General features: G+C 71.7%; 53 protein-coding genes, 2 tRNA genes and 1 other RNA gene (2 of these 56 only partly in view). 30 read left to right on the plus strand and 26 right to left on the minus strand.

Translation table 11 applies throughout. The annotated features are described in order from the left end of the window. Positions 1–2,043, minus strand: the 5' end (the start) of a protein-coding gene (locus ACSNN8_RS11250) for a DNA polymerase III subunit gamma and tau (protein WP_436648593.1). The gene continues 2,268 nt to the left of window position 1, outside the view; 2,043 of the gene's 4,311 nt are visible here — the first part of the coding sequence; the start codon lies at positions 2,041–2,043; the stop codon falls past the left edge of the window. Between the two features lie 84 nt (positions 2,044–2,127). Then, positions 2,128–2,224, minus strand: an RNA gene (gene ffs, locus ACSNN8_RS11255) — signal recognition particle sRNA small type. Between the two features lie 79 nt (positions 2,225–2,303). On the opposite strand from ffs, the gene ACSNN8_RS11260 reads away from it, so the two are divergent. Continuing rightward, positions 2,304–2,388, plus strand: a tRNA-Ser gene (locus ACSNN8_RS11260). Between the two features lie 57 nt (positions 2,389–2,445). Here ACSNN8_RS11260 and ACSNN8_RS11265 read toward each other — a convergent pair. From ACSNN8_RS11265 to ACSNN8_RS11275, 3 genes are all read right to left on the minus strand, one after another. Next, positions 2,446–2,787 (minus strand): STAS domain-containing protein, encoded by a 342-nt coding sequence (locus tag ACSNN8_RS11265; protein WP_436648594.1) that lies wholly within the window; start codon positions 2,785–2,787, stop codon positions 2,446–2,448. 187 nt (positions 2,788–2,974) lie between these two features. Further along, positions 2,975–3,184: a hypothetical protein gene (locus ACSNN8_RS11270; protein WP_436648595.1), complete on the minus strand. Its 210-nt coding sequence runs from the start codon at positions 3,182–3,184 to the stop codon at positions 2,975–2,977. A 357-nt stretch (positions 3,185–3,541) separates the two neighbouring features. Beyond that, positions 3,542–3,628, minus strand: a tRNA-Ser gene (locus tag ACSNN8_RS11275). Positions 3,629–3,753: 125 nt separating this feature from the next. On the opposite strand from ACSNN8_RS11275, the gene deoD reads away from it, so the two are divergent. Beyond that, positions 3,754–4,470, plus strand: a complete 717-nt coding sequence (deoD, locus tag ACSNN8_RS11280; protein ID WP_436648596.1) for a purine-nucleoside phosphorylase — start codon at positions 3,754–3,756, stop codon at positions 4,468–4,470. Positions 4,471–4,563: 93 nt separating this feature from the next. Here the strand turns inward: deoD and ACSNN8_RS11285 are convergent, their stop codons facing one another. The 3 genes from ACSNN8_RS11285 to ACSNN8_RS11295 form a co-directional block, all read right to left on the minus strand. Continuing rightward, on the minus strand, positions 4,564–4,980 hold the full coding sequence (locus ACSNN8_RS11285) for a nucleoside deaminase (protein WP_436649522.1): 417 nt from the start codon (positions 4,978–4,980) through the stop codon (positions 4,564–4,566). 32 nt (positions 4,981–5,012) lie between these two features. Next, the gene (locus ACSNN8_RS11290; protein WP_436648597.1) at positions 5,013–5,528 is read right to left on the minus strand and encodes a tRNA adenosine deaminase-associated protein; all 516 of its coding nucleotides are present in this window, start codon (positions 5,526–5,528) and stop codon (positions 5,013–5,015) included. A gap of 361 nt (positions 5,529–5,889) precedes the next feature. Next, a complete protein-coding gene (locus tag ACSNN8_RS11295) occupies positions 5,890–6,234 on the minus strand; it encodes a hypothetical protein (protein ID WP_436649524.1) in 345 nt (114 codons plus the stop codon). Positions 6,235–6,416: 182 nt separating this feature from the next. Between ACSNN8_RS11295 and ACSNN8_RS11300 the strand changes: the two genes are divergently transcribed. From ACSNN8_RS11300 to ACSNN8_RS11310, 3 genes are all read left to right on the plus strand, one after another. Next, positions 6,417–7,160, plus strand: coding sequence for a M23 family metallopeptidase (locus ACSNN8_RS11300; RefSeq protein WP_436648598.1), 744 nt, complete (start codon positions 6,417–6,419; stop codon positions 7,158–7,160). Between the two features lie 323 nt (positions 7,161–7,483). Next, positions 7,484–8,440, plus strand: coding sequence for a prephenate dehydrogenase (locus tag ACSNN8_RS11305; RefSeq protein WP_436648599.1), 957 nt, complete (start codon positions 7,484–7,486; stop codon positions 8,438–8,440). Between the two features lie 43 nt (positions 8,441–8,483). Then, positions 8,484–9,059, plus strand: a complete 576-nt coding sequence (locus ACSNN8_RS11310) for a DinB family protein (RefSeq protein ID WP_436648602.1) — start codon at positions 8,484–8,486, stop codon at positions 9,057–9,059. A gap of 141 nt (positions 9,060–9,200) precedes the next feature. Here ACSNN8_RS11310 and mtnA read toward each other — a convergent pair whose 3' ends face one another. Next, positions 9,201–10,163, minus strand: coding sequence for an S-methyl-5-thioribose-1-phosphate isomerase (gene mtnA, locus ACSNN8_RS11315; protein ID WP_436648604.1), 963 nt, complete (start codon positions 10,161–10,163; stop codon positions 9,201–9,203). An 88-nt stretch (positions 10,164–10,251) separates the two neighbouring features. On the opposite strand from mtnA, the gene ACSNN8_RS11320 reads away from it, so the two are divergent. From ACSNN8_RS11320 to ACSNN8_RS11365, 10 genes are all read left to right on the plus strand, one after another. After that, positions 10,252–11,310: a PHP domain-containing protein gene (locus ACSNN8_RS11320; protein WP_436648605.1), complete on the plus strand. Its 1,059-nt coding sequence runs from the start codon at positions 10,252–10,254 to the stop codon at positions 11,308–11,310. Between the two features lie 20 nt (positions 11,311–11,330). After that, positions 11,331–13,001, plus strand: a complete 1,671-nt coding sequence (locus ACSNN8_RS11325; RefSeq protein ID WP_436648606.1) for a DUF885 domain-containing protein — start codon at positions 11,331–11,333, stop codon at positions 12,999–13,001. A gap of 479 nt (positions 13,002–13,480) precedes the next feature. Next, positions 13,481–14,587 (plus strand): hypothetical protein, encoded by a 1,107-nt coding sequence (locus ACSNN8_RS11330; protein WP_436648607.1) that lies wholly within the window; start codon positions 13,481–13,483, stop codon positions 14,585–14,587. Then, on the plus strand, positions 14,574–17,486 hold the full coding sequence (locus ACSNN8_RS11335) for an ATP-binding protein (RefSeq protein ID WP_436648609.1): 2,913 nt from the start codon (positions 14,574–14,576) through the stop codon (positions 17,484–17,486). The genes ACSNN8_RS11330 and ACSNN8_RS11335 overlap by 14 nt, the downstream gene beginning before the upstream one ends. Further along, on the plus strand, positions 17,483–17,950 hold the full coding sequence (locus tag ACSNN8_RS11340; protein ID WP_436648610.1) for a roadblock/LC7 domain-containing protein: 468 nt from the start codon (positions 17,483–17,485) through the stop codon (positions 17,948–17,950). The genes ACSNN8_RS11335 and ACSNN8_RS11340 overlap by 4 nt, the downstream gene beginning before the upstream one ends. Continuing rightward, positions 17,947–18,408 carry a DUF742 domain-containing protein gene (locus ACSNN8_RS11345; protein ID WP_436648611.1) on the plus strand — a complete coding sequence of 154 codons (462 nt, stop codon included), beginning with the start codon at positions 17,947–17,949 and terminating at the stop codon, positions 18,406–18,408. Before ACSNN8_RS11340 ends, ACSNN8_RS11345 begins: the two co-directional genes overlap by 4 nt. After that, on the plus strand, positions 18,386–19,024 hold the full coding sequence (locus tag ACSNN8_RS11350; RefSeq protein WP_436648612.1) for a GTP-binding protein: 639 nt from the start codon (positions 18,386–18,388) through the stop codon (positions 19,022–19,024). Before ACSNN8_RS11345 ends, ACSNN8_RS11350 begins: the two co-directional genes overlap by 23 nt. Positions 19,025–19,135: 111 nt before the next feature. Further along, positions 19,136–20,221, plus strand: coding sequence for a hypothetical protein (locus ACSNN8_RS11355; RefSeq protein WP_436648614.1), 1,086 nt, complete (start codon positions 19,136–19,138; stop codon positions 20,219–20,221). A gap of 205 nt (positions 20,222–20,426) precedes the next feature. Beyond that, on the plus strand, positions 20,427–21,461 hold the full coding sequence (locus ACSNN8_RS11360) for a UDP-N-acetylglucosamine 2-epimerase (RefSeq protein ID WP_436648615.1): 1,035 nt from the start codon (positions 20,427–20,429) through the stop codon (positions 21,459–21,461). Between the two features lie 11 nt (positions 21,462–21,472). Further along, the gene (locus ACSNN8_RS11365) at positions 21,473–21,823 is read left to right on the plus strand and encodes a hypothetical protein (RefSeq protein WP_436648616.1); all 351 of its coding nucleotides are present in this window, start codon (positions 21,473–21,475) and stop codon (positions 21,821–21,823) included. Here ACSNN8_RS11365 and ACSNN8_RS11370 read toward each other — a convergent pair. Continuing rightward, positions 21,820–22,569 (minus strand): dienelactone hydrolase family protein, encoded by a 750-nt coding sequence (locus ACSNN8_RS11370; RefSeq protein WP_436648618.1) that lies wholly within the window; start codon positions 22,567–22,569, stop codon positions 21,820–21,822. The two genes, ACSNN8_RS11365 and ACSNN8_RS11370, sit on opposite strands and share 4 nt — an antisense overlap. A gap of 81 nt (positions 22,570–22,650) precedes the next feature. Between ACSNN8_RS11370 and ACSNN8_RS11375 the strand changes: the two genes are divergently transcribed. Then, complete coding sequence (locus ACSNN8_RS11375) at positions 22,651–23,208, plus strand: TetR/AcrR family transcriptional regulator (RefSeq protein ID WP_436648620.1); 558 nt, start codon at positions 22,651–22,653, stop codon at positions 23,206–23,208. 86 nt (positions 23,209–23,294) lie between these two features. Further along, positions 23,295–24,752 (plus strand): cellulose binding domain-containing protein, encoded by a 1,458-nt coding sequence (locus tag ACSNN8_RS11380; protein WP_436648621.1) that lies wholly within the window; start codon positions 23,295–23,297, stop codon positions 24,750–24,752. Positions 24,753–24,825: 73 nt separating this feature from the next. Here ACSNN8_RS11380 and ACSNN8_RS11385 read toward each other — a convergent pair whose 3' ends face one another. Further along, positions 24,826–25,425: a TetR family transcriptional regulator gene (locus tag ACSNN8_RS11385; protein WP_436648623.1), complete on the minus strand. Its 600-nt coding sequence runs from the start codon at positions 25,423–25,425 to the stop codon at positions 24,826–24,828. Positions 25,426–25,545: 120 nt separating this feature from the next. Here ACSNN8_RS11385 and ACSNN8_RS11390 point away from each other — a divergent pair, with 120 nt between their 5' ends. The 3 genes from ACSNN8_RS11390 to ACSNN8_RS11400 all read left to right on the plus strand — a co-directional run bounded on the left by ACSNN8_RS11390 (position 25,546) and on the right by ACSNN8_RS11400 (position 29,842). After that, on the plus strand, positions 25,546–27,132 hold the full coding sequence (locus ACSNN8_RS11390; RefSeq protein ID WP_436648624.1) for an MDR family MFS transporter: 1,587 nt from the start codon (positions 25,546–25,548) through the stop codon (positions 27,130–27,132). Between the two features lie 210 nt (positions 27,133–27,342). Further along, entirely contained in the window at positions 27,343–28,950 is a 1,608-nt protein-coding gene (locus tag ACSNN8_RS11395) for a diguanylate cyclase (protein ID WP_436648625.1), read from the plus strand. Positions 28,951–29,041: 91 nt separating this feature from the next. Next, entirely contained in the window at positions 29,042–29,842 is an 801-nt protein-coding gene (locus ACSNN8_RS11400) for an SAM-dependent methyltransferase (protein ID WP_436648627.1), read from the plus strand. Between the two features lie 218 nt (positions 29,843–30,060). Here the strand turns inward: ACSNN8_RS11400 and ACSNN8_RS11405 are convergent, their stop codons facing one another. Next, a complete protein-coding gene (locus ACSNN8_RS11405; RefSeq protein WP_436648629.1) occupies positions 30,061–30,285 on the minus strand; it encodes a hypothetical protein in 225 nt (74 codons plus the stop codon). Positions 30,286–30,528: 243 nt separating this feature from the next. On the opposite strand from ACSNN8_RS11405, the gene ACSNN8_RS11410 reads away from it, so the two are divergent. Further along, positions 30,529–30,765: a DUF397 domain-containing protein gene (locus ACSNN8_RS11410; protein ID WP_436648630.1), complete on the plus strand. Its 237-nt coding sequence runs from the start codon at positions 30,529–30,531 to the stop codon at positions 30,763–30,765. A gap of 383 nt (positions 30,766–31,148) precedes the next feature. On the opposite strand, the gene ACSNN8_RS11415 is transcribed toward ACSNN8_RS11410, so the two are convergent. Beyond that, positions 31,149–32,042: a helix-turn-helix domain-containing protein gene (locus tag ACSNN8_RS11415; protein ID WP_436648632.1), complete on the minus strand. Its 894-nt coding sequence runs from the start codon at positions 32,040–32,042 to the stop codon at positions 31,149–31,151. A gap of 256 nt (positions 32,043–32,298) precedes the next feature. Between ACSNN8_RS11415 and ACSNN8_RS11420 the strand changes: the two genes are divergently transcribed. Next, positions 32,299–32,616: a hypothetical protein gene (locus ACSNN8_RS11420; RefSeq protein WP_436648633.1), complete on the plus strand. Its 318-nt coding sequence runs from the start codon at positions 32,299–32,301 to the stop codon at positions 32,614–32,616. Between the two features lie 1,418 nt (positions 32,617–34,034). Further along, the gene (locus ACSNN8_RS11425; RefSeq protein ID WP_436648635.1) at positions 34,035–34,337 is read left to right on the plus strand and encodes a DUF3040 domain-containing protein; all 303 of its coding nucleotides are present in this window, start codon (positions 34,035–34,037) and stop codon (positions 34,335–34,337) included. On the opposite strand, the gene ACSNN8_RS11430 is transcribed toward ACSNN8_RS11425, so the two are convergent. Further along, positions 34,334–35,173, minus strand: a complete 840-nt coding sequence (locus ACSNN8_RS11430) for a phosphoribosylaminoimidazolesuccinocarboxamide synthase (RefSeq protein WP_436648637.1) — start codon at positions 35,171–35,173, stop codon at positions 34,334–34,336. The two genes, ACSNN8_RS11425 and ACSNN8_RS11430, sit on opposite strands and share 4 nt — an antisense overlap. A gap of 175 nt (positions 35,174–35,348) precedes the next feature. On the opposite strand from ACSNN8_RS11430, the gene ACSNN8_RS11435 reads away from it, so the two are divergent. Further along, positions 35,349–36,218: a YDG/SRA domain-containing protein gene (locus ACSNN8_RS11435; RefSeq protein ID WP_436648639.1), complete on the plus strand. Its 870-nt coding sequence runs from the start codon at positions 35,349–35,351 to the stop codon at positions 36,216–36,218. Between the two features lie 43 nt (positions 36,219–36,261). Here the strand turns inward: ACSNN8_RS11435 and ACSNN8_RS11440 are convergent, their stop codons facing one another. The 4 genes from ACSNN8_RS11440 to ACSNN8_RS11455 all read right to left on the minus strand — a co-directional run bounded on the left by ACSNN8_RS11440 (position 36,262) and on the right by ACSNN8_RS11455 (position 39,709). Then, positions 36,262–36,855, minus strand: coding sequence for a DUF305 domain-containing protein (locus ACSNN8_RS11440; RefSeq protein ID WP_436648641.1), 594 nt, complete (start codon positions 36,853–36,855; stop codon positions 36,262–36,264). Continuing rightward, a complete protein-coding gene (locus ACSNN8_RS11445) occupies positions 36,852–37,676 on the minus strand; it encodes a lytic polysaccharide monooxygenase (protein WP_436648642.1) in 825 nt (274 codons plus the stop codon). The genes ACSNN8_RS11440 and ACSNN8_RS11445 overlap by 4 nt, the downstream gene beginning before the upstream one ends. Before the next feature lie 90 nt (positions 37,677–37,766). Then, positions 37,767–39,026: a sensor histidine kinase gene (locus ACSNN8_RS11450; RefSeq protein WP_436648644.1), complete on the minus strand. Its 1,260-nt coding sequence runs from the start codon at positions 39,024–39,026 to the stop codon at positions 37,767–37,769. After that, entirely contained in the window at positions 39,023–39,709 is a 687-nt protein-coding gene (locus tag ACSNN8_RS11455) for a response regulator transcription factor (RefSeq protein ID WP_436648648.1), read from the minus strand. Before ACSNN8_RS11455 ends, ACSNN8_RS11450 begins: the two co-directional genes overlap by 4 nt. A 60-nt stretch (positions 39,710–39,769) precedes the next feature. Between ACSNN8_RS11455 and ACSNN8_RS11460 the strand changes: the two genes are divergently transcribed. The 3 genes from ACSNN8_RS11460 to ACSNN8_RS11470 are packed head-to-tail and all read left to right on the plus strand — an operon-like array spanning position 39,770 to position 41,307. Continuing rightward, positions 39,770–40,342: a DNA mismatch repair protein MutL gene (locus tag ACSNN8_RS11460; RefSeq protein ID WP_436649534.1), complete on the plus strand. Its 573-nt coding sequence runs from the start codon at positions 39,770–39,772 to the stop codon at positions 40,340–40,342. A gap of 51 nt (positions 40,343–40,393) precedes the next feature. Beyond that, on the plus strand, positions 40,394–40,804 hold the full coding sequence (locus tag ACSNN8_RS11465; RefSeq protein WP_436648650.1) for a phage holin family protein: 411 nt from the start codon (positions 40,394–40,396) through the stop codon (positions 40,802–40,804). After that, positions 40,801–41,307: a DUF3618 domain-containing protein gene (locus ACSNN8_RS11470; RefSeq protein ID WP_436648651.1), complete on the plus strand. Its 507-nt coding sequence runs from the start codon at positions 40,801–40,803 to the stop codon at positions 41,305–41,307. The genes ACSNN8_RS11465 and ACSNN8_RS11470 overlap by 4 nt, the downstream gene beginning before the upstream one ends. Before the next feature lie 10 nt (positions 41,308–41,317). On the opposite strand, the gene ACSNN8_RS11475 is transcribed toward ACSNN8_RS11470, so the two are convergent. From ACSNN8_RS11475 to ACSNN8_RS11490, 4 genes are all read right to left on the minus strand, one after another. Next, positions 41,318–42,301, minus strand: coding sequence for an SGNH hydrolase domain-containing protein (locus ACSNN8_RS11475; protein ID WP_436648653.1), 984 nt, complete (start codon positions 42,299–42,301; stop codon positions 41,318–41,320). Continuing rightward, a complete protein-coding gene (locus ACSNN8_RS11480; protein ID WP_436648654.1) occupies positions 42,288–43,511 on the minus strand; it encodes an acyltransferase family protein in 1,224 nt (407 codons plus the stop codon). Before ACSNN8_RS11480 ends, ACSNN8_RS11475 begins: the two co-directional genes overlap by 14 nt. Before the next feature lie 106 nt (positions 43,512–43,617). Beyond that, positions 43,618–43,980, minus strand: a complete 363-nt coding sequence (locus ACSNN8_RS11485) for a MerR family transcriptional regulator (RefSeq protein ID WP_436648656.1) — start codon at positions 43,978–43,980, stop codon at positions 43,618–43,620. Between the two features lie 58 nt (positions 43,981–44,038). Continuing rightward, positions 44,039–45,922: a glycoside hydrolase family 30 beta sandwich domain-containing protein gene (locus tag ACSNN8_RS11490; RefSeq protein ID WP_436648658.1), complete on the minus strand. Its 1,884-nt coding sequence runs from the start codon at positions 45,920–45,922 to the stop codon at positions 44,039–44,041. Positions 45,923–46,025: 103 nt separating this feature from the next. Between ACSNN8_RS11490 and ACSNN8_RS11495 the strand changes: the two genes are divergently transcribed. Next, complete coding sequence (locus ACSNN8_RS11495) at positions 46,026–47,033, plus strand: LacI family DNA-binding transcriptional regulator (RefSeq protein ID WP_436648659.1); 1,008 nt, start codon at positions 46,026–46,028, stop codon at positions 47,031–47,033. Here the strand turns inward: ACSNN8_RS11495 and ACSNN8_RS11500 are convergent. Both ACSNN8_RS11500 and ACSNN8_RS11505 read right to left on the minus strand, forming a co-directional pair. Next, on the minus strand, positions 47,030–48,958 hold the full coding sequence (locus ACSNN8_RS11500; RefSeq protein WP_436648661.1) for a hypothetical protein: 1,929 nt from the start codon (positions 48,956–48,958) through the stop codon (positions 47,030–47,032). The two genes, ACSNN8_RS11495 and ACSNN8_RS11500, sit on opposite strands and share 4 nt — an antisense overlap. Positions 48,959–49,045: 87 nt before the next feature. Further along, a complete protein-coding gene (locus ACSNN8_RS11505) occupies positions 49,046–50,287 on the minus strand; it encodes a hypothetical protein (RefSeq protein ID WP_436648662.1) in 1,242 nt (413 codons plus the stop codon). 156 nt (positions 50,288–50,443) lie between these two features. Between ACSNN8_RS11505 and ACSNN8_RS11510 the strand changes: the two genes are divergently transcribed. Beyond that, positions 50,444–51,574 (plus strand): sensor histidine kinase, encoded by a 1,131-nt coding sequence (locus ACSNN8_RS11510; protein WP_436648663.1) that lies wholly within the window; start codon positions 50,444–50,446, stop codon positions 51,572–51,574. Continuing rightward, a complete protein-coding gene (locus ACSNN8_RS11515) occupies positions 51,571–52,227 on the plus strand; it encodes a response regulator (protein ID WP_436648664.1) in 657 nt (218 codons plus the stop codon). Before ACSNN8_RS11510 ends, ACSNN8_RS11515 begins: the two co-directional genes overlap by 4 nt. Positions 52,228–52,261: 34 nt before the next feature. Here the strand turns inward: ACSNN8_RS11515 and ACSNN8_RS11520 are convergent, their stop codons facing one another. Beyond that, the gene (locus tag ACSNN8_RS11520; protein ID WP_436648666.1) at positions 52,262–54,739 is read right to left on the minus strand and encodes a DUF4118 domain-containing protein; all 2,478 of its coding nucleotides are present in this window, start codon (positions 54,737–54,739) and stop codon (positions 52,262–52,264) included. Between the two features lie 1,091 nt (positions 54,740–55,830). Then, positions 55,831–56,135 carry the final stretch of a potassium-transporting ATPase subunit C gene (locus ACSNN8_RS11525; RefSeq protein WP_436648668.1) on the minus strand. Its footprint extends 541 nt past the window's final position, so 305 of the gene's 846 nt are visible here — the last part of the coding sequence; its start codon lies off the right edge, out of view; its stop codon occupies positions 55,831–55,833.

Genomic DNA, 56,135 nt, shown 5'->3' on the forward strand with positions numbered 1-56,135 from the left:
GGACGGCCTCGAAACGGCGGGACCGGAGACGTACTCGTCCGGCTCCGGCTCGTCGTCCCACGGCGGCTCGTCGTCTTGCTCGGACGCGGCGCCCGCGCCATGCCCAGCGGCCGAAGCCGCACCGGCGGCCACTTCGTTCCAATCCGGCTCACCGCCACGCGCTGCGGCGGCACCGGGAGCAACCGGGGCGTCGGCACCATGTGCCGCAGCGGCGGAGTTCACGTCCGCAGAGTCAGCGGCCGGCGACTCGCCGCCGTCGGGACGGGCACCGACAGACCCCGCAGCCTGCGCACCACCGCTGACCGGGCCGGCGCCGCCAGACGCAGCGGGCGACCCGACCCCGGCAGAACCAGCGCCCGCGGAAGCAGCAGCGGGCGACGCACCCGCGGCAGAACCAGCGCCCGCAGACGCAGCCCCGGCGGGACCCGCGGCCGCAGACGAAGCGGCCTGCGACCCAACCCCGGCGGCGCCCGCGCCCGCAGACGCTGCAGCGGGCGACCCAACCCCGGCGGGACCAGCGCCCGCAGACGCAGCGGCAGGCGAGGCATCCTCGGCAGAACCAGCGCCCGCAGACGCCCCAGCGGGCGACCCAACCCCGGCCGGACCAACGCCAGGAGATGCAGCGCCCGGAGACTCGGCGGCACCAGGACCGGCGCCAGGACCGGCACCGGCCGCGCGCCCTCCGCCGGTGGCCCCAGCCCGCCTGGCAGCAGCCGCAGCGGCGGCCCGAGCCGCAGACCTCCCACCACCCCCAGCGGCGTCGAGGGCTTCGGCAGCGGCCGGGGCGGCAGCGGCCGGAGCCGGGACGGCAGTGACGGCAGCAGCGCCCGGCGCCGCAGCGACCGCAGGCGCCGAGCCGGCCTCGGGCAACGGCTCGCCGCCCAGGATCAGGCGGCGCTCCATGCGTTCGAGACGCTGCAGCAGCGCGCCGGTCGAGTCCTCGGCGCCCGGCAGCAGCATGCGCGCGGTGATCAGCTCGAGCAGCAGCCGGGGCGCGGTGGTGCCGCGCATCTCGACCAGGCCGTTGTGCACGATGTCGGCGCAGCGGGACAGCGTCGCCGGGCCGAGCCGGGCCGCCTGGGCGCTCATCGTCTCGAGCTGGTCGGCCGGCCCGTCGATCAGGCCCTTGGACACCGCGTCGGGCACCTGCTGCAGCACGATCAGGTCGCGGAAGCGCTCGAGCAGGTCGGAGGCGAACCGCCGCGGGTCGTGCCCGGCCTCGGCCACCCGGTCGATCGTCGAGTAGGCCGCCGCGCCGTCGCCGGCCGCCAGCGCGTCGCACATCTCGTCGAGCAGCGTGACGTCAGTGACCCCGAGCAGGGCCACCGCCCGGGCGTAGCTGACCCCGTCGGGCCCGGCGCCCGCGATCAGCTGGTCGAGCACCGACAGCGTGTCTCGCGCGCTGCCCCCGCCGGCCCGCACCACGAGCGGGAAGACCGCCGGCTCGACCTGGATGCCTTCGGCGTCGGTGAGCTGCTGCAGATAGGGGCGCAGCACCGCGGGCGGGATCAGCCGGAAGGGGTAGTGGTGGGTGCGGGACCGGATCGTGCCCAGCACCTTTTCCGGCTCGGTGGTGGCGAAGATGAACTTCACGTACTCCGGCGGCTCCTCGACGAGCTTGAGCAGCGCGTTGAAACCGGCCGACGAGACCATGTGGGCCTCGTCGATCACGTAGATCTTGTAGCGGCTGCCGGCCGGCGCGAAGAACGCCTTCTCCCTGAGCTCGCGGGCGTCGTCGACACCGCCGTGGCTGGCCGCGTCGATCTCGATGACGTCGATCGAGCCGGCGCCGTCGTTCGCGAGCGAGCGGCACGAGGCGCACACCCCGCACGGCTCGGGCGTGGGGCCCTGCTCGCAGTTGAGCGAGCGGGCCAGGATGCGGGCGCTGGACGTCTTGCCGCAGCCACGCGGGCCCGAGAAGAGATAGGCGTGGTGCAGCCGGCCGCTGCGCAGAGCCTGCGACAACGGCTCGGTGACGTGCTCCTGGCCGATGACCTCCGCGAACGTGCGCGGACGGTACTTGCGGTATAGCGCGAGTGCCACTGCTGCCCCTCCTCGACGACCGCGCCATTGTCCGCCGGGGGTACGACAAGAACCAACCCAGGACCCGCGGGAGGGAGGAGGAAAAGAAAGGGCCCCCCGTGCACCCGTCAGAGCCCGCTTATCCTTGCTGCCTTCCGGCCCTGGGGAGGTTCACGAGATGCACGCCGCACGAGGGGCTACCAAGAGCGTACCCGGTGCCCTCGACCGGCGAGGCGGGGACCCGTGCGTCCCGCGGCACACGCATCTGTATCCTGGCTGACGGAGGATTCGCCTAGAGGCCTAGGGCGCACGCTTGGAAAGCGTGTTGGGTTCACACCCTCACGAGTTCGAATCTCGTATCCTCCGCTTTCAGCGAAGCGAAGAGCCGGGCGGCATGCCCGGCTCTTGCTGTGTCCGGCCCCCTCAGAGCTGGGCGGCGGCGATGGCGTCCTCGACCTCGGGGAAGATGGCGAAGTACCGGCTCAGGCCGATCGTCTCCATCAGCTGGACGAGGAACGGGGTGGCGCCGGCGAAGCTGAGCCAGCCGCCCCGCGCGTCGATGACCTGCTTGCTGGTGACGAAGGCGCTCAGCCCCACCGAGTCGCAGAACTTGAGCGCGCTCAGGTCCACCACGATTTTCGGCACCGGCCGCTCCAGCAGATCCGCCAGGGTCCCGTGGAGCCCCGCGGCGGTGTCCGCGTCCAGCTCGCCGCGCAGGTGCAGAACGGCGATGTCACTACGGTGATCGGTAACTGTGGCCTGCATGGGAATCGCTTCCTGGCGCTGTTGATGGCAGCTCAGGCTAGATCCACACCGGCAATTGTCACCGGACAAACGGTCCGGGTAGCCAACGCAATGAGGGCCGGATCCACAATAGGATCCGGCCCTCATCGGGAAAGTTCCGGCTGGCCGATGATGTCAAGCAGGCGGCGCAGCCTCGGCTCCTGGCGCCCTAGACCTTGCGCCACCGCCAGCGTGAACCGCGCCACGCGTCGGCCAGGATCATGGCTGATGCCTGGCCGGGACACTGCTGCACCTTCGACTTGCCCTCCGGCCCACCCATCTGAGCCTCGACTTCCCAGAGCTTGCCGTCGGTGCGGACGTAGACGTCACGGCGAGCGACCCGGACGTCACCATTCCACCAGTGATGCTCAACTCTCACGAGTCAAATCTAGGACAGTTTTCAGGCATCGGCGTAAGGCAATCTTGTGAAACTTTCTCACCAGGCGGTTAAAGCGCATTGTCTGATCCGGTGGTTTTCGGCTGGGTGACTTGCGCGACAGCAAGGGTGTTTGGGCCGTTCCGGCAACGTCACGTTGCGTCATCGGCAGAGGTCATGTCCGCGATCTTGAAGCGGCGAAACACCACCGTCACGCGAGCGTCACACACCACCGGGAAGGACCGAACGGACGACCCCGTCCGGGAAGATCCGGATCGCCGGCGCGCCGCGATGCCCGGCGCCCGCAGCAGGATACGGAAAAGCCCGGCGACTGGTTCAGTCGCCGGGCTTTGCCCCAAGCGGTGGTGAAGGGATTTGAACCCTTGGAGGGCGTAAACCCTCACACGCTTTCGAGGCGTGCTCCTTAGGCCGCTCGGACACACCACCGCGAAGTAGGTTACCCGACGCCCGACGGGGCTCGCCGCCGGGTCGCCCGTTACCGCTCCCACCCCGGACGAGCAGGCCGGACCTGGCAGGATCGGCAGCATGAACGAGCTAGAGGAGACGGGCCGATGAGCGTGCACATCGGCGGGCAGCCGGGCGACATCGCCGAGCGGGTCCTGCTTCCGGGCGACCCCATGCGCGCCAAGTGGATCGCCGAGAACTTCCTGCAGGACGCCAAGTGCTACACCCAGGTGCGCGGGATGCTCGGCTTCACCGGCACCTACCAGGGCGTGCCGGTGTCCGTGCAGGGCTCCGGGATGGGCATGCCGTCGGCGTCGATCTACACCCACGAACTGATCAACGAGTACGGCGTGAAGTCGCTCATCCGGATCGGCTCGTGCGGCGCGCTGGCGCCCGAGCTGCAGCTGGGCGACGTGATCGCGGCGATCGGATCGGCGACCGACTCCAACATGAACCGGTCCCGCTTCGACGGTCTCATCGACTACGCGCCGGTGGCCGACTTCGGTCTGCTGCGCACGGCGGTGGAGGTGGCCGAGCGGCAGGGCACCGCGCTGCGGGTCGGACCGATCCTGGCCGCCGACGCGTTCTACACCGACCGTCCCGACCTGTACGACGCGCTGGCCGACTACGGCGTGCTGGCGGTCGAGATGGAGTCCGCCGCGATCTACACGATCGCGGCCCGCTACCGCGCCCGGGCGCTGACGATCCTGACCGTCAGCGACCACATCAAGACCGGCGCGAAGATGGACTCGGCCCAGCGCGAGCGGGGCTTCGGCGACATGGTCCGGATCGGTCTGGAGACCGCGATCACCGGCGCTTCCTGAGCCTGCTGCCGCGGCGCCGCGACCCAGCCCGTACGGGCAGGAACGGCGGCGCCGCGGGCAACGGCCGCGCGGCTCAGGGCGTACGGAGCGAAGTCAGCGGAAGAAGTCGCGCAGGAGCGCCGCGCACTCGTCGGCCAGCACCCCCGCATACACCTCCGGCCGATGGTTGAGCCGCGTGTCGCGCACGACGTCCCACAGCGACCCCACCGCCCCGGTCTTCGGCTCCCAGGCGCCGAACACCAGGACCGACACCCGGGCCAGCACCAGAGCGCCGGCGCACATCGTGCACGGCTCCAGCGTCACCACCAGGGTGCTGCCGTCGAGGCGCCACGTGCCGGCCCGCTCGGCCGCGCGCCGGAGCGCGAGGACCTCGGCGTGCGCGGTCGGATCGCCGGTCGCCTCACGCTCGTTGCCCGCGGCCGCGAGCTCGCGCCCCTGAGCGTCCACCAGCACGGCGCCCACCGGCACGTCGTCCCCGGTGGCGGCGGCCACCTCGAGCGCCCGCCGCATCCAGGCCACGTGCCGCGGCTGAGCCACCAGGCTCACGCCTCGCGCAGCTCTTCCACCTCGTCGCCGCAGCCCATGCGCTGGCAGATCTCGGCGGTCACGTCCGCGGGCATCATGCCTTCGAGCCCGCACAGCGCAAGCAGCCGGTGCGAGCTGATCCCGAGGTCGTTGAGCAGCTCCGCGTCGCCCACCGGATCGGCGTCCGGGTCGGTCGCCGGCCGGTCGGTCTCCTCGTCGTCGCCGCCCTCGGCCAGCTCGTCGATCTCCAGCGCCGGCGCCTCGATCTCGCCGAGCAGCATCGCGCCGATCCGCGACTCGTCGGCGAACGCCGAGTCGGAGCCGAAGACCCGCAGGTCCTCGCCCTCGTCCAGGCGCAGGATGGCCAGATACTGGTCGTCGCTCTCGACGAACAGCAGTGTGACGTCGGCGTCCGGCTCCACGTCACGCAGCGCGTCGACGACCTCGTCGATGTCGGCCAGGCCGCTCAGGTCCAGCTCGGACGCCGTCCACCCGTTCTTGCCCCGTCCCACGGCGGCAGCGAATGTCGACAACTTTCCCCCCACGCGACTTGAGTGTTCGCGAGTGACGGTAGCGGGAAGAACGGCGGGTGCGGCGCGCCACGCCTTGAGCGCGCGGGAAGTCAGTTCACCAGGCGACGACGCATGGCGATGAGCTCCCGCAGACGGGCCTTGCGCAGACGCTGGGGCTGCGTCGTCTCACGCGCCGATTTCGCGCTGGCGAGCGCAGCCAGCAACTCGAGTCGGCGCCGGCGGCGATCGGGGTCGAGCCGGGGCGGTGAGGGGGGCATGAAGCCGAGGTTGAACCTTTTGAAGACCTTAAGTCAAGACCAAGTGCGGACGGCGACGAGGACAGCACATCCGGTCGCCGACAACCCCTGCCAACTTCGGACAATCACCACAACGGCCAGTCCTGAGTGGTGATCCACCGGGCGCCCACGAAGGCCATCGCGACCGACAGCCCGAGCCCGCTCGCCAGCGCGATCCCGACGGCCACGCCGCGGTCGCCGAGAACGGTCAGCACCAGGGCGACCAGCCAGGCGCTGACCGCGGCCAGCACGGTCCACCAGGCGTATCCGGCCAGGTCACGGCCGAGCGCGCCGAACAGCGTCACCCAGGCCACGCCCGAGCCCACACCGGCGAGCAGCGGGCCGGCGTTGACCGGGTGCGGCTCGCGATAGGTCGGCCGCGACGGACCCGGGAACAGCCCCGAGGGCGCTCGCACGGGGGCCGTCGGCATCTCGCCGCGCGGCGCCGGATAGGGCGGCGGACTCGTCTGCCAGGCCTCGCGCCCGTCCGTCACGATCCACCTCCACGCCTACCCAGCGGCTGCCTCCATGCCAGCCTAGCCAGCACGGGTCGGCGTCACCGGCTCACTTCTGCCAGGATGGCCGGGTGCCTTTGGTCCGTACCCTCTCCGGTTTGACCGTTCTGGCCGTCTGCCTCGCCGGCTGCGGCAGCAACGCCGGTCCCGTGCCGGCCGCCGCGACCCCGCAGTTCGTCGAGCCCTCGGCCGCGTCCGCACCGGCGGCCGCACCGACGACGACGGCTCCGGCCCTGCCCGGCTCGCCGACGGCCACGACATCGACCCGCGCGAAGCCGAGCGCCACCGCGAAGCCGACGCCGACGAGCTCGGCCCCGGCCACCGCCAGCGTCAAGGTCAAGTACGTCTTCCCCGTGAAGGCGTCGAACGTCGACTGGCACACCACCCACTCGAAGTACCCGGCGACCGACATCTTCGCGGACTGCGGCGAGTCGGTGGTCGCCACGACCAGCGGCGTCGTGCTCGAGGTGAGCCTCAAGGACCTCTACAAGGAGGGCTCGCCGGACGGCCCCAACAACGGCGGGCTGTCGGTGTCGCTGCTCGGCGACGACGGCGTGCGCTACTACGGCTCCCACCTGAGCAAGGTGCAGGCCGGGGTCAAGAAGGGCGTACGGGTCAAGGCCGGTCAGCTGCTGGGCAAGGTCGGCAAGACGGGCAACTCCAGCGGCGTGTGCCACCTGCACTACGGCATCTCCCCGCCGTGCGCCAAGGTCGGCGACTGGAAGGTGCGCCGCGGCGTCGTGTGGCCGTACTCGTACCTGAGCTCGTGGCGCAAGGGCGGCAGCAAGAGCCCGGTCGCCACCGTCTCCGCCTGGAAGCGCTCGCACAACTGCAAGGCCTAGAGACTTCCGCCGTACGCACGAGGCCGCACCCTCGCCCGAGAGGTGCGGCCTCGTGCTGCCGGGAGAAAGGTCTGGTCAGCCGTGGCGACAGGCCGCTGCTGGGGTGCCCCGGAAGGTCACGCCCTCACGGTAACGGGCAAGATCCACGCCATAACAGGCTCAAACGGACAAATGCATCGCTTCTGTCGGCCAGCCCGCCCCGACCGAACGGCTGATCTTGGCCGTGGGTCTCGGCTGCGGGTCTCGGCAGAACAGTTGTCCACAGGCCGATCCGTTGTCCACAGGTGGGTCGCTCGCGGAGCTCGTGTGGGAGAGTTCGCGGCGTGGAAATCGCCATCGTCGGACTCGGGCTCATCGGTGGGTCGCTGCTGCGTGCGCTGGCCGCGGCCGGTCATTCGGTCACCGGCTACGACGCCGATCCGGCGACCCGTGACCTGGCCGCGACGGCGGGCTTCGAGGTCGCCGATTCGGTGCCCGGCGCGGTCGCCGGGACGGAGCTTGTCGTGCTGGCCGTCCCGCTGCCGGGGCTGCCGGCCGTCCTCGACGAGCTGACCGGCTACGAGGGGCTGGTCACCGACGTCACGTCCGTCAAATCCCCCGTACGCGACCTGGCCGCCCGCCACGGCGTGCGGCGCTTCGTCGGCGGGCACCCGATGGCCGGCAAGGAGACGTCGGGGTTCGCGGCGGCGGAGGCCGGCCTGTTCGACGGCTGCGCCTGGGTGCTCACCCTCGAGCCGCACGCGACCGGGCTGCCCGACTGGCTGACGGCGGCGGCACTGTTCACCCGGCTGGGCGCCCGCGTGGTGCCGGTGACCGCGGCCGAGCACGACAGGGCCGTTGCCGAGGTCAGCCACGTGCCCCATCTGTTCGCCGCGGCGCTTGCCCTGCAGCTCGAGGGCAACCCGCTCGCGGGCACGCTCGCCGCCGGGTCGTTCCGCGACGGCACCCGCGTGGCCGCGACCCGGGCCGAGCTGATCGTCGCCATGTGCGGGGGCAACGCGGTGGAGGCCGGCAACGCCCTGCACCGGCTGATCGGCGAGCTCGACGAGATGCGGCGCCGGTTGGAGGCCGATCCCGTACGGTCCCTCACGCCCGTCGTCGCCCGGGCCGGCGAGCTGCGGTGTGCGTGGCCCACACCGCCCGGCGCGGCGGAAGAAATGCCTGCGACGGTCGACGAGCTGCTCGCGCTCGGGCGCGCCGGCGGATGGGTCACCGCGGTCGCCGAGGACGGGTCGAAGGTGTCGGCAATGCGGCCGGAAACTGGCCGCAATAGTTCCTAGCCTGGGAAGAAGACAGCGAAGCACGAAACTCAAGGAGCCCGCGATGCCCGGTCAGGTCGGTCCCGTCGACAACGAACAGCAGGGCCTGCTCGCCTACCTCGCCCAGATGCGGTACGTGCTGAGGCTGACCGCCTACGGCCTCACCGACGAGCAGCTTCGCGCGGCCCCGTCGGCCAGCGAGCTGAGCGTCGGCGGCCTGATCAAGCACTGCGCCTCCACCGAGGCGGGCTGGATGCGCCAGGTGCGCGGGGAGCCGCAGGTGCTCGACTACGCGGACTACGCGAACAACTTCCGGCTGGCCGAGGGCGAGAGCATCAAGGACGTGCTCGCCCGCTACGACCGGATCGCCGAGGAGACCGAGCGGACGGTCACCGAGCTGAACGACCTCGAGCACCGGATCCCGATCGACCACTCGGTGCCGTGGAACAACAGGGACATGACGCACTGGACGCTGCGCTGGATCCTCCTGCACCTGATCCAGGAGACCGCGCGGCACACCGGGCACGCCGACATCATCCGCGAGTCGATCGACGGCGCCACGGCGTACCCGCTGATGGCCGCCGCCGAGGGGTGGCCGGAGACCGATTGGCTCAAGCCCTGGAAGCCGGCGACGGCCTGAGGCCGCCAGCGCCGAGGAGCAGCGGCGGCGGCGCGGGAGCGGGGACGCGGCCGGCACTGGGGCGCGCGCCCGGAGCAGGGGCGCGGCCGGGGCAGGGGCGCGGTCGGGGCAGGGGCGCGGCCGGGGCAGGGGCGCGGCCGGCTAGGGGTGTTCGCCGCGGTCCAGGCGGATCACACGCTGGTCGGTGACGATGGCGGTGACCAGGTCGTGCGGGGTCACGTCGAAGGCCGGGTTCGCCGCCTCGGCCCACGGGGTGATCTCGGTCGCGCCGCGGTCCTCGATCGGGACGGCGGCGCCCTCGGGGGTGTCGAGGTCGACCGTGGACTCGGGGGCGACCACGACGAACGGCAGGCCGGCACGGCGGGCGCCGAGCGCGTGGGCGTACGTGCCGATCTTGTTGATGACGTCGCCGTTGGCGCAGATGCGGTCGGCGCCCAGGATCACGGCGTCGACCTCGCCGCGGGCCATCAGGAACGGGCCCGCGGAGTCGACCGCCACCCGGTGCTCGATGCCCCACTGCGACAGCTCCCACGACGTGAGCCGGGCACCCTGCAGCAGCGGCCGGGTCTCGCTGGCCACGACCCCGGCCAGGTGGCCGCGCTGGTGCAGCTCGTGCACCACGCCGAGGGCGGTGCCCACGGTCACCGCGGCCAGCCCGCCGGTGTTGCAGTGGGTGAGCAGCCGCGGCCGGGCGCCGCACAGCTCCACCAGCAGGTCGGCGCCGCGGGCGGCCATCGACGCGGAGGCGGCGATCTCCTCGTCGCGCACCCGGCACGCCTCCGCGAGCACGGCCTCGGGCCCCTGCGGCAGCAGCTCGGCCGCCCGCCGGGCGCCGCGCGCCAGGTTCACGGCGGTGGGCCGGGCGGTCTCCACGCGGTGCACGGCGGCGGCCAGCGTCTGGGGGTCGTCGGCGTGCACGCGGGCGGCCAGCGCCACCCCGAAGGCGCCCGCCACGCCGAGCGCGGGAGCTCCCCGCACGGCAAGCGACTGGATCGCCGCGACCAGCTCGCCCACGGTGTGCAGGCGCAGGATCTTGAGCTCCCCGGGCAGCACCGTCTGATCGATGATCTCGATGGCGCCGTCCACCCAGTCGATCGTCCGCATGCCGCGATGCTAGTTCGCGGCGGGGCGGGGCTCGTCAACCGGCGGCGAGGACCGGCAGCGAGGAGCGGGACGGCCCTAGGCTGTCCCCATGGCTTCTCGTGATCCGGTGGCGGACCTGCGGCGCATCGCCTTCCTGCTGGAACGCGCCGGCGAGGCGACCTACCGGGTGCGCGCCTTCCGCTCGGCCGCCACCAAGGTCGCCGCCATGGACGACGAGGAACTGGCTGCGCGCGCGGCCGAGGGCACGTTGAGCGAGATCAGCGGCATCGGCGACGTCACCGCCCGGTGCATCGCCGAGTCGCTGGGCGGCGAGGAGCCGGTCTATCTGCGCCGCCTCGAGTCGACCGAGGGCGTGGACCTGCCCGGCGCGGCCGGTGAGCTGCGGGAGGCGCTGCGCGGCGACTGCCACACCCATTCGGACTGGTCGGACGGCGGCTCGCCGATCGAGGAGATGGCGCTGGCCGCGGTCGAGCTCGGCCACGAGTACCTGGTGCTCACCGACCACTCGCCGCGGCTCACCGTGGCACGCGGGCTGCCGCCGGCCCGGCTGCGCCGCCAGCTCGACTACGTGGCCCGGCTCAACGATCAGCTGCCGGACGGCTTCCGCATCCTCACCGGCATCGAGGTGGACATCCTCGACGACGGCTCGCTCGACCAGGAGGACGCGCTGCTCGAGCGGCTCGACGTGGTGGTCGGCTCGGTGCACAGCAAGCTGCGCGACGAGTCGCCCCGGATGACCAAGCGCATGGTCAACGCGATCGCCAACCCGCACCTGGACATCCTCGGCCACATGACCGGCCGCAAGGTGGCGGCCGCCGGCGAGGGCGACCGCGGTCACCGCAAGGGTCACACCCGGCCGCCGAGCACGTTCGACCTCGACCGCGTGATCGCCGCGTGCGTCGAGCACGGCAAGGCCATCGAGATCAACTCGCGGCCCGACCGGCTGGATCCGCCCAAGCGCATGCTCACCGTCGCCGTGGAGGCAGGCTGCCTGTTCAGCATCGACACCGACGCGCACGCCCCCGGCCAGCTCGACTGGCTGGGCTTCGGCTGCGAGCGGGCCGCGCTGTGCAAGGTGCCGGTCGAGCGCGTGGTCAACACCTGGTCGATGGACCGGCTGCTGGAGTGGACAGCGGGGCACGCATAGGACGTCATAGGGTCGTCTGCGTGGGACGAATTGATGACCTCGCCGACCGTTACGTCACCGAGTGGGCGGAGCTGAGCCCGATCGGCGCCACCTACGTGGGCATCTCCGGGCACGACGCCAAGACCGACGACTTCTCCGCCGAGGGCTTCGCCGCCCAGACCGAACTGGCCCGGCGGACGCTCAACGAGCTCGATGTGATCGATCCGGAACACGAGTCCGAGGCGGTGGCCAAGGACGCGATGATGGAGCGGCTCGGCCTGGAGATCGCCCGCGACGACGCCGGCTTCACCAGGAGCGAGATCAGCGTGATCTCCAGCGGGCTGCACTCGCTGCGCGGCGTCTTCGACGTGATGCCCGTCGACGGCGAGGAGGCGGTCGCCAACATCGCGGCCCGGCTCAACGCCCTGCCGCACGCGCTCGAGCAGTACAAGCGCACCCTGCTCGAGGAGGCGGACGCCGGCCGGGTCAGCGCCCGCGCGCAGTTGCTGGCCGTGGCCGAGCAGTGCGACGCGTGGACCGACCCCGATCGCGACGACTTCTTCCGCGGGCTGGCGGGGCGGCTCGACGCGGGCGGCGCGCTCGCCGCCGAGCTGACCCGTGGCGCGGACGCGGCCACCGCGGCCACCGCCGACTTCGCCGAGTTCCTGCGCCGCGATCTGGGGCCGCGTGGGCGTGACAGGGAGGCCGCCGGTCGCGAGCGCTACGAGCTGGCCTCGCAGTACTTCCTGGGCGCGAAGGTCGACCTCCAGGAGACGTACGAGTGGGGTTTCGCCGAGCTGTTCCGCCTCGAGGAGGAGATGCGCGCGACGTCCGCGGCGATCGCCGGTCACGGCGCGTCGATCGACGAGGCGGTCGCCGCGCTGGACGCCGACCCGGCCCGCAACATCGCCGGCAAGGAGGCGTTCCGCGACTGGATGCAGCAGCTCGCCGACAAGGCGATCGCGGAGCTGAACGGCACCCACTTCGACATCGAGCCGCCGGCCCGCACGATCGAGTGCTGCCTGACCCCGACCAGCGACGGCAGCATCTACTACACCGGCCCGAGCGAGGACTTCAGCCGTCCCGGCCGCATGTGGTGGGCGGTGCCCGAGGGCGTCACCGAGTTCTCCACCTGGCGCGAGGTCACCACCGTCTACCACGAGGGTGTTCCCGGCCATCACCTGCAGATCAGCCAGACGCTGCTGCGGGCCGACACGCTCAACCGCTGGCAGCGGCTGCTCTGCTGGTGCTCCGGGCACGGCGAGGGCTGGGCCCTGTACGCGGAGCGGCTGATGGACGAGCTGGGCTATCTCGCCGACCCCGGTGACCGGCTGGGCATGCTCGACGGGCAGGCGCTGCGGGCCACCCGGGTGATCGTCGACATCGGCATGCACCTCGAGCTGGAGATCCCGCGGGACAACCCGTTCGGCTTCCACCCGGGCGAGCGGTGGACGCCGGAGCTCGGCTGGGAGTTCCTGCGCGCCCACACGCGCATGGAGGAGAAGACGCTGCGCTTCGAGTGGAAGCGCTACCTGGGGTGGCCGGGGCAGGCGCCGTCCTACAAGATCGGCGAGCGGATCTGGCTGCAGGCCCGCGACGAGACCCGGCAGCGCAAGGGCGCCGACTTCGATCTCAAGACGTTCCACCGGGACGCGCTGAACCTCGGTGCGCTGGGCCTCGACCCGCTCCGTAAGGCACTCGCCCGGATCTGACCGTTTCGGGCTTTTCTCCGGTTCGTGCCGGGGAAAAGCCCGTTATTGGTGTGAGCACGTCGGCACTATCAGCGATGTATAGCGCAGAGCGATCACTCCGCTACGCAACGTTCAATCGACGACCGTCTTATCGGTCGCCGTATATGAATCTTGTGGCTTTTCGTCCGGCCGGTGTGCCGTTACCATCGCCGCGACAACTTTTCACGTCTTCCGGAACCGGTGTGGGCTGGGGGTTTCGACCCCGGGAACGGAACTGAGCGCGCGTTACAACGACGACAACCGCACCCTGTATCCCCCGATCAGCCGAGAGACATCTGTCCCTTGGCAAGGGGTTTACCGAGGAATTCTCGGATAGATTAGCCCGGATCCGCGGCCTGACGGCTACGGAAAGTAGCCACTTTTCAGGGCTCATCGCGTGTGCATGGCGGAGGACGAAAGCAATGAACAGCCGGCGATCCCGTTGGGGCTCCGCACTCGCGGTGGTTCTGACGGTTCTGGTGCTCGTGCCGACAGCTGTGCTGTTCGGCCGGATTTGGACCGACAACAACGACCGGCGGGACAGCACGGAGCTCGAGAAGCAGGGCGTGCAGTACATCACCGCACTCAACCCGCTGCTCAACGCGCTCATCGAGTCCGAGTCGTCACGCCTGCAGGGCGTCACCGAGCCGCCGCAGACGCTGGCCGCCGCGGTGAACCGGGTGGCCGCCGTGGACGCCGAGGTCGGTGACGAGCTGAAGACCAAGGAGCGCTGGGCCGACCTGCAGGCCAAGATCGGCAAGCTCCCGGCCGCCAAGACCCCGACCGATGTCCTCAACACACACATCGAGGTCACCGACCTCACGCTGGCGCTGTACGCGGCCATCCGGCGCGATGCCCAGCTCAACCGCGACTCCGACGGCGACATCGCGAACATGCAGCAGGCCGTGGCGGTCGACATGCCGACCACGGTGGTGCGGGTAAACCGGGCCGGCGACTACGCCACGATCCTGCCGGGTCTGCCGGCCGGCGCCGTGAAGAGCCAGGTGCAGGCTCAGGCCGCGCACGAGCAGCTGGCGGTGCGCGATTCGGTGCAGCAGCTGACCGAGAACCTGCAAGCCGCGGTCGACAACACCCGCAGCGGGACACTCAGCGGCAGCCTGGTCAGCTCGCTCGACTCGTTCCGCCGCACGGTGGAGGACATGACCAAGGGCGCCACCGCGGGCAACGCCGCCACCGTGACGACCGCGCAGACGCAGATGCAGGCCTCGCTGGGCAACCTCTCGGGCATCACGCTGCGCGAGATGGACAGCCTGCTCTCCGACCGCATGGACTCGCTGAACTACCGCCGCTTCGAGGCCCTGGCGATGGCCGGTCTCGCGCTGCTGCTCGTGCTCGCCGCCGTGCTGTGGCCGGTGCTCAGCCGCCGCCGGGAGCCCGCGCACGTCGCGGGGCCCCCGGTGGGCGAGTCCACCCGGGACGTCGCGCTCGACCGGCCGGGCCCAGGCTCAGGCCCCGGGCCGTACGGCAACCCGGGCCCGTACGACCAGGCGCCCGGCTACGGCGACCTCGACCCGACACGGCGGGAGCGGTCCGGTGCTCTTCGGTAAGTTCCGCATCCTGGGCAAGCTCGCCCTGCTGGTGCTCGTGCCGCTGCTCGGCGTCGTCGCGCTGAGTGTGCCGATCATCGTCAACCGCATCACTGCCGCCACCGACGCGCAGAACATCTCCGACAAGGTGGCGCTGGCCACCCGGGTCGGGACCGCCGTGCAGGAGCTGCAGGAGGAGCGGCTGCTCTCCGTCGGCTTCTACTTCGGCCAGATCGGGCAGAACCAGCTGGCGGTGCAGAGCGCCGCTGCCCGCGACGCCGTGGCCCGCGTGGACGACGACACCGACGTCTCACGTGCGCTGGCTCGCGCGCTTCGCAACACGTCCAAGCTGGAGATCACGCGGCAGAACGTCATCAACCGGTCGATCCCGCCCAACCAGGTGGTCGTCGAGTTCACGAACATCATCACGCCGATCATCAGCGGGCTCGCGCTCTCGTCCAGCGCCGACCTCAAGACCAGCGTCGGCCGGCAGCTGTTCGCGCTCGAGCAGGCGCTGATCAGCGACGACCTGATCAGCCAGGCGTCCGGCCACCTGACCGCGGCGGTCTCCCTCAAGAACGACCCCGACGGCCGGGGGGTGCAGCTGCTCGGGCTGTTCAGCCAGTCGCTGATCCAGCTCCAGCAGGTGATCACGAACGCGGAGGCGTACTTCACCAAGGAGCAGTACAACCTCTACCTGGGCGCGCAGACGGCGTTCTCGGCCCGCGTCCCGTCGTTCCTCGAGCGGGCCGCGACCAACCCGGCCGAGGCGATCCAGACCCTCAACATCACCACGCTGTTCCCGTCGCTGCAGTCCGTGCTCGTCCTCGGCGGCTTCGTCGAGAAGCGCATCGCCGCGGACGTGGACGCGATCGTGAACAACAACCGCGAGACCGCCATCCGCGACGCGCTGCTCATCGGTGGCGGCGCGTTCCTGCTGCTGATCATCGTGATCGCGCTGAGCCTGTTCATGGCCCGCGCGGTCGCCCGGCCGCTGCGCCGCCTCACCACCTCGGCCGATCGGATCGCCCGCGCCGCCGAGGCGGAACTCGAGAGGGTGGCCGACGACGACGCCGAGTCGGTGCGTCCGATCCGGCTCGACCCGGTCGACGTGGAGGCGCAGGACGAGATCGGCGACCTGGCGCGCGCGTTCGACCGCGTGCAGACCACCGCCGTACGGCTGGTGGAGCGGCAGGTGCTCGGCCGGCGCAACGTCGCGCAGATGTTCGCGCACGTCGGCCGTCGTACCCAGAACCTGGTCGGCCGTCAGCTGGCGCTGATCGACAACCTGGAGCGCCGGGAGACCGACAGCGAGCGCCTCGGCGAGCTCTACCGGCTCGACCACATGTCCAGCCGTCTGCGCCGGAACGCGTCCAGCCTCGTCGTGCTCTCCGGTGGCACCGGCGCCGACGAGCACATGGCGCCGCTGCCGTTGCAGGACGTCGTCCGCCTCGCCCTCGCCGAGATCGAGGACTACACCCGCGTCGACGTCGACGTGCCCGAGGAGATCGTGGTCGTGCCCGCCGTCCTGGCCGACCTGACGCTGCTGCTCGCCGAGCTGATGGAGAACGCCACCACGTTCTCGCCGCCGCACACCCGCGTCGTGATCAGCGCGACCGAGCTGCGCGGCGGCGCCCGTCTGGCGATCATCGACCAGGGCCTGGGCATGCCGCCCGAGCGGCTGGCCGAGGAGAACGCCCGGCTCACCCGCCGCGAGCGCCTCGACCTCACGCCCAGTGAGGTGCTCGGCCTGTTCGTGGTCGGCCGGCTCGCCCGCCGGCACGGCATCGAGGTCACGCTGACCGAGACGCCCGGCGGCGGCGTCACCGCGTGGGTCGACCTGAACCCGTCGCACCTGATCGCCCGGGTCGTCAGCACGACCGTGCAGGACATCCCGCCGTTCCCGTCGATGGGCGCGCCGAGCCAGCCCGGCTACCACACGTCCGAGTTCGCGCAGGTCCTCGCCGGTTCCGCGGCGCGGGCCTCGGTGCCGGGCAGCCAGCAGCCGTTCGACCCGGGCGTGCTGCAGCGGGCCACCCAGACGCTCGAGACCGGGCAGACGTGGAACGCGTTCGCGCCGGTCAAGGCCACCGCGCCGGCGATCGAGGCCCCGGAGACGTACGCCGGTCAGCCCGTCTACGAGGCGGAGCCGGTCTACTCCCCCGGCCCGGCCTTCCAGCCGCCCGCCTATCAGGAGCAGCAGCCGGTCGTCCCGCCGGCGTACGACCTGAACGCGCCGGTCGCCGGCCGCGTTCCGGCCGCGATGCCGGAGCTGCCGGCCGCGGGCCCGGGCGCGTGGCACCAGCAGGCGCCGACCCCGCCGCAGGCCACCTGGTCGCAGCCGGTCATCGAGTCGCCGCCGGCCCGGCCGGCCATCCCGCAGCAGCGGACCGGCGAGGAGGACTACCGGTACGCCCCGCAGGCGTACCGTGCCCCCTCGGTGCCCGAGCAGCGGCCGGAGGAGCTGCCGCAGCCGCGGCCGGAGGAGCCCCACCAGCAGCGGGCCGACGAGATCGCGTCGCCCTCGACCGGGCCCGGCACCGGCACCCTGCGGCGCCGGATCCCGGGCAGCCAGCTGCCGGCCGACAGTGGGCGCCCGCTGCCCGCCGGCCCGCCGTCGCAGGACGACGCGCTGGCCGCGCGTGCCGCGTTCGACGACTTCGAGGCCGGGGTCAGCCGGGCGCAGTGGGACGTCGCCGAGACCCAGATGTCCTCGCCGCCGTCGGCCGGGCATCCGCCGCTGGCCCGCCGGGTGCCCGGCGCCACCCTTCCCCGCGACGAGCCGGACTACCCGCCGCCGGCGACCCCGAGCCTTCCCCTGGACCCGGATGCCGCCCGGGCCCTGATGGAACAGTTCGAGTACGGCGTCGCACTCGCATTGAACGAAACTCAGCCACAACCCGAGGGACAACCGCGATGACTTCCCCCTACAGCACGGACACCGGCAACGGCCACTACGCCCAGTCCCAGCTGAGCGCCGAGGCCAAGACCTTCAACTGGCTGCTGGACTCGTTCACCTCCGGCACCGCGGGCGTGATCGAGGCCATCGCGGTGTCGTCCGACGGCCTGCTGATGGCGATGTCGGCGATCAAGGACCGACCGAACGCGGAGCGCCTGGCCGCCGTGGTGTCGGGTCTCACGAGCCTGGCCGGCGGCGCCGCGAGCTGGTACCGGCTGGGCTCGCTCAACCGCGTCATCATCGACATGGCCGACGGATATCTGCTGGTCACCGCGATCAGCGCCGGTTCCGTGCTCGGCGTCATCGCGGACCGTTCGGCCAACCTCGGCACCCTCGCGTACGAGATGACGCTCTTCGCCACCCGCGCCGGTGGCGCCCTCAGCCCGCGGTTGATCGCCGAGTTGAAGAACGCCGTCCAGCAATGACCTATCCGGACCCCGACGACCCGGCACACCCGGCTCGGCCGAGTGTCCGCCCCTTCCTGCAGTCCGGCGCGCTTCCGGCCGGCGGTTACCGTCCCACACCCGCGGATCCGGAACCGCCGGCCGCCGAGCAGACCACTGCGCTGCGCCCGTTCGTCATCACGTCCGGGCGCACCGACGGCGCCGATCCCGACATCGGGATGGAGACCCAGGTGACCGTCAACCCCGCCGCCGGGCCGGTGCGCCTCTCGCCCGAGATGCGCGCGATCGTGAGCCTGTGCGACGAGCCCGTCTCCGTGGCGGAGATCTCCGCCCGCCTGCGCCTGCATCTCGGCGTCACGCGCATCCTCGTCGGTGACCTGCGGGCCGCCGGCCAACTGGACGTCCACGTGCTGGACAACGAGACCCCTGACCCTGAGACCATCATGCGAGTGATCCGTGGACTTCGAGCAATCACCTGACCGCATCGTCGGCACCGCCGCGGTGGGAAGTGGCGGCGGCCGACAGAAGAAGGCGCCGGTCCCGGTAAAGATCATCGTTGCGGGCGGCTTCGGGGTGGGCAAGACCACCACCGTCGGCGCCATCTCGGAGATCTCCCCGCTGACCACCGAGGCCGAGATGACCTCGGCGTCCGTGGGCATCGACAACCCGGGCCAGGCCACGGGCAAGACGACGACGACCATCGCCATGGACTTCGGCGTGCTCACCATCGATCAGACGCTGAAGCTCTACATCTTCGGCACGCCGGGGCAGTCGCGCTTCGCCTTCATGTGGGACGACCTGATCAAGGGCGCCCTGGGCGCGCTCGTCGTGGTCGACACCAACCGGATCGACGACTGCTATCCGGCTGTCGACTATTTCGAGCGGGCCGGTCTGCCGTTCGTCGTGGGCGTCAACACGTTCAACGGCCAGATGACCTACAACCTCGACGAGGTGCGCTGGGCCCTGGCCGTACGCGAGGACGTGCCCGTTCTGGCCTTCGACGCCCGCTTCCGGGGCTCGGTGCGCGACGCGCTGCTGGTCGTGCTGGATCAAGCGTTGGACAAGGCGATTCGCCAGAAGTCTCCGTACTCCTGAGGGGAGGTGTGCGCCGGGTCGCCCAGATCGAGGTTCCCAAATCGGCCTCGGAGCGTGCAGAGTGGTACCCGGCGAGACCCGCTACGGAAGGACGGTCACGTGCGAGGCGGATTGGATGACGCTCTCGACAAACTCGCGCGCCGTGACGAGTTGCGCCGCCGGGCCTCGGGCGAGGCGCCCGGCACCCCGCAGGCCGTGACCGAGCTGGTCGAGGCGGTGGCGGCGGTCGTTGCCCGCCATCCCGAGCTGGGCGTGAGCGTGGGCGTCGAGGGCGCCGGCGACCCGCTGCTGCTGCATTTCTACCTCGCCGAGGGCCAGGTGCAGGTCAACGCCGAGAGCGCCGCGGCCCTGGCGCCCGACTCCGGCGCTCCCCGGCACGCCGATGCCGAGGTCGAGATCGAGGAACCGCCGTACTCGCCTGCCCCGGCCTCCGCCGAGCCTGTGGGCGGCGACACGCGCCGGCTGAACCACGACGACCAGGACCGCTTCGGCCCGGCCACCTTCGGCTATCCCGCCGCCGCAAGGCCCGAGGACCCTCCGGCACGGTACGAGGAGCCCACCCCGCGGTACGAGGAGCCGGCCGCCCGGTACGAGGAGCCCGCCCCGCGGCCGAAGGACCACTTCGCGCCGCGGCCGCAGGAGCCGTACTACGGCGAGTCCGACACGGCCGAGCGGCGCTACGGCTCGTTCGACTCCCCGGCCGCCGCCGCGGGCCACGACCAGCGCCGTCCCGGCCACGACCCCGGCGAGTCGTCGCGCGACCTCGGCGCCCGCCTGCGCAACCTCGGCATGGCCTCCAGCGGGCAGCCGCCGGTCTATCCGCCGCATCCGTTCGCGGCCACCCCGCCGCCGCCCGTGCCGCCTCAGACGACGTCGGCGCCGCCGCAGACCACGCCCATGCCGCCGCAGCCGCGCCCCGCGGTTCCCTCGCAGGAGGGCCCGGCCGGGGCCACCCGGCGCATCCGTCCCGAGCAGCACCGCGCCCCCGCCGAGCCGTCGGCGGCCGAGCGTGGCGTCCCGGCCCGCCCGATGCCCGAGCGTGGCGCCCCCTCGGCCCGCCCGGTGCCCGAGCAGCGCAGCATGCCCACCCCGCTGCCCGAGCCCATCCCGCTGCAGGTTGAGCGGCCCGAGGAGACCGAGATGGCCGCTCGCCGCCTTGCCGCGCTGCTCCGCGACGATCCCTCCCTGCTTGACTGAGAGTGATGTCGAGCATCCTGACGCGTACGCCCGGTATTGCCCCGGATAGTCGCGCCTGAGTTGTCTGGGTTGGGCCGTTCGGCCAGACTCGGGCCTTCGCTCTTGAATCACGCTCTGTAACTGAAATAGCGTCCAAGCCGTTCCCATTACGGCGCGTGACCTCCACCGGCTCGCGGCCCCCTCCGTACGCCTGTAGGAGACATCGATGGCGCTGCTGCCCGAGGTTCACCTGGTCGCCGGCACCCCCGCCGAGGCCCTGCGGCTCGCCCCCGTCGCCCAGGCCATGCGGGAGCAGGGGAAGCTCACGCCGGTTCTGGTGGCGACCGGCGACGACACCGACGGGGTCGACCGGGTCCTGGCCGCGTTCGGGTTCACCCCGGCGGTCACCCTGCCGGCCGGCGCCGACCAGTCCGAGACGATGCGCCGCTTCGACGACCTCTGGGCCTCCCGCACGCCCGCCGCCGTCCTCGTGCGGGACGGGCTCGGCCAGGCCCTCGCGGCGTTCTGGCGGCGGGTGCCGGTCGTACAGATCGACGCGGGGCGGCGCTCCGGCGAGCTGGGCTCGGCCACGCCGCTCGAGGCGCAGCGGCGGCTGCTGGCCCAGGTGGTGACCGTGCACCTGGCGGCCACCCCGCTCACCGCGATGAACCTGCTGGACGAACGCGTGGTCGCCGGCGACGTGCTGCTCACGGGCGGAACCGCTCAGGACGCCGCCCAGCTGCTGGCCGCCCGGACCCTCGCCGCGCCGCAGCGGGCGGGTCGCACCGTGGTGCTGGGCGTGCCCACCGAGCGCGCGGACGCGATCGCCCCGGCACTGCGCTACCTCGCGGGCCGCCACGCCGACCTGGAGGTGGTGCGGGCCGCCGGCACCGCGCGCGGGCTCGAGCTGGCCACCCTGCTCGCCCAGGCCTACCTCGTGGTCACCGACGACGAGGACCTGGTCGAGGAGGCACTGGCCGCGTACTGCCCGGTGCTCCTGATCGGTTCCGAGGCCCGGCACGCCGAGGCGCTGCACGCGGGTAGCGCGCGGCTCGTCCCGCCCGACCCGGCGGCGATCACCGGTGAGGTGGCCGAGCTGCTCGAGGGCCGGGTGCGCCGCGACGCGATGGCGCTCGCCGGCAACCCGTACGGCGACGGGCTGGCCGCCTACCGGGTGGCGCAGGCCACCGCGGCCCTGCTCGGCCACGGACAGTTCCCCGACCCGATGCCCGCCACCCCCACGGCCGGTGTCGCCCGATGAAGGAGAGCCCGATGGACGTGGTGTCGTTCTGGACCCTCGCCTGGACCAGCGACGACCCGGTCGCGGTGCGGCAGGTGCTCGCCCCGGACGCCGAGATCGAGTGGAACCTGGACGCGCCGGTCGACGACGAGGAGCTGGTGCAGGTGCAGCACCGCATCGCCGCCTTCGCCGACACGGTCACCGTGGTGGGGCAGACCCGGGCCGACGACGGCGCCGCGCTGGTCTACGAGCTGACGGCGCCGTTCGGCACGGCCCGGATGGTGGAGTTCCTGACCGTCGGGGGCGGCCGGATCACCGAGGTGCGGCAGGTCTACGACGTGACCGCGACCGACCGGTTCTTCCCCGGGCTGTACGAGAACTAGCCGAGCGACCGCTCGAGCAGGGCGAACAGGTTCGTCCAGTGGCGCTGCTCGGCCTCGGGGTCGTACATCGACGTGTCCGACATCGTGAAGCCGTGCGGCGCCCCGGCGTACACCTCGGAGGTGTACTTCACGCCGGCCTCGTCGAGCGCCGCCTCGAGCGTGCGGATCTGCTCGGGGGTCATCGACTGGTCGTTGTCGGCGTGCGCGAAGTACAGCTCGCCGGTGACGGAGCCGACCGCGAGGTGCGGGCTGTCCGGCTGGTCGCTGACCACGCGTCCGGCGTGGAAGCTGCCGAGCGCGGCGATGCGGTCCGGGTGCGCCTCGATCGCCCGCAGCGCATTCGTGCCGCCCATGCAGTAACCCACGACGGCCACCGGGCCGGCCGCGACACCGTCCTGCGCGGCCAGGAAGTCCAGGTAGGCGCCGCTGTCCGCGGCGACCCGCTCGGCGGTGAGCCCCCGGATCATCGGCATCAGCCGGCCGAAGGCGGCGCCGCGCTTCTCCGCGTCGCTCAGCTCCTCGGGCGTGACCAGCGGCGGCCGCGCGTCGCGGTAGAACAGGTTCGGCACGAGGACGGCGTAGCCGCGCTCGGCGATCCGCTCCGCCATCTCGGCCAGGCGCGGCCGCAGCCCGAACGCGTCCATGAACAACAGCACGCCGGGGAACGGCCCGTCGCCGTCCGGCTTGACGAGGTAAGCGTCCGCCGTTCCGTCCGGAGCCGGGATCTGCACGGTGGTCGTCTGCAAGGTGCGCCTCCGAAGTCATTGATCAGGGCGACCGTAGCACCAACCGGGGATGCATCCCCGGTGCGTCGTACCCTGTCACCCATGGCAGATCGACTGCGCGCCGACGCGCAGCGTAACCGGGCCGCGCTCCTCGCCGCGGCCCGGGACGTGTTCGGCGAGCACGGCCTCGACGCCTCCCTCGACGAGATCGCGCGCCGGGCCGGGGTCGGCAACGCCACGCTCTACCGCCGGTTCCCGACCCGCCAGGACCTGATCGCCGAGGTCTTCGCGGGGCAGATGGCCGGGTACGTCCAGCTGGCCGAGACCGCGCTGGCCGAGCCCGACCCGTGGGCCGCCTTCGTCACGTACCTCACCCGGCTCTTCGAGATCCAGGCAACCGACCGCGGCCTCTCCGAGCTGCTGGTGACCAGCGGCTTCGACGAGGACGCGCGGCTCGCCGAGCTGCTCGCGACGGCGCGGCGCGGCGCCACCGCCGTGATCAGGCGGGCGCAGCATGCGGGCCGGTTGCGCGCCGACTTCACCCGCCAGGACATCAGCCTGCTGATGCGGGCCAACGCCGGCGTGCTGCGCAGCTCGCCCGACTCCGACGCCTGGCGGCGGTATCTGTCGCTCGTGGTCGACGGCCTGAACGGCATTTAAGGATGTTTAAGGCTGCCCGCAAGACTGTTTAACGGTTCGCGGCGAAGACTCGACTTCTCCTCACCCCCTGCGATCGGAGTCGATTCATGCAACGCAGCCGTCTGCGCCTGGCCGTCTACGCGTCGGCGGCGTTCGTCGCCGTGGCGGGCGGTGTGGGAGCGGCAGTCGCGGCCACCGGCCCGGCCACGACCGCCGCGGGCGTCCTGAGCGCCACCTTCACCAAGGACAGCGACTGGGGCAGCGGCTACCAGGGCCACTACACGATCACCAACGGCACCGGCACGGCGGTGAACGGCTGGCAGCTCGCCTTCGGGCTGCCCGCGAGTGCCAAGCTCGGCAGCTTCTGGGACGCCGCGGTCACCACGTCGGGCGGCGTCTCGACCGCGAAGAACCCGGCCTACGCCCCGACGATCGCGGCCGGCGCGACCGCGCAGTTCGGCTTCGTCGTCAACGGCAGCGGCGCCCCGACCAGCTGCACGATCAACGGGGTCTCCTGCGGCGGCGGCGCCACCGCGGTCCCGACCACGGCGCCCACCGCCAAGCCGCCCACGACGGCTCCTTCCACCAGGCCGCCGACGAGCGCGCCGACCAAGCCGCCGACCACCGCCCCGACCAGCAGGCCGCCGACGACCGCGCCCCCGGCCCCCACCGCGCCCGCCGCGGGTGCGGTGCGCGTGGCCCCGTACGTCGACATGGGTCTGCTCTCGAACGGCTCGACCACGCTCGCGCAGCTCGGCCGCAGCGGCAACGTCACGTCGTTCAGCCTGGCCTTCGTGACCAGCGCGGGCTGCAAGGCGAGCTGGTTCAACGCGTTCGACCCGCGGGCCAGGCAGTTCGCCGACCAGATCGCCGAGGTGCGCGCGGCCGGCGGTGACGTCAAGGTGTCGTTCGGCGGGGCCACCGGCGTCGAGCTGGCCCAGGCCTGCACCAGCGTGGCCGCGCTCCAGGCCGAATACCAGGCGGTCGTCTCGGCGTACGGGCTGAAGTACATCGACCTCGACATCGAGGGCGCCGCCGTGGCCGACCCCACCACGATCGCCCGCCGCTCGACCGCGCTGGCCGCTTTGCAGAAGGCCAACCCGGGCCTCAAGATCTCGCTGACCCTGCCGGTGCTGCCCGAGGGCCTGACCGCGGACGGGCTGGGTGTGGTGCGCTCGGCCAAGAACGCGGGCGTCGACCTCGACCTGGTCAACATCATGGCGATGGACTACGGGCGGGCCGGGCAGGACTACGGGGACCTGGCGATCCAGGCCGTGCGCTCGACCAAGGACCAGATCAAGTCGATCTACGGCACCAGCGACGCGGCCGCGTTCCGCATGGTCGGCGTCACCCCGATGATCGGCGTCAACGACGACAACGGCGTGTTCGGCACGGCCGACGCCCGCGACCTGGTCGCCTTCGCCAACGCCAACCACCTCGGCTTCGTCTCGTACTGGGAGACCAACCGCGACCGCAACGCCTGCACCGGCGCGCTGTTCCAGTGCACCAACGTGCCGCAGGCCCCGTTCGAGTTCAGCAAGATCTTCGCCGGGTTCACCGGCTGACGACCTTCTCCATCCCCAAGTAAGAAAAGGCGCGACTCCGGGCCCCCACCCGGAGTCGCGCCGTTTTCGTTCCTCACGCCGCGAAGCCGCGGCCCGCTTCCGCGAGGGTCTCGGAGACCAGCTCCCACAGGTTGGCGCCGGGCGGCCGGTCGAGCCAGATGTGCAGCCCCACCCGCAGCGAGGCCAGGAACGCCGCGGAGGTCATCTTCACCCGTACGCTCGCCGGGTCGGCGCCGGAGCGGGCGGCGATCTCGGCGGACAGATCGCGCTCGAGCGCGGCGAACGTCTGCACCTGCGCGGCGACCAGGGCCGGCTGGGCACGGACGAGGCGGCTCTGGGCGACCCAGTGCGGGTCGAGGTCGCCCAGCTTCAGATAGAACTGCTCGGCCGCGGCGGTCAGCGCCGTCCACGTGTCCTCGTCGGCGGGGCGGGCGCGCACCTGCTCGATCAGCAGATGGATGCGCTGGAAGTCCCCGTACAGCAGGGCTTCTTCCTTGCTGCCGAAGTAGTTGGAGAACGTACGCCGGGACACCCCGGCCTCGTCGGCGACGGCCTCGACGGTGACGCGGTCGAAGCCGTGCTCGATCGCCAGGCGCATCGCCGCGGAGTGCAGGGCCTGCCGGGTCGCGGCCTTCTTCCGCTCGCGCAGCCCGGGCTCGGCAATCGTGCTCATGTCTTGAGGGTACCGGCGTGTGATTTGCTTCTCAACGTGCAAAGTTGCGCAATGGGAAAGCACTGTCGATAGTTGTATGTGGCAATCACTTCACGAGGATCCGACCCGGAGGCTGCGCACATGAGCGCCCCGATCACCGCCGACGCCCGACCGGGCGCCATGTCCCATCGCCAGATCATGGAGGCGCTCTCCGGCCTCCTTCTGGTGCTCTTCGTCGCGATGGCGAGCTCGACCATCGTCTCCACCGCGCTGCCGAAGATCATCGGTGCGCTCGACGGCAGCCAGACCCAGTACACGTGGGTCGTCACCGCGACGCTGCTGACCGCCACCGCCTCCACCCCCATCTGGGGCAAGCTGGCCGACCTCTACAGCAAGAAGCTGCTGGTCCAGATCGCGATCGTGGTGTTCGTGCTCGGCTCGATCGTGGCCGGCTTCTCGCAGACCGCCGGCCAGCTGATCGCCGCCCGCGCGTTCCAGGGCCTCGGCATGGGCGGCGTGCAGGCGCTCGTCCAGGTCGCGATCGCCGCGATGATCCCGCCGCGGGAGCGCGGCCGCTACAACGGCTACCTCGGCGGTGTCATGGCGCTGGCCACGGTCGGCGGCCCGCTGCTCGGCGGCCTGATCGTCGACTCTACCCTCGGCTGGCGCTGGTGCTTCTTCATCGGTGCGCCGATCGCCGTGATCGCGCTGGTCGTGCTGCAGAAGACGCTCAACCTCGAGGTGATCCGCCGCGCGAACGTGAAGATCGACTACCTCGGCGCCGGCCTGATTGCCGCCGGGGTCAGCACCCTGCTCGTCTGGGTCTCGTTCGTCGACAGCGAGTTCGGCTGGATCTCGTGGCAGACCGCCGCGATGGTCGGCGCCGGCCTGGTGCTGCTCGCGATCGCCGTCTGGGTCGAGTCGCGGGTCGCCGAGCCGGTCGTCCCGCTCGACATCGTCAAGCAGCGCACCACCGCGCTGGCGATCGTCGCGAGCCTCGCGGTCGGCATGGCGATGTTCGGTGGCGCCGTCTTCCTCGGCCAGTACTTCCAGATCGGCCGCGGCTACAGCCCCACCGAGGCGGGCCTGCTCACGATCCCGATGATGGCCGGCATCCTGGTCTCCTCGACGATCTCGGGCCGCATGATCACTAAGAGCGGCCGGATCAAGCCGTACATCGTCACCGGCACCGTCGTGCTGGTCGCGGGCTTCGCCGGGCTGTCGTTCCTCGACCACGAGACCCCGCTCTGGTACGTCGGCACGGCGATGGCCCTGGTCGGCGCGGGCGTCGGCATGTCGATGCAGAACCTGGTGCTGTCGGTGCAGAACACGGTCTCGCTCAAGGACATCGGCGCGGCCAGCTCGACGATCGCGTTCTTCCGCTCGCTGGGCGGCACGATCGGCGTCTCGGTGCTCGGCGCGGTGCTCGCCCGCCGGGTCAGCGACCAGATCACCCACGACTTGGCCAACGCGGGCGTCCCGGCCGGCAGCACGAGCGGCGGCAGCACGCTCAACCTGTCCGCGCTGCCCGACTCGATCCAGCACATCGTGCGGGCCGCCTACGGCGACGCCACCGGGCACATCTTCCTGATCAGCGCGGCGATCGCGGTGGTCGGCGTGGTGGCCGCGGTGCTGCTGCGGCCGGCGGCGCTGCGCTCGACGGTCGACGTCGCCGCGCCGGCCGCCCCCGCCGAGGACGACTCCCCGGTGCCGGCCCTCAGCCGCTGACCTCACCCGATTGCCCTTCAAGCGGCGCCCGCCTGGTGCGGGCGCCGCTTGTTGTTGCTGGTGGGGCGACATTGCTCACGTATGTGATCGTGGGATCGCGGGCTCACGCAGAGCTAACCTCGGCGAGCAGAGCGTTGCCGAAGCGGATTTCCTCAACCGGCGAGCGGCGCTGTCGATCAGTGGCCCAGGAGCGAAAGGGGGTTCGGCCACGTGGAACCGGAGCGCGAAATGCTCGACGCCGAGCGACTGCATGCTGCCCTCCTCGTACTGGAGGACGAGATCCATTGGGATGCCGTCCCCACCTTCGAGCTCGCTCAGCGGTACGAGCGCCAGGCCCGCCGGCTCGGCGACGAGCTGCTGATCGCCCGCGCCCGGCTCAGCCAGGCCAACATGCGCATGCGCCTGGGCGACGTCGCCGATGCCACGCAGCGCATCTGGCCGGTCCACCAGTGGGCCGTCGATCACGACGTCCGGCTCACCGCCCGTACGCACCTGATCTTCGCCGCCATCCACCGCCACCTGGGCGACGCCGCCCAGAGCCTCGAGCACGCGGTGCGCAGCGTCGAACTGCTCGACGACTCCGCCACCCGCTTCATGCACATCTGGCACCGCGCCAAGCTCGCCGACTCGCTCGCGTTCGCCGGCTCGATGGAGCCCGCCCGCGAGCGGTTCACCCAGGCCGAGCGCCTGTCGACCGAGTACAACCGGCCCGACCTGCTGCTCTACGTGCTCAACAACTGGGCGTACTCGGAGCACGCGGCCGGCAACTACGCGCTGGCCGAGCAGGTCGTCACCCGGCTCCGTGCGCTGTCGCAGCGGCACGGCTTCGTGCTGGACGCCACCGTGCTCGACACCATCGGCGCCATCGAGATGGGCACCGGCCGCTACGCCGAGGCCGAGCGCACCATTCTGGCCTGCATCGAGGCCTACCAGTCGATCCGCCGCGACGACGCCGACGCGATGCCGGAGTACCTGCTGAACCTCGCCCGGGCGCAGCGCGCGCTCGGGGCGTACGAGCGTGCGCAGGTCAGCCTCGACGAGTCGCGCCGGCTCTGCGCCGACCGCGAGCTCGGCCACTTCCTCGTGCTGGTGCACCAGGAGCAGGCCGAGCTGCACGCCGCCCGTGGCGAGTTCGCCGAGGCGTACGTGGCTCACAAGGTCTTCTTCGAGGCCTACAAGCGTCTGCAGTCCCGGCAGCGCGAGGCCCAGGCGCGCACCCGTCAGGCCATGTTCGAGACCGCCGAGGCCAAGCAGGAGGCCGAGCGCTTCCGCGAGCAGGCCCGGCGCGACCCGCTCACCGGCCTGCGCAACCGCCGGTTCATCGACGAGCAGCTCCCGCGGCTGATCGACACCGACCCCGACCTCACCGTCGCGATCGTCGACCTCGACCACTTCAAGCGCATCAACGACCAGCTCTCCCACGACGTGGGCGACCAGGTGCTGGTGCAGGTCGCCAAGCTGCTCGAGACCGAGCTGGCCGCGGTCGCGCCCGAGGGCTTCGTGGCCCGGATGGGCGGCGAGGAGTTCCTGATGGTGCTGCCGGGCTGCCCGCAGTCGCGGGCCGGCGTCGAGATCGACGGCATCCGCCGGGCGGTCGGCGCCTACGACTGGGCCGGCATCACGCGCGGCCTGCCGGTGACGGTCAGCATCGGCGTGGCGGGGCTGGGCGACGCGGACAGCCGTACGCAACCGGGCCTGCTGTCCACAGCCGACCGCAACCTGTACGCGGCCAAGCACGGCGGCCGCGACCAGGTCGTCTGCGGCATGCCCGGCGTGGACCGGGCACGTTCGTACCGCAACCGCGCGTCGGCCGCCTGAGCTGCGCCGCCCGCCCGGGTGGCGACGGCATCGATTTCGGTCGTACCCGACCGCTACGCTTTACCCCACTGACGTCGGTGAGGAGGCGTACGTGGACGAGGTGGCACCCCCGGGCGTCAACATCAACGTGCCCCACTCGGCCCGCATCTACGACTACTGGTTGAGCGGCAAGGACAACTTCGCCGTCGACCGCGCCGTCGGCGACGCCATGCTCAAGGCCATCCCCAGCCTGCGCTACATGGCGGCGGAGAACCGCAAGTTCGTGCACCGGGTGGCCCGCGACCTGGTGGAAAAAGAGGGCATCCGCCAGTTCCTCGACATCGGCACCGGCATCCCCACCCGGCCCAACCTGCACGAGATCGCCCAGGGCATCCGGCCCGAGGCGCGGGTGGTCTATGTGGACAACGACCCCATCGTGCTGGTCCACGCCCGAGCTCTGATGATCAGCTCGGAGGAGGGCCGCAGCGAGTACATCTCGGCCGACATCCGCGACCCCGAGTCGATCCTGCACAACAAGGACCTGCGCGACGCGCTCAGCTTCGACGAGCCGATCGGCCTCACGCTGATCGCCATCCTCATGCTGATCGCCGACGAGGACGACCCCTGGTCCAAGGTCGACGCCCTGCGCGACGCCATGCCGTCGGGCAGCGTGCTGGCGATAACCCACCCGACGGCCGACTTCGCGCCCGACGAGGTGCACGAGGCGGTGGCCGCCGCGACCAACGCCGGCATGACGCTGGTGGCTCGCACCGAGGCCGAGGTGCGCCGCTTCTTCGGCGACTGGGAGATGCTCGATCCCGGGCTGGTCACCGTGCCGAGCTGGCGCCCGGACGAGCCGGTCGACGATCCTCGGTCGGTCTATTACTGGGCCGGGGTGGCGCGCAAGCCCTGACTGCTTGGGCCGCGTTGCGGAGGCAACCGGCCGGGCCGCCCGGCACGGGGGAACCGGACCGCCCGGCCGGCGCCGGGCGACGCCTCCTCTTTCGAGGCGTCAGGTTTTAGTTCTCGGTCATACGGGTATACGCCCGCACCCGGACCTGTGACAACGCTCAGTAACGTATCCGACCACTTTCCGGTCCTTCACGGAATGTGACGGCACCTGACTGCCGGTCACGCCTCCCCCTCGTCCGTCCGCTGCCGCGGCACCGGGCGGGACAGGGCATGTCTGACTCCTCCGAACCGGTGCGACACCACCGTCGCCCGGGTGGTCGCGGCACTGACATCGTCGGTGAGCGGCTCGTCCCGATACAACGGCGCCGGGTTTCCCCGCCGGGCGTCCGCCACGAACGACTCACCCTCGTCGAAGTGCTCCGGACCGATGTTAGGAACGGCCATGTCGTTACCCCTCGCTAGGACGCCCCCGCCAAGGAGCCCGTTTCCGCGACCGGTCAGTCACTCAAAGATGTCACCCTTAGTGACACCCGCGAGATGTGTACGTGCGTTATCATGCTCACAATCCCGTGAGTACGCAAGGCCAAATGCACGTGCATTTGCACCAGGCGTGAGGCAATGATTGCTCATAGGGGACCATTTGACTCCGGACGATCCCCGACCGGAGCAAACCAAGGGAGCTTCACCATGACGTACGCGGTCAACGGCATCTCCGCCGGCCAGTTGGAAGGTGTCACCTGGCAGAAGAGCCGGCGCAGCAACCCCAGCGGCAACTGCGTCGAGTGCGCCGTCCTCCCGAGTGGCGAGGTGGCCATGCGCAACTCCCGCGACCCCGAGGGTCCGGCTCTGATCTACACCCGCGCCGAGATCGACGCCTTCCTCGGCGGCGTTCGCGACGGCGACTTCGACAACCTGCTCGGCTGATCGAGCCGGCGTTCCGCTCGTCGGATGACGTCGGACCTGACAGACCCGGCACGACGCTGGCCGTTCACGGCCGGCAGCCACGGGCCTGACGTGCCCATCTCCACGTCGCGTCCACAGCAGAGAGGCCACCGCTGCGACCTGTTGACGGGTCGCGAGACCATGAGGTGGCCGGGCAACGCGGCGACAACGGTCGCGGGCCCAGCAAAGAGGTGGGCCTGCCTAGCGGTTCAAGCCAGGCAGGACCCGGGACGGTAGAACGGTCTCGTCCACGGTCGTCGGCAGCGGGCGTGGACGAGCCCTACCACCCCGCCCGACCGCGGAGCGGAAGGGCGAGTTCGCAGAGCGTACCCCCCGTTCGGCCGTGGTTCCAGCCGACCGTGAGATCAGGCTGGGCGCCCGACCTCGTGCAGCAGCTTGCCGAGGATCTCCGGCGTGTGGCCGGGCGGCTCGGCATCGATGCAGACCCGTTCCATCGCCATCGCGTACTGGTCGACGTCCTCACGCTTGTCCAGATAGATGGCGCTGGTCAGTTGTTCGACGTAGACGACGTCGGGCAGCTCCGGCTCGGGGAACCGCAGGATGGCGAACGGTCCGCCCGCCGCCGCGTGACCGCCCGCGTGGAACGGGATGATCTGCAGGCGTACGTTCGGCTTCTTCGCCGCCTCGATGAGGAACTCGATCTGCGCCTTCATGACCTCGACACCGCCGATCGGCCGGCGCAGCACCGCCTCGTCGATGACCGCCCACAGCTGCGGCCCCTCCGGGCGGTCGAGAATCGCCTGGCGCTGGCGGCGCAGCTCGACCCGCTTGTTCATCTCCTCGGGCGTGACGCCCGCGTGGCCGAGCATGATGACGGCCCGCGCGTAGTCGGGCGTCTGCAGCAGGCCCGGGACGAACTGGATCTCGTACGTCCTGATCAGCGTCGAGGCCGCCTCGAGCCCGAGGTAGGACTGGAACCAGCCCGGCATGACGTCGCTGAACTGCTGCCACCAGCCCGGGTTGTTGGCCTGGCGGGCCAGCACCAGCAGCGCCTCGCGCTCGTTGGGCTCGGTCACGCCGTACAGCGTCAGCAGGTCGCTGACGTCGCGCTCCTTGAAGCTGACCCGGCCGAGCTCCATGCGGCTGATCTTCGAACCGGAGGCACGGATCTCCCACCCGGCGTCCTCACGGGTGATCTGCTTGGCCTCGCGCAACCGCCGGAGCTGGGCCCCGAGCAGGATGCGCAGAACGGTGGGGCCGCCGGTCGGCGCCTCCTCCTGCTGCGTACCCGCGCTCACCTGGCTCCTCGTCATCACTGTGGCTGGGGGCTGCCGGCCGCAGTCCCACCGCATCCTACGGGGGAGATCGTCCACAACGAAACAGCCCGCGAACTCGCCCGGGCGTTCGCCCGAGCCGGATGCACGTGCATCCGGCCTTGCGAACGCCCTTGTACGCGAGCATGATAGCTGACAGACACGCACCGCCTGCTGACAGAGCGTGGCGTTCCCCCGTCACCCGGACGACCGAGTCCCGAGATCCTGGAGGGTCCTCTCGATGTCCACGACGTCCGCCCCCACCGTCGCCCCGCCCCAGCGTGACCCGTCGGACGTGGCACCAGCCGACAGCTACCACCCCTCCGACCGAGTCTGGGTATACCGCGACGGCTGGCGTGCCGGCGTCATCGAGGCGGCTTCCCCCCGCGCCGTCACCGTGACCTACCGCCCCGGCGCCCACCTCGGCACCGGGGTCGACACTTTCACCGCGCCCTATGTGACGGCCCGCTCCGGCGACGACCCCGCCGTCGACCGCCGCCACCTCGGCCGCGGCGTCTTCACCCCGGCCGGCCTCCCCGTCCGCGGCTCCGCCGCGTAACAGGCGCGGCCCGGGTCGCCGCTGCCGCTCATCCCGGGCCGCCGCTGCCGCTCGTCCCGGGTCGCCACTGCCGCTCATCTCGAGTCGCCACCCCTGCTTATCCCGGGTCGCCACCCCTGCTCATCCCGGGTTGCCACCCCTGCTCGTCTTGGGTCGCCACCCCTGCTCGTCCCGGATTGCCACCCCTGCTCGTCTTGGGTCGCCACCCCTGCTCATCCCGGGTTGCCACCCCTGCTCGTCTTGGGCGCCATCCCTGCTCATCCCGGGCCGCCATCCCTGCTCATCCCGCGGCATCCGGTTGCCGGGCTCCGCTTCCAGCGGCAGCTCCCGCGAGGACACCTGGCCCGAGAACGCGGCCACCGCCCGTTCCCTCCCCTGACGGGCGCAGCTTTACTGCTAGCGCGTCCGCCACGGCTGCTACCGCCTTCGTGCGGCGATTGCCGTCATCTCCGACGGCAGCCGCCCGTGGCCCTGGTCCGACAGCTATAGCCGCTCCTCCAGGACGTGCACCGCGGCGGCCGCTACTTCTCGACGTCCCTTGCCTGCCGTTTGTGCGTCCGCCATGCCGATGTCTCGCGCGTCCGCCACGCCGACGTCCACCACGCGCCGATTCCTCACGGCCGCAACTCAGGCCGGGTTTTACGCCCGCCGCCGCGGCTTCCACTTCGGCATCGAGCGCCGGCCGCCCTGGCTCCGCCGGTTCCGGTCGGCCCACGCCCGGCGTCCCATCCATCGTCGACCGCTCATCTCGGCTCATGCCTGACGCGTCGCCCGGCTCCTTCGGCGCACCCCGCCATTCGTACGGTCATTGGCACTCCATTGCTGCCAATTCCGTACGTAACCGCTACGCTCCCCTCCGTACCGTCAATGTTTTTGTTACTGAGACTGCAACAAAGTATCGCTGGTCAAGGCACACATATGATCGATACCTGGCGATTCTCCAACGTCGCGACCGGGCAGATACCCCACGACAAGTGGAACGCAGACGCATCAGATTCCCCGGCTCGCAATACCGGGAAATTGCCCCGCCTCCGCGATGTCAGGTCGTGACGAAGTCGGCAGCAATCTCAGCCACCGCACCATTTTCCGACACGCTTCGTATACAAATCCGGGCTCGCGTAGACCCTCGAAGAGTGGAACAACTCCACAGAGGACGCACATGATCACCGCTAGAACGTCCGTTGATGACGGACTGCACTCTAAGGGCAAAATGAGTAGTCGTCCGATGGGCGCGAATCGAACATGCCCTCAGCGGTGCACGCCAGTGCCTCGACTCCGCCCGAACGGTCCACCTCCGGCATCGCCGTGTTGTCGCTCGCAAGTGGGCACTTGCGCGTCCGGCCAAGTGGCGTGTTATGCCGCTCCGGCGCGGGGTATCACCCGTCCGTCGAGCGGTCCGGCAGGCGGAGGTGGCACTCGTGCTCGATCCCCAGGAGAAGGCCGTCTTCGACGGTCTGGTGACCCAGCTTCGCGAGGCCGACCCCAGATTCTGCCGGCGGATGGACCGGTTGGGCCGTCCGCGCACCAGGCTCTACACCACGGTCGCGGCTCTGCTGTGGATAGTCGCGCCGCTGTGCGTGATCTTCGGCGGTTGGACCGGCGCGATCTTCGCGGCCATGGCCGTCGGGTACGGCATCCGCCTGTACTCCAAGCGGAACGGCCCGGCCCCGCAGCCGGCGTGGTGGACCGCTACCCGCGGCCGCCCCGCGCATCCGGCCTAGCTCCAGCGGCTGCCTGTCAGTCGCTCGTACACCTCGACGTACCGGTTCCTGGTGGCCTCGACCACCTCGTCCGGAATCTCAGGGCCCGGCGCCGTACGGTCCCAGTCCGTCAGCGACGAGGACCAGTCCCGCAGGAACTGCTTGTCGAGGTAGCGCTGCGTGCCGCCCGGCTTCCACTCGTCCGCCGCCCAGAAGCGCGACGAGTCGGGCGTGAGCAGCTCGTCGCCGAGAGTGAGCGTGCCGTCCTTCGCAAACCCCAGCTCGATCTTCGTGTCCGCGATGATGATCCCCTGGGACGCCGCCACCTGCTGCCCCCGGCGGTACACCTCGAGCGTGATCCGCCGCAGCTCGGCCGCCACGTCTTTGCCGACCTTGTTTTCGACATCCGCGTACGTCATGAACTCGTCGTGCCCCTGCCCCGGAGGCACCTTGGTCGTGGGCGTGAAGATCGGCTCCGGCAGGTCCGACCCCTCGATCAGCCCCGCCGGCAGCGCAACCCCCGACACGGCCCCGTCCCGCTGGTATTCCTTGAGCCCCGACCCGGCCAGGTAGCCCCGCGCGATGCACTCCACCATGACCATGTCGAGCTTCCGGCACCGAACCGCCCGCCCCGCCCACTCACTCGGCACGTCCGTGCTCGACACAATGTGGTTGGGCACCACGTCCGCAAGCTGCTCGAACCACCAGAGCGACAGCTGCGTCAGGATCTTGCCCTTGTCCGGTACGGGCGTGGGCAGCACCACGTCGTAGATCGAAATCCGATCGGACGCCACCAGCAGGATGTCCTCGCCGTCCGCGTAGACGTCCCGGACCTTCCCCGAGTGCAACAGCTCCACGTGCTCCCCCTACCTCAACGGGCATACCCGCACACGCTATCTGACCGTTCGCTTGTTCGAGGCAGAGCCCATTGGCGAGCGCAGACGCCTGTTGACGGCTGCGGCCTAGTCACTGGCAATGTAGTCGCGTAAGCGCTAGGCATCCGCCTAGCTCTTACCAGGCTCTGATCTTTATATGGCTGACCGGACTTACGGAGAGATTGCCGGTTTCCCGCCCGGATCCACGTTCACCAATCGACGAGACTTGGCCGCATCAGGCGTGCACAGGCCTCCACAAGGTGGCATTTGCGGCGGCAAAGACGGGGCTGAGTCGATTGTCGTATCGGGTGGCTACGTCGACGATATGGACTTCGGACACGAGATCATCTATACGGGACAGGGCGGCCGAGACGAGGTCACCGGCGAACAGGTCGCCGATCAAGAGTTGGTCCTCGGCAATGCCGGCCTAGCGCGCAGCAACATCGAGGGCTACCTCGTGCGTGTCGTTCGTGGAGCAGGCGGGGACGAGGAACACTCGCCACCGAGGGGTCTTCGCTACGACGGACTTTTCCGAGTTGCCGACTTCTGGCATGACACGGGTCGCAACGGATTTCGCGTGTGGCGGTTCCGCCTTGTTGCTCATAACGAAACACCCGACGCCGACGAGCTTGAGAGGCCAGAAGACGCAGGGCCGGCTCTACGTGCCTCTACGACCATTCAGCGGCTTGTCCGTAGTACTGCAGTGGCACAGCGCGTCAAGGAACTCCACCAGCACACGTGTCAGGTTTGCGGAATTCGACTTACCACGCCCGTCGGCCCGTACGCCGAAGCGGCCCACATCCGTGCGCTTGGCAAGCCTCACGACGGACCAGACGTCAACAGCAATGTGCTCTGCCTATGCCCCAATCATCACGTGCTACTCGATACCGGTGCTATCTACGTCGACTCCGACTGGACCGTACGTGCAAGCGACGATCACAGTGTAATTAGCACGCTTCGACGCGTCACCAAGCACGTCATCGACCCCGAACAGCTGGCGTACCACAAGAACCACTTCGTGCCGTAACAATCGAAGGGCGGCCCGTCGGGCCGCCCTTCCGGATGTCGAGTCAGCTGTTCATCAGCTTGAGCATCTGCTGGATCTCGCCCTGGCGGGACTGCTGGACACGCTGGGCGAACTTCTTCGTCTCGGGGTTCTTGCCGCCCGTCAGGGCGACCTTCGACATCTCCATGGCCTGGTGCTGGTGGGCCAGGAAGAGGTTGAGGAAGGCGCTGTCGAAGGAACCGGCCTTGACGGTGCTCAAGGCCTTGATCTCGGCCTCTCCGGTGCCGGGCAGGCCGCCGTGGTCGGCGTGGAGACTGGGGGCCTCGTCGACCTCGGGGGAGGCGCCCCACGAGGTGAGCCAGGACTGCATCATGGTGAGCTCGTCCTTCTCGGTGGCCTGGATGGCCTGGGCGAGGGTTCGGAGCGTCGGGTCCTGGGCGCGCTTCGCCGCGGTCGTGGTCATGCGCAGGCCCTGCTTCTGGTGGTAGGCCAGCATCTGCAGGAACATCACGTCGGTGTCGTTGTGCTCGTCGCCGGCCTTGATTTCGGCTACTGCCTGGGCGGCGACGGTGGGCTTGGCCTCGGGGGTGACTGCGGTGCCGCAGGCGCCCAGGAGGAGAGGGGCGGTCAGGGCCAGGGCGATCAGGCGGGGCTTCACAGCGGCAGCCAGAGGGCGAGGGTGTAGATCGACGGCTCCCAGCTGGTGATCGCGGTGTGCGACTGGCGGCACTGGTACTTCGCGCCGTTGAAGGTGACGACGTCGCCGGTCTTGTAGGCGGTGCCTGCGGCCCAGGCGCCGCCGGCGGAAGGCGCGGCGGGCGGCTTGGTGGGAGAGGCGGCGGGAGGAGCTGTGGTGGGCCGGGAAACAGGGGGCGTCGTGGGCCGGGAAACGGGAGGCGTCGTGGGAGACGCCGTGGGCGGCGTCGTGGGAGCCGCCGTGGGCGCCGTGGTGGGAGCAGGAGCCGCGCCGCCGCCTACCTGCAGGTCTACGCAGTTGTAGAAGGCGTTCGCGGTGTCGGCGATGTTCCAGACGGCCAGCACCTTCTGGCGGCCGGGGAAGCGGCTCAGGTCGATCGTGTGGTTGACGACCGCGGCCGGCTGGGCGCCGCCGTCGTCGATGGAGGCGACCTTGGTGTTGCCGATGAAGTAGTCCCAGGTCGAGGTGCGGTGCCGGGCGGTGAGCACCCAGCTGAAGGTGACCGTGCTGCCGACGGCCTTGGCGGGCCAGTTGCGCGACTCGTCGGCGAGCACCGAGAACTGTCCGACGCCGCCGTCGCAGGACTTCAGGCCCTTGGGGCCCTCGACGCTCTGCGGCTCGAACTGGATCTGGCCGCAGTCGGCGACGGCGCCGGACGCGCAGAGCGCCTGGCGGCTGGGCGGCGACGAGACGTACCCGTGCGCGGAGGCGGGTGACTGGACCGCCAAGCCGCCGGCTGTCAGAACGAACGCGGCCACGGGATAGGCGATCTTCCTGCGCATGAAACGGCTCTCCGTACTGTCGTCGCGGCAGTTACGGGCGAAAACGTACGGAGCGCTTCCCTAACGGGGCCTTAAAGGCTCCAGAAACAATCATGAAAGGACGAAGCCGACGCGGGCGCCGCCGAGTGGGCTGCGATCGATGACCATGCGGCCGCCGGACTGTTCGGCGGCGCGGCGGACGATGTCGAGGCCCAGGCCGGTGGAGCCGGCGCCGCTGACCCCGCGCTGCACGGCGCGGGCAGGGTCGGGGATGCCGGGGCCGGCGTCGTCGACGAGCAGGCCCGCGGGCGAGACGATGACCCGGAAGGCGACGCGCTCGGGGGTGTGCGAGAAGACGTTGCCGAGCATCGCGTCGACCACGCCGATCAGCTCGCTGCGCGGGATGGGCAGCATGACGGGCTCGTCGCCGCCGACGACCTCCCACGGCCGTTCCTGGTCCTCGGCGAGCACCGACCAGAAGGCCAGCCGGTCCGCGAGCACCTCGACCAGGTCGGTCTCCTCGCGGCCGCGTGCCTCGACGCCGAGCCGCGCGCCCTTGATGATCGCCTCGAGCTCCTCGTCGAGCAGGTCGCAGGCCTGCCGCATCCGTTCGCCGATCGGGCCGCGCGCCGCCTCGGCGTCCAGCCTCAGCGCGGTCAGCGGCGTACGCAGCCGGTGGGACAGGTCGGCGGCCAGCTCCCGTTCGCGGTCGAGCAGGCTGCGCAGGTCGTCGGCCATCGTGTTGAACGCGTGCGCGGCGTCGCGCAGCTCGCGCGGGCCGTCGGGGGTGACCCGCGTGCTCAGCTCGCCGGCCCCGAGACGCCGTGCCGAGCCGGCCAGTTCCCGGGTGGCGCGCACCAGCCGGCTGCCGAGCCGGTCGGCGAAGGCGATCGACCCCGCCACCAGCACGATCGCCAGGCCGCCGAGCACGAACCAGGCGGCCCACACGCCGCGGGTGAGCTCGGCGTCGGGGACGAAGACCTCGACCACCACCGTACGGCCGTCGGTGAGCACGGTCGGCTGCAGATACACCACCCCGCCGCCCACCTGGGCCAGCGCCGACCGGCGGTCCTGGGCGGCGAGCGCGATCTGTCCGGGGGACGTGTGCGAGACCCCGATCGCCGCCACGTCGGGCAGGTGGACGGCGAGCCGGCCCTCGCTGCCCGCGGTGGTGCTGGCGACCGCGTTGGTCAGCAGCGTCGGGTCGGCGTCCACGCCCAGCACGGTGACCAGCGACGTGGCCTGCTGGCGGGCGTCGCTGACGGCCCGGTCGTGCGCGATCTGCCGGGTCGCGACGGCGAGCGGCACGAGGAACGCGAGCGCGACCATCGAGGTGATCGCCAGGGCGAGCCGGTTGAGCGCCCACCTCATCGGGGATCGACCATCATGACCCCGACGCCGCGCACGGTGTGCAGGAAGCGGGGCTGGGCGGCCGTCTCGCCGAGCTTGCGGCGCAGCCACGAGATGTGCACGTCGATGGTCTGCTCCTCGCCGATGCGGGCCTGGTTCCACACCTCGTTCATCAGCTCGCGCCGGCTGATCACCTGGCCGACACGCTCGGCGAGGTACGCCAGCACGTCGAACTCGCGCCGGGTCAGCTGCAGCGGCTCGCCGCCCAGTTCGGCGCGGCGCTGACGGGGGTGGATCACCAGGTCGCCCACGGTGATGGCGGTGGGCGCCTCGACGGCCGCGGCGCGGGAGCGGCGCAGCACCGCGGAGATGCGGGCCAGGATGTGCCCGCCGGAGAACGGCTTGGTCACGTAGTCGTCGGCGCCGGCGCTGAGCAGGCTGATGATGTCGGCCTCGGAGCGGCGGGCGGTGGCCACGATGACCGGCACGTCCGACACCGAGCGCATCATCCGCAGCGCGTCGGTGCCGTCGATGTCGGGCAGCCCGAGATCGAGGATGACCAGGTCCGGACGCTCGTCGGTGACGATCTTGAGAGCGTCGGCGGCCCGGCCGACCGGACGCACGACGTGCCCGGCGTCGGTCAGCGCCCGCGACAGCGCCGCCGTGATGATGCGGTCGTCCTCGACCAGCAGGATCATCGCCATGGCGTACACCATAGGGGCAGATGAGACGATGTCCTCGTGCGATCTTCGGAGTGGGCACCAATGGCGGGGTGGTGTGCGGCCACCGCGACGAGCATCGTGCTCGCGTCCGTGGCGTTGCTGCCGGTCCTGCGTACGTCGGATCCCGCGGACAGCGCGCTCGCGCAGCTGCCCGCCGCCGACGAGAGCACGTTCCCCGCGCCTCTGCCCTCCGTGACCACGACGTCTGCCCCGGACGCCACTCCCACGCGGAAGCCGCCGCCCACCACCACGAGGGCCACGAGCAGACCGCCGCGACCCACCACCACGACGCCGAAGCCGGCCGCCAAGACCAGGACCGCGCCGCCGCGAACCACGACGGAGGACGGCTGGACGGTCACGACGGCCGGCGACGGGACGCGTACGTATGTCCGGTCTTTCCGGGTCGAGGGCGGTCAGGCGGTCATCCGGATGACCTCGGATGGGGTGGTGTCGCTGGTGACCGCGACCCCGGCCGACGGCTGGCAGGTGCAGAAGGTGCAGGACTCACCGGGCAACATGGCGGTCTACTTCAACGAGACCAACCACAGCTTCATCATCCACGCCACCTGGTTCAACGATCGGCCGTTCGCCCAGGTGAGTGAGGTCGGTTCCTGATTACGAGCGGTTTCGCCGGGTAAGTGAGCTGTCGAGGAAGGGAGCTCACAGATGGCGACGCACACCGAGCAACAGCCGGTCGGCCAGTTGGTCAGCCAGCTGAGCGAGCAGGTGTCGACCCTGGTGCGCGACGAGCTGACGCTCGCCAAGCTGGAGATGGTCGAGAAGGGTAAGAAGGCCGGCGCGGGTGCTGGGCTGCTCGGCGGCGCCGGCGTCATCGCCCTGTACGGGCTGGGCGCGCTGTTCGTGACGATCGGAGCGCTGCTGGCGCTGGTCATGCCCGTCTGGGCGGCCGCGCTGATCGTGACGGTCGTGCTGTTCGCCGTGGCGGGCATCGCCGCGCTGATCGGCAAGAAGCAGGTGAAGCAGGCCGTGCCGCCGGAGCCCATCGAGGCGATGGAGAGCGGCAAGCGTGACGTGCAGGCCGTCAAGTCGGCCATCCAGGAGGGACGGCACTCATGAGTGACACCAGGTCGCGCGACGAGGTTCGCCAGGACATCGCCGAGACCAGGGCCGAGCTCGCCGAGACCGCGTCCGCGCTGGCCGCGAAGGCGGACGTGAAGGCGCAGGTCAAGAACGCCGCCGCGGAGAAGAAGGAAAAGGTCAGGACCGCCGCGGCCGAGAAGACCGAGCAGGTCAAGCAGACCGCGGCCGAGAAGACCGAGCAGGTCAAGCGCGTCGCGGCGGAGAAGACCGAGGCCGTACGCGAGAAGGCCGCCCAGGCCAAGGTGGCGGCCACCGAGAGCGTGTCGCACGTCAAGCAGGCGGCCGCCGAGCGCAAGGACGCGCTGGTCGGGAGCCCGCAGCACGGCAAGCACGAGCTCGTGAACGGCGCGGAGATCGGCCGGCACGAGGAGGCCACCAGCGCGAAGGCGCGCGGCCCGGTGCCGATCGCGGTCGTGGCGGCGGGCGTACTGGCGATCGTCGCGGCGGCGGTCACGCTGGTGCGCAAGCGCCGGAGCTGACCAAAGACGATCAGGGAACGGCGTCCTGCGGGAAGTGCTCGAGCAGCGCTTCCTCCAGGACGCCGTTCATCATCCGGGCGTACGTCGCGGACAGGTGGAACCGGTTGCGATAGACCGTGACGTTGCCGATCACCGGCGTGCACATCGCCTTGCACAGCCACGGCAGCACCGGGACGTACCCCGAGCCGGTCGCTGCGGCCGCGGCCGCGTCGGCGGCGTTCCACACCCGCTCGGTGGCGGCCTCACGCGTGGTCGAGCAGGCCGCGATGTCGTTCCGGTGGGCGGCCAGGCACTCGGGGGCGCTCTCGTCCAGCACCGGGATGTCGCCGAGCACCACCACGTGCGCGGCCGATCGGCGCAGCGTACGCAGCGTGGCGGTCAGGCCGGCCTGCCATTCGCCCGGCGTGATGAGCCGGCCCTCGCCGCGCTTCTGCGAGAAGCTCGCGTTGGTCACGATGACGAGCTCGGGCCTGGTCCGCGCGACCTGCCCGGCCACGAAGTCGCGGAACCGGTCGCACTCGGCGAAGACGCGCTGCTCCTGCTGGTTCCAGAACGTGATGGCCGGCGCCGGGCAGCCCGGCTTGCCGTAGAGCTGCAGCCGCCAGTGCCGCCGCTCGGCGATCTCGATCAGCGCGGGCAGCCACATGCCGGCGTGCGAGTCGCCGTAGAGCACCACGTCGGTGGCGGCGGCGCGGTCGCCGAAGACGCACGGCTCCTTGCGGTCCGCGGCCGGCGGGGTCTCGCACGCCTCGTTGTCGAAGCCCAGGTCCCCGGCACTGGTGGCCAGCGACGGCGTGAGGTCGGCCGGCACCGTACGCATCAGCGGCGCGTCGCGGACGGCGGAGAGGATCTCGCTCAGCGCGATCCGCGGGGCCGGCGGCCGCTGGGCCACCCGCGGCGGCGGCGGCACGGCGGCGGTGCAGCCGGCGATCACGACGAGCAGGGCCATCAGCAGCGCGAGGCGCAACGTGCGCGTCAGCTCACGACCGGACATGCGGTGCTCCTAGGCGGGGTTGGTACTCGTTGCTGCGGCCGGCGTCCGCCGCGGGCGAGGTGGAGGTCTTCCACCGGGCCACCGCGAGCGGCGCGACGATCAGCCAGGCGGCCAGGGACAGCGACAGCACGTCGGAGCGCTTGAGCGGCCTGCTGCGCCGGATCGGGTTCTCGAGGAAGACGTACGTCACCAGGGCGAGCCCGAGCGCGACCAGCACCAGCAGCGCCCGGGTCGAGGCGGGGAGCGGACCGCCGTACGCCTGCTCGGGGATCTTCAGCACCGGCCAGTGCCACAGATAGAACGAGTACGACAACCGGCCGAGCATCATCAGCGGCCACCACCCCAGCACCGAGTCGCCGCGGCCCGCCAGCACCAGCACGGTGGCGAGCACGGGCAGCAAGGCGGCGTAGCCCGGGAACGGCGTGGCCGCGTCGTAGGTCAGCGCGGCGACGACGATCAGCGACAGCCCGACGCCGGCCATCGCGGTGGCGATGCGGTGCGGGACGCGGTCGAGCCTCGTGGCCGCCAGCGCGAGCAGGCATCCGGCGCCCAGCTCCCACGCCCGGGTGAGCGGGGAGAAGTACGCCCAGGTGCCGGTCTGCCAGACGGAGTACGCGAACGACGTCGCCACCGCTGCGGCCAGCCAGTAGCCGATCGCCCAGCGGAAACCGAGCCAGATCAGCAGCACGACCGCGGCCGGCCAGACGAAGTAGAACTGCTCCTCGACGGCGAGCGACCAGAAGTGCTGCACCGGCGAGGGCGCGCTCTGCGAGGCCAGGTAGTCGACCTGCTCGGAGGCGAAGCGGACGTTCGAGGCGAACAGCGCGGCCCAGGTGACGTCGCCGGCGATCCGGTCGCCGTTGAGGAACCCGAGGTAGTGGTAGCTCGCCAGCAGCGTGGCCGACAGCACGAGCGCGGCCGCGGGCAGGATCCGGCGCGCCCGCCGCGCGTAGAAGGCGACCAGCGACACGCTGCCGGTCGCGCGCACCTCGCGCAGCATCAGCGAGGTGATCAGGAAGCCGGAGACGACGAAGAAGACGTCGACGCCGATGTAGCCGCCCGCGAGGCCGGGCACCCCCGCGTGGAACAGCACGACGAGGGTGACGGCGACCGCGCGCAGGCCCTCGATGTCCGGGCGGAAGCGCCTCGGCGCGCCGGCGGCAGCGGGGGCGGCCTGGTGACGTACGGCGGCGGTTGTCGTCTGGGTCATCGCGCCCGACCTTAAACAGGTCAAAGCCGACAAACCGCTGTTCGGCGCCGAAACGGTCCGTTGCGGGAGAGCTTCGCGGATCGCCGGCGCGGGGACGGGCGCTGTGCTATGCCACCACGCAGCCGTTCCCGGGGTGGGTCGTGCTCTCGATGATGGCGTCGAGCCGGTCACGTGTCCGGGTGAGCTCGGCGATCTGGGCCTCGATGCGGTCGCGCTCGGCGGCCAGCCGGGCCCGCGACTCCGGGGTGCTGACGTTGGCGTCAACGCACGGCATCAGGTCGGCGATCGTCCTGCTGGTCAGGCCCGCGGCGTAGAGGTTCTGGATCAGCAGGACCCGGTCGACGGCCGGGTCGGCGTAGTGCCGCTGGCCGCTGGCGCTGCGGTCGGCGTACAGCAGGCCCTGCTCCTCGTAATAGCGCAGCGCGCGCACGCTGACGCCGGCCTTCTCCGCCAGCTCGCCGATCCGCATGGTGACCTCCGTCGTACGACTTGCCCCTGACGTCAACGTCAGGGGCAAGCGTAGCCGCTCAGCGGTAGGCGCGGACGTCGGCGACGCTCCACCAGCTCGCGGCGGCCTCGGTCAGCGTGATCCGCACCTGCCGTACGGGGCGGCCGCGCAGGTCGGCCTCGGTGAACTGGCCCCGGGCCCGACCGGCGACCGGCCACCAGCGCCTGCCGTCCGCGGACGCGGTGATCGCGAAGCCGCGCGGGTGGTCACCGACGTCGGCGCCCGCGTCGAAGACCACCGTCCGCAGCGACTGCACCCTCCCGAGGTCCACCTGCAGGAACTGGCCCGGCTGCTGGGCGGCGCCGGTGGTCCAGCGGGTGCTGGCGTCGTCGTCCACGGCGTTGTCCGCGTCGGCCGGCGGGTTCGCGGTCGCCGTCCAGCCCGCCGGCGCGATCGGCCGGTCGCCGGAGTGTCCACGCCACACGAAGGTGGCCAGCGCGCCGCCGGGCAGCGTGTACTGGAAGGTGCGGCCGCCGTGGCGGACCGCGAACGCCTGCGGGTTGTCGTTCTCGTTGTGGGCGATCAGCACGGTGCTGCCGTCCGGGTTGACGAAGGCGACGTCCATGACGCGGCCGTTCCAGCCGGTCGTGCCGAAGGACGTGCTCGCCACCCGTACGGCGCCCGGCCGCACGAAGCGCGCGGCGTGACCGAGCGTGTAGTACTCCGCGTTACGGGTCACCGTGCCGTCGTCGCCGACGGTGAGCACGCCGGTGCAGGTGCCGCAGCCGCCGTTGTGCGGACCGTTGTTCTCGTCGAGGGCGAGGTTCCAGTTGATGACGGTCTTCGCCCAGTTCCGGGTGTTGCCGATGATCAGGTTGCGGGCGTGCCACTTGAGCGTGTCCGAGAACGTGTTCGCCGGATCGCTCGACCGGCTGCCCGAGCACTCGGTGAAGTAGATGTCCTTGCGCGGGAACTCGTTGTGCAGGGCCGTCATCGCGCTCGGGTCGCCGTAGTAGCAGTGGTACGCCGTGCCGTCGATCCACCGGGCGGCCCTGGTCGCGAGCAGCGCCTGCGGATAGCGGTCGACGTCGGCCGTCGAGTCGGGCGGCGTGCCGGCCGCGTCGTTCGGATGCTCGGACCAGTTGTGGTCGTACCCGAGGATCTTGGTCTTCTCGCCGGCGGCGCGCAGCATCGGGCCGAGCCGGGCGATCACCTCGGCGGCCTGCCACGAGGGCAGATCCATGCCGGGATAGCCGGCGGGCGCGCGGTTCTGGGGCTCGTTCTGGATGGTGAGCGCGTCGATCGGGACGCCTTCCCCGCGGTACGCCTGCACGAACCTGACGAGATAGGCGGCGTACGCCCGATAGATCGCCGGGGAGTCGATCAGCCGCCCGCCGACGAGCGAGCCGTTGGTCTTCATCCACGCGGGCGGGCTCCACGGCGTGCCCATGACGCGCAGGTCCGGGTTGAGCCGGCGGGCCTGGCGCAGCAGCGGGAGGATCCGCGCGCGATCGTGGTCGATGCTGAAGTGCCGCAGCCCGTAGTCGGTCGCGCCGGCGGGCACGTCGTCGTACGTGTACGCCGGGCCGTCGGTGAAGTCGGAGGCGCCGATCGGCTGGCGCAGGTAGCTCAGCCTGTCCCCCTGGCTGCCGAACAGCGAGGCCATCGCGGCGTTGCGGGCCTCGGGGGCGAGGCGGTGGAGCACCTCGGCGGACGAGTCGGTGATCGAGGCGCCGAAGCCGGCGATCGTCTGGAAGCGGCGGTTCGAGTCGACGACCACGGTGGGCACGTCGGCGTCCCGGTTGGTGAAGGTCACTGTGCCGCGGTCGGTGAGCTTCTGGGCGCCGTCGGGCGTGGTGACCCAGACGTGGGCCGTGCCCGATGTCGTGTCGTGAGCGGCGGCTGCCGGCGCGGGCACGGTCAGCAGGGCAGCGGCCAGGAGGGCGGTTCCGAAGCGAGCCACGGTCTCTCTCCCGATGTAACAAACTGAAACATCTACGGAATGTTTCTGATACACCGCCAGGTAAGCAGGGGGCTCGACGGCTGTCAATGTCTATGCTTCTCGCATGAGGCAGGGACCGACCGTGCGCGACATCGCGTCGCACGCGGGTGTCTCGATCGCGACCGTCTCGCGGGTCCTCAACGAGCAGGAGCACGTCGCCCCCGGCACCCGTGAGCTGGTGCATCAGGCGATCGACGAGCTGGGCGGCCGCACACCCCGGCGCCGCGCGGTCCGCACCGGCGCGGTGTTCGTGCGGTGCCCGTACCTGCTGACCGACTACTTCGGACTGATCGTCTCGTCGATCGCGGAGACGCTCGACCTGCACGGACGCCAGCTCGTGCTCAACGCCGGCGAGGCCGCCCAGCAGTCCGGCGTGCTGCCCACGCTCGCCACCCGCCCCGGCATCGGCGGCGCCATCGTGGTGCTGCCCCCCGAGCCCGGCGACGAGCTGGTCGCGCTGAAGGCCGCCGGCCTCCCGCTGGTGATCGTCGACCCGCGCGAGACCGTGCCGCGCGACATCGCCGCCGTCTCCGCCGCCCACTTCGCCGGTGCGCGCAGCGTCACCGCCCACCTCACCGGCCTGGGCCACCGCCGCATCGGCCTGCTCGCCGGCCCGGACAACTGGCTGGCCAGCACCGCCCGCCGCGCCGGCCACGTCTCCGCGCTCGCCGACGCGGGCGTGCTGCTCGACCCCCGGCTCGCGCGGCCCGGCGAACCCACCGTCCGGTTCGGATACGAGGCCGCCCAGCACCTGCTGTCGCTGCCGGAACGGCCCACCGCGCTGGTCGGCTTCAACGACAAGGTCGCCGCCGGCGCCCTGGCCGCGGCCGCCTCGCTGGGGCTGCGGGTGCCCGAGGACCTGTCGATCGCCGGCTTCGACGACATCGACCTGGCCGCCGTGACCCGGCCGACGCTCACGACCGTACGGCAGCCCCTCGCCGAGATGGGCCGCATCGCCGTCGGCCTGCTGATCCGCCTGCTCGACCGCCACCGCCTCGACGCCCTGCACGTCGAGCTGGCCACCGAGCTGATCGTCCGCGACTCGACCGGCCCGGCCCCCGGAGCAGCCTAGGGGCGCTGCTGCCGGCGGGGTGGGTCGGTGATCGTGCCCCAGCCGGGTGGGGCCGAGTCGGGGGCCGCGAGGGGCTGGGGCTGGGAGACGGTGACCTGGCTGGGCTGGCGCGTCGCGGGCACGACGGCCTCGGCGGGGTCGGGCAAGGGCTGCTGGTCGACCGGGGCCATCGAGACGCGGGGCAGCGTGACGATGGCGGGGTCGACCTCGACGGCCTGGACCACCGAGCCTCGGCCCTCGTTCTTGACGAGGATCAGGGCGTACTCGGGCAGGTCCTGCAGGACACGCGGCTCCAGCACGTACTCGTAGACGCGCTCGACCGAGGCGGCGTCGCTCCAGTTGGTGCCGTTCGCGGTGGACTCGGTCTGGCTCCAGTTGCGGGTCTTGCTCCAGTTCGTGCTGGTGTAGCGGCGCAGCCCGTGCCGGGAGGCGCGCTCGCCCTTCGTGCCGCCCTTGGTCTCGGACTCGCCCACGGTGTCGGCGAGCGTGTGGGTCTCCTCCCCACCGAGGGTGCGGGTCAGCCGGCTCAGCACGAACCTGTGCCCGCGCCCGACGAACTCCGCGGCCTGCGCGGCCTCCTGGTGGTTGCCGAGCCGCATCAGCGCGACCTCGCCGCCGCCGATCGTCCGCAGCGTCTCGGACCGCAGATGACCGAAGAACAACACCAGCCGTACGCCGCGGCGCTCGCAGAGCGTGGTGAGCCGCTCGATGGCGCGGTGGTCGATCTCGTCGGCGCCCAGCAGCACCAGCGACCCGATCGCGGGCGACTCGCGGCGCACCTGGTGGCCCAGCCACTGCACCATCAGGTCCTTGAGCAGCTCGTGCTGCGCCCGGCCCGCGCCGGACTCGGCGACCAGGCACGTGAGGTCGGCCGGCGCGGTGGTGGCGGGGGCGCTGCCCATGGCCTCGAGCGGGTGCAGGAACGCCTCCAGCCGGCGTACGCGCGGCTCCTCGGGGCGCAGCTCGCGCAGCCGCGCCTCCAGATCGGACGGCAGGAGCCCGCTCTGCCCGGACAGCACCCGCAGCGCGGCCAGCAGCCGGCCCATGGTCAGCGAAGGCGCCAGCACGGCCGCGATCTGGTTGAGCAGCAGCGCGTCCTGGGATCGCTCCGCCCGGCTCCCGCTGCCCGCGTCGCCGTGCACGGCCTCGACGAGACCGTCCACCACCTCGCCCGGCTCCAGCCCCGCGATCAGGTCGAACTCGGCGAGCTGCGCGGGCAGCGCGACCTCGCGGACGGACCGCCCCGTCGAGCCGGCCAGCTGCATCAGCTCGCCGGGCAGCGCCTCGCCGGTGAAGTCGGCCAGCACCATGCGTCCGCGGGTGGCGAGCAGCGAGCCGCCGAAGACGGTGAGCACCGCCTCCCAGCCGTACATGGTGCCGCCGACGATGTCGACGCGCCGGGTGCCGGGCGACGGGCTCGCCGCCGACCACTCGGGCAGCGCGTCCACCGCGTTCTGCTGCTGCTGGTCGTGCCACTGACGGCGGCTGTCCCAGGCCGCGTACGCCGTGCGGTGCTCCTCCTCGGCCTTGCGCCGCGCCTCGTCGACCGACTTGCGCGCGAGCGACGGCATGATCCCCGCCAGGATCGCGCCGCCGACGCCCGCAACCGCCGACAGCCCCGCCATGAGCAGCACCAGCGTCCGCGCCGCCCCGTCCTCGTCACCGCGCGCCACGAACCCGCCGCAGCAACCGATGAGGACGGCCAGCCCGAGCCCCACCCCGAGCGACACCAGCACGCGCTTCACCACGCCGCGCTGCGCCCGGGTCAGCCGTTCCTGCAGCTCCGGCGGCACGGGCGCGGGCTCCGGCGGCGGCTCCATGAACTTGCGGCGGTACAGGTTCCGGTCGTTGAAGATCCATCCGAGACGTTCGCCCTCGGTGGCGAGTTGCGGGAGCGGGTTCGAGGCGGGAACGGGGCTCGTCATCGCGGGCGGACTCCGGGGGCCGTGGTCGGTGTTCCCCTGACCGTACCCGGACGTGCGACGCCCGACGCCCGCCTCGCTCCACGGTGGTCAGGTAAGCACGGGCTCGACGGCAGGGACACCCGCGGGCGTACGCCGCAGGGCCGCCGCCATCAGGCCGAAGCCCGCCACCAGCACCAGCGGGCCGACCACCCCGACCGGCCCGAGGCCCAGCGACAGGAACGCGGCGAACCCCGCGACGACCAGCGCCGGGACCCACCAGCGCACGAGCCCGTCCCGCGCCGCGCCGGTCGCCACCAGGATCGGCCCGAGCAGCGCGAACACCATCCCGGGCAGCACCCAGCCGAGCGAGAACGTGGCGTACCCGCCGCTCAGCGACGCCGCCCGGTCCGCCACCGCATCGCCCAGCGCCTGCCGCGCGGCGAGGTCCAGGTAGTCGCCGAACATCAGCGCGCTGAAGTTGATCAGGCCCAGCACGGCGAGCGCCGCGGCCACGCGGGTGAAGCGGCCGCCGCGTTCGGCCACGACCAGCATCCCCGGCACGAACAGCACCCACGCCAGGTGCAGGAAGAACGCGCTGGCCTGCGACAGCACCGGGTACGCCACGACGTCGTCGCCGGGCGGCACCGTGGCCATCCCCACGGCGAACGACACGGGCGCCAGGACCAGACAGACAACCCCCGCCGTACGCCTCCAGGCCCCGAAACCCTCGTGAACGGCCGCCGCGTGCATCGACTGCCGCGCCGCGAACACGCCGGCCACGACCAGCACCACCGGACCGGCCAGGCAGTGCGGCACGGGCGAGATCGCGAACAGCAGGTACAGCACCGCCCCGGCCACGAACACCCCGGCCGTCCACCACCGGATCACCCGTGCGCGGGCGGCGGCGAGCGGCGTCACGATCAGCGCCACCGCCCAGCCGGCGATGCCCGGAACCTGCCAGCCCCAGGTCGCCCACGGCATCGCGCCGACCCGGTCGTCGTACGCGGTCAGCTGCGCGTCGGTCAGCCCCGCCTGCTGCTCGAGGCTGAGCAGCCCGAAGTCGGCCGCCATCAGCGCCGAGAAGGTCACCAGCCCGAGCAGCGTCGCCGCCCACGCGACCGCCGCGAGCACCGCGCCCCGGCGCCCCACCCGGACGAGCAGCCCGGCGAAGGCGGGCACGTAGAGCACCCACGCCCAGTGCAGCAGCAACGAGTGCCACTGCGTCGCGTCCGGATGCTGCCGATAGATCCCGTACCCCTGGTCGTCGCCCAGCGCCGGGTCGATGCCGGTGGCCACCGCCAGCGCGACCGGCGCCGCCACCAGGCAGACCGCTGTTGCCCTACGCCACATGAGTTTCCCTTCGTCGTCAGCCAGGGCGACGACGTTAGGGACGGCGGGCCGCCCGGTAACCCGTACTCGGAGGGAGCCGGTGTCCCCCGCGCGGCGGAGAGGCCGTCATCCTCGGGGTGGGTTCGGGCGGGGGCCCTCGGCACCTAGATTCGTCGCATGCGGCTGCGACCCACCGATCTGGCGCTGACCGGCGGCTTCGTGCTCTTCGGGCTGACCGAGGAGTACCTGATCGGGATGCCCGGGCGGTGGTGGCCGGCGGTCCTGGCGATCTCGGCGGCGCTGGTGCTTGTCCGCCGGTTCTATCCGCTGCTCGCGATGGCGCCGCACGTCATCGAGCCGCTGCCGTTCTTCTACCGCCCGGCCGTGATCGCCGGCGAGCAGACCGTGAACTTCCGGCTCTGGCAGCTGGTCGGCGCCATGATCATCATCTACACCGTGGGCCGGTACGTGCCACCCGCGCGCGGCGACCGGCGCGGGCTGACCGGCGTGGCCCTGGTGGTGGCGGCCTTCCTCGTCTATCTGCTCAACGACCCCGGCGATCCGATGGCAGCGCTGTTCTTCCCGGTCGCGCCGTACGTGCTGGGCGTGGCGCTGTCGGTGCAGGCCCGGCGCAGCGCCGACGCGGCCTCCGCCCGGGCCGCGTTCCGCGAGCAGCACGCCCGCGAGGCCGTCATGGAGGAGCGCGTCCGCATCGCCCGCGAGCTGCACGACATGGTCGCGCACAGCGTGACGGTCATGGTGATCCAGGCGGGTGTGGTGCGCCGGCGGCTCGACGCGGGGCTGCCGGTCGACCGCGAACTGCTGGAGACCATCGAGTCGTCCGGCCGCGAGGCGGTGGGCGAACTGCGCCGTACGCTCGGGCTGCTCCGCGGCGAAGGCACGGACACCGCGCAGGCGCCGGTCGGCCTCGACCGGCTCGACGACCTGTTCGCGCAGGTGCGCGAGGCCGGGCTGACCGTGACCGTGCGGCGCGAGGGCGAGCCCGGGCCGGTGCCGCCGGCGATCGACGTGTCCGCGTACCGCATCGTGCAGGAGGCGCTGACCAACGTGCTGCGGCATGCCGGTCACGCGCGGGTCGGCGTGACGATCGGCTTCTCCGGCGACGGGCTGCGCCTCGAGATCGTCAACGACGGCGGCCCGGCGGCCGTGGGCGGCGGCGGCCAGGGGCTGATCGGCATGCGCGAGCGGGCCGCCCTGTTCGGCGGCGAGCTGACCGCGGAGCCACGTCCCGAGGGCGGATTCGCCGTACGGGCCCGGTTGCCGCTGCCGGTGGGGGCTTCCCGTTGAGCGTCTCCGTGGTGATCGCGGACGATCAGCGGATGGTCCGGGCCGGGCTGCGGATGGTGATCGAGACCGAGCCGGACATGGCCGTCGTGGGCGAGGCCGGCGACGGCGCCGAGGCGGTCGCCCTGGCCCGGCGGATCCGGCCGGACGTCGTGCTCATGGACATCGCGATGCCGCGGCAGGACGGCCTGGCGGCGACCGCCGCGCTGCTGTCCGCGCCGAACCCGCCGCGGGTCATCATGCTGACGACCTTCGACTCCGACGAGAACCTCTACCGGGCGCTGCGGGCCGGGGCCAGCGGGTTCCTGCTCAAGGTGTCCTCCCCCGAGCACCTGATCACCGCGATCCGGGTCGTCGCGGCCGGCGAGGCGCTGCTCGACCCGGCGATCACCACCCGGGTGATCTCCGCCTTCGCCGGGCAGCCGGACCCGCAGCCGCCGCCCGAGCTCGCCGGCCTGACACCGCGCGAGACCGAGGTGCTGCGGCTGGTCGCGCGCGGCATGGCCAACGCCGAGATCGCCGCGGCGCTCACCGTGGGCGAGGCGACCGTGAAGACCCACGTCGCCCGCGTGCTGATGAAGCTGGGCCTGCGCGACCGGGTGCAGGCCGTCGTCTTCGCGTACGAGTCCGGGCTCGTCCGCGCCGGCCGCCAGTGATCACCCGGGTGACCGCCGCGCGGCGCTCTCCGGGTCAGGTGCTCACGGGCAGCGCGAGGACCATCGTGAGGCCGCCTCCGGGGGTCTCGTCCGGGGTGAGGGTGCCGCCCATCGCCTCCGTCAGCCCGCGCGACAGGGCGAGGCCCAGCCCGACCCCGGTGTGGTTGTAGCGGTCGCCCAGGCGCTGGAAGGGCAGGAAGACGTCGTCCCAGCGGTCCGGCGGGATGCCCGGGCCGTGGTCGATGACCCGCAGCTCCAGGACGCCGCCGTGGCCGCTCACCGTGATCGCCGGCGGCCGGTCCGCGGGGCTGTAGCGCAGCGCGTTGGCGACGAGGTTGACCAGCACCCGCTCGAGCAGACCGGGGTCCGCGCGTACGGACGGCACGTCGTCCGGAACGTGCAGCCGGACCCGCCGGCCGTCGGCGCCCAGGTCGTCGAGCGCCCGCGGGATGACCTCCTCGGCGCCGACGTCCACGGCGTTGACCCCGAGCGCGCCGGCCTGCAGACGGCTCATGTCGAGCAGGTTGGCGACCAGCCGGTCGAGCCGGTCGAGCGACTCCTCGGCGGTGGCGAGCAGCTCCTTGCGGTCGGCCTCGTCGAAGTGCACCTCGTCGCTGCGCAGGCCGGCCACCGCGGCCTTCGCCGAGGCCAGGGGCGTACGCAGGTCGTGGCTCACGGCCGCGAGCAGCGCGGTGCGCATCCGGTCGGCCTCCGCGAGCGGCTTGGCGGCGGCCGCCTCGGCGCTCAGCCGCTCCTGGCGCAGCGCGACCGCGGCCTGCGCGGCGAACGCCTCGACGATGCGCCGGTCGGACGCCTCCAACGGGTGCCCGCGCAGCAGCAGCACCACGTCGTCGTCGACCCTGACCTCGACGTCCGCGTCCGCCGCCCGGCTGCAGCCCGGCGCACCGGTCTCGGCGGCCACCTCGCCGCCGTCGAGCAGCGTGGCCGAGTCGAAGCCGAACGTCTCGCGCAGCCGTTCGAGCAGCGCGATCAGCGGCCGCTCGCCGCGCAGCACCCCGCCCGCCACGGTCGCCAGCGTCGACGCGTCGGCCTGCGCGGCCGCGGCCTGCCGGGTCTTGCGGGCCGCGGTGTCCACGACCCAGCTGACCGCGAGCGCGACCACCACGAAGATCGCGAGCGCCAGCAGGTTGTCGCCCTCGGCGATCGTGAAGCGCCCGATCGGCGCCGTGAAGAACCAGTTGAGCAGCAGCGACCCGGCGACCGCGGCGAGCAGCGCCGGGCCCAGCCCGCCGAGCAGCGCGATCCCGACCACGGCGGCGAGGAACACCAGGATGTCGTTGGTCAGCGACAGCGACGGCCCGACCTTGAGCAGCGCGGTCAGCGCGGGCAGTCCGATCAGGACCGCGGCGAACCCCGCGAGGCGCCGCCCACGGGACAGCGCAGCGGGCATCCGCGTACGGCGGCGCCCTTGATTGGCCCTTTCGTGGGTGACCAGGTGCACGTCGATCGTGCCGGACCGCGCGATCGTGGTCGCGCCCACGCCCGCGCTCAGGATCTGCGCGAACCGCCCCCGGCTGCTCGCCCCGAGCACCACCTGCGTCGCGTTGACCGCCCGCGCGAACTCCAGCAGCGCCTGCGGCACATCCGAGCCGACCACGTGGTGGTACGTGCCGCCGAGGCTCTCCACCAGCACGCGCTGCCGCGCCAGCCTCGCCGGGTCCGCGCCGGCCAGCCCGTCGTTGCGGGCCACGTGCACGGCGAGCAGGTCCGCGCCCTTGGTGCGCGCCGCGATGCGGGCCGCCCGGCGGATCAGCGTCTCGCCCTCGGGCCCGCCGGTCAACGCGACCACGACCCGTTCGCGGGTCTCCCACGTCTTGTCGATGCCGTGCTGCGCGCGGTACTTCCCGAGCTGGTCGTCCACCTTGTCCGCCAGCCACAGCAGAGCCAGCTCACGCAGCGCGGTGAGGTTTCCCGTACGGAAGTAGTTGCCCAGCGCCGCGTCGATCTTCTCGGGCTGGTAGATGTTGCCGTGCGCCATCCGCCGGCGCAGCGCCTCCGGCGTCATGTCGACCAGCTCGACCTGCTCCGCCGCCCGCACCACCGCGTCCGGCACCGTCTCGCGCTGCTGCGCCCCCGTGATCCGCGCGACCACGTCGTTGAGCGACTCCAGGTGCTGCACGTTCACCGTCGTCAGCACGCTGATCCCCGCCGCCAGCAGCGCCTGCACGTCCTGCCACCGCTTCGCGTTGCGCGACCCCGGCACGTTCGTGTGCGCCAGCTCGTCCACCACCGCCAGCTCCGGCCGGCGCGCCAGCACCGCGTCGAGGTCCATCTCGCCGAACTCCGCACCGCGGTACGTGACCCGCTTGCGCGCCAGGACCTCGAGGCCCCCGATCATGGCCGTCGTGTGCTTGCGCCCGTGCGTCTCGACGAACGCCACCACCACATCCGTGCCCCGCTCCGCCCGGCGATGGGCCTCTTCGAGCATGGCGTACGTCTTGCCGACCCCGGGGGCGGCGCCCAGATAGATGCGCAGCTCACCGCGTGCCATTTCCGTCTCACCTCCCTCGCCGGTGCGTTTGGCCTTCATGTCGCGTTCGCCGTTTCCAGGGTCGCCCTTGCTGAGCCCGACCGGGGCACTTATCCGCCTGCCCGCACCATGCCGCCGCCCGATCCCCCCACACGCCGCCGCCCGATCCCTCCGCGCCGCCGCCCGATCCCCTCCGCGCCGCCGCCCGATCCCCTTCGCGCCGCCGTCCGATCCCCTTCGCGCCGCCGCCCGCGCGCTACATGTCGGACCACCCCGCTGGCACCCCGTGCACGCTGCCGCGCACACCGCCACGTGCACGCCCGACGCTCCACGGCGCCGGAAAGCCTCCTGCCCGCCGCCTCATCCGCCCGCGAGCCGCTTCCGCCTCGCACAGCCGCCCGGCGAGCGCCCCCTGCCTAGCAAAAGAGCACTGCCCCGTCGGGCCGCGAGCCTCCCCCACCCGGGCACTGGGTGGGGCGACTCAAGCACACGGGTACGACACTTCCCCAGCCTTATCCACAGCCGTTCGCGCTTGTGCCGCCCCCGCCTCGAGCCGCACCGTCCGCCACGCCGCGAGCCGCACCGCCCACTCCGCCCGCCGCGAGCCGCACCACTAGCCGCGCCGGAGCCGGCCCCCGCCCTGCCCTGTCCTGCCCTGCCCTGCCGCGAGCCGTACCGCCTCGGGCCTTCGCCCCGCCCGCCGCAAGCCGCACCGCCCCCGCCCAGCCTTCCCGCCGCGAGCCGCCCCGCCTTGCCGCGAGCCGCACCGCGAGCCACCCCCACCCCCGCCGCGAGCCACCCCCACCCCCGCCGCGAGCCACCCCCACCCCCGCCGCGAGCCACCCCCACCCCTGCACCGGGTGGGGCCGACTCAAGCAGACCGGTACGACACTTCCCGAGCTCTATCCACAACGCTCGTGCCCGCCGCCCCGCGAACCGCCCCCACCCCGGCACTGGGTGGGGCCGACTCAAGCAGACCGGTACGACACTTCCCCAGCCCTATCCACAACGCTTGTGCCCGCCGCCCCGCGGACCGCCCCCACCCCGGCACTGGGTGGGGCCGATAAGAGCACACCGGTCCGACATTCCCGCGCCGTTATCCACAGTGCCCCCTATTCCCCATCAAGCGCCAAGTTCAGCCCCAAAACCCCCACGGCAGGCTCCCCCAAAAACCCGAGCCCCCGCCCTTCCGTGTGCTCAGCAATCAGCTCACGCACCCGCTCCACAGCCACCCCGCGCTCCCGTGCCACCCGAGCCGCCTGCAGATTCGCGTAAGCCACGCTGATGTCCGGATCCAGCCCACTCCCGCTGGCCGTGACCGCGTCAGCCGGCACCACCGGCTCGTCCGGCGCGTCGCCGCGAATCGGCGTCACCAAGCCCCCCGCGGCCACGTAGTCGACCCCAGGCGACGCCGGCT

Source organism: Actinoplanes sp. URMC 104 (assembly GCF_051386375.1).
In the GTDB taxonomy this organism is placed as follows: Bacteria; Actinomycetota; Actinomycetes; order Mycobacteriales; family Micromonosporaceae; genus Actinoplanes.

Coding starts and splice junctions, on each gene's coding strand:
- ACSNN8_RS11455 (WP_436648648.1), bottom strand. CDS start 39,709: ATGGCGATGATCCTGCTGGTCGAGGACGACCGCATCATCACGGCGGCG.
- ACSNN8_RS11380 (WP_436648621.1), top strand. CDS start 23,295: ATGCAACGCAGCCGTCTGCGCCTGGCCGTCTACGCGTCGGCGGCGTTC.
- ACSNN8_RS11365 (WP_436648616.1), top strand. CDS start 21,473: ATGGACGTGGTGTCGTTCTGGACCCTCGCCTGGACCAGCGACGACCCG.
- ACSNN8_RS11340 (WP_436648610.1), top strand. CDS start 17,483: ATGACTTCCCCCTACAGCACGGACACCGGCAACGGCCACTACGCCCAG.
- ACSNN8_RS11450 (WP_436648644.1), bottom strand. CDS start 39,026: ATGAGGTGGGCGCTCAACCGGCTCGCCCTGGCGATCACCTCGATGGTC.
- ACSNN8_RS11475 (WP_436648653.1), bottom strand. CDS start 42,301: ATGTCCGGTCGTGAGCTGACGCGCACGTTGCGCCTCGCGCTGCTGATG.
- ACSNN8_RS11460 (WP_436649534.1), top strand. CDS start 39,770: ATGGCGGGGTGGTGTGCGGCCACCGCGACGAGCATCGTGCTCGCGTCC.
- ACSNN8_RS11520 (WP_436648666.1), bottom strand. CDS start 54,739: ATGGCACGCGGTGAGCTGCGCATCTATCTGGGCGCCGCCCCCGGGGTC.
- ACSNN8_RS11360 (WP_436648615.1), top strand. CDS start 20,427: ATGGCGCTGCTGCCCGAGGTTCACCTGGTCGCCGGCACCCCCGCCGAG.
- ACSNN8_RS11405 (WP_436648629.1), bottom strand. CDS start 30,285: ATGGCCGTTCCTAACATCGGTCCGGAGCACTTCGACGAGGGTGAGTCG.
- ACSNN8_RS11310 (WP_436648602.1), top strand. CDS start 8,484: ATGCCCGGTCAGGTCGGTCCCGTCGACAACGAACAGCAGGGCCTGCTC.
- ACSNN8_RS11480 (WP_436648654.1), bottom strand. CDS start 43,511: ATGACCCAGACGACAACCGCCGCCGTACGTCACCAGGCCGCCCCCGCT.
- ACSNN8_RS11500 (WP_436648661.1), bottom strand. CDS start 48,958: ATGACGAGCCCCGTTCCCGCCTCGAACCCGCTCCCGCAACTCGCCACC.
- ACSNN8_RS11505 (WP_436648662.1), bottom strand. CDS start 50,287: ATGTGGCGTAGGGCAACAGCGGTCTGCCTGGTGGCGGCGCCGGTCGCG.
- ACSNN8_RS11465 (WP_436648650.1), top strand. CDS start 40,394: ATGGCGACGCACACCGAGCAACAGCCGGTCGGCCAGTTGGTCAGCCAG.
- ACSNN8_RS11470 (WP_436648651.1), top strand. CDS start 40,801: ATGAGTGACACCAGGTCGCGCGACGAGGTTCGCCAGGACATCGCCGAG.
- ACSNN8_RS11265 (WP_436648594.1), bottom strand. CDS start 2,787: ATGCAGGCCACAGTTACCGATCACCGTAGTGACATCGCCGTTCTGCAC.
- ACSNN8_RS11435 (WP_436648639.1), top strand. CDS start 35,349: ATGGCTGACCGGACTTACGGAGAGATTGCCGGTTTCCCGCCCGGATCC.
- deoD (WP_436648596.1), top strand. CDS start 3,754: ATGAGCGTGCACATCGGCGGGCAGCCGGGCGACATCGCCGAGCGGGTC.
- ACSNN8_RS11445 (WP_436648642.1), bottom strand. CDS start 37,676: ATGCGCAGGAAGATCGCCTATCCCGTGGCCGCGTTCGTTCTGACAGCC.
- ACSNN8_RS11485 (WP_436648656.1), bottom strand. CDS start 43,980: ATGCGGATCGGCGAGCTGGCGGAGAAGGCCGGCGTCAGCGTGCGCGCG.
- ACSNN8_RS11420 (WP_436648633.1), top strand. CDS start 32,299: ATGTCCACGACGTCCGCCCCCACCGTCGCCCCGCCCCAGCGTGACCCG.
- ACSNN8_RS11390 (WP_436648624.1), top strand. CDS start 25,546: ATGAGCGCCCCGATCACCGCCGACGCCCGACCGGGCGCCATGTCCCAT.
- ACSNN8_RS11345 (WP_436648611.1), top strand. CDS start 17,947: ATGACCTATCCGGACCCCGACGACCCGGCACACCCGGCTCGGCCGAGT.
- ACSNN8_RS11510 (WP_436648663.1), top strand. CDS start 50,444: ATGCGGCTGCGACCCACCGATCTGGCGCTGACCGGCGGCTTCGTGCTC.
- ACSNN8_RS11285 (WP_436649522.1), bottom strand. CDS start 4,980: ATGCGGCGGGCGCTCGAGGTGGCCGCCGCCACCGGGGACGACGTGCCG.
- ACSNN8_RS11375 (WP_436648620.1), top strand. CDS start 22,651: ATGGCAGATCGACTGCGCGCCGACGCGCAGCGTAACCGGGCCGCGCTC.
- ACSNN8_RS11295 (WP_436649524.1), bottom strand. CDS start 6,234: ATGCCGACGGCCCCCGTGCGAGCGCCCTCGGGGCTGTTCCCGGGTCCG.
- ACSNN8_RS11495 (WP_436648659.1), top strand. CDS start 46,026: ATGAGGCAGGGACCGACCGTGCGCGACATCGCGTCGCACGCGGGTGTC.
- mtnA (WP_436648604.1), bottom strand. CDS start 10,163: ATGCGGACGATCGACTGGGTGGACGGCGCCATCGAGATCATCGATCAG.
- ACSNN8_RS11320 (WP_436648605.1), top strand. CDS start 10,252: ATGGCTTCTCGTGATCCGGTGGCGGACCTGCGGCGCATCGCCTTCCTG.
- ACSNN8_RS11385 (WP_436648623.1), bottom strand. CDS start 25,425: ATGAGCACGATTGCCGAGCCCGGGCTGCGCGAGCGGAAGAAGGCCGCG.
- ACSNN8_RS11410 (WP_436648630.1), top strand. CDS start 30,529: ATGACGTACGCGGTCAACGGCATCTCCGCCGGCCAGTTGGAAGGTGTC.